A 57,671-nucleotide genomic window follows, 5' to 3' on the forward strand; every position below is an offset into this window, starting at 1 on the left:
GCCGCAACCTGCCGGGGCGGTGCCGATCGAGCTCGCGGGTGAGGTGATGCCGCACCCGGCGGGCAGCGGCCGGGCCCGGCCGCCGGTGGTGCGTTGATGGGCGACGCCGCCCAGCGCACCATGCTCGTCTGGTGTCCGGACTGGCCGGTCATCGCCGCCGACCTGCTCGACGGGGTGCCCGCGCACCGGCCGGTCGCGGTGTTGCACGCCAACCGGGTCGTCGCCTCCTCCGCCGCCGCCCGCGCCGAAGGGGTGCGCCGAGGCCTGCACAAACGCGAGGCGCAGAGCAGGTGCCCGCAGGTGATCGTGATCGACTACGACCCGGTTCGCGACGTGCGGGCCTTCGAACCCGTGGTCGCCGCCGTGGAGGAGATCGCTGCCTCGGTGGCGGTGCTGCGCGCGGGCGTCTGCGCGTTCGCCGCCCGCGGCCCGGCCCGCTACTTCGGCGGCGAGGAGGTCGCCGCCGAGCGCATCGTCGAGCAGGTTGCGCAGGAGTGCGGGGTGGAGGCCCAGATCGGCGTCGCTGACGGGACGTTCGCCGCGCTGCTGGCCGCCCGGGCCGGGCGGATCATCGCCCCCGGGCAGACCGCCGCCTTCCTGGCCGCGATGCCGGTGACCACCCTGGACCGGCCCGCGTTGACCAGCCTGCTGCGGCGGCTCGGGGTGCATACCCTCGGGGCCTTCGCCGACCTGCCGCCCAGCGACGTGCTGGCCCGGTTCGGGCTCGACGCCGCGCTCGCGCAACGCCTGGCCGCGGGTCGCGACGACCGGCCGCTCGCGGTCCGCCAGGCCCCGCCCGAGTTGGAGGTCGAGGAGCGCTACGACGAGCCGGTGGACCGCGTCGACAGCGCTGCCTTCGCCGCGCGGGCGCTGGCCGAGCGGCTGCACGAGCGGCTCGCCGGATACGGCATGGCGGCCACCCGGCTGGCCATCAGTGCGGTCACCGCCGACGGCCGCGAGCTGCACCGGGTGTGGCGCCACGACGGCGTGCTCACCGCGCAGGCCATCGCCGACCGCACCCGCTGGCAGCTGGAGGGGTGGATCACCCAGCGCCGGATGACCGCCGGGATCATCGCGCTGCGGCTCATCCCGGACGGGCTCGTCCAGCAGGCCGGACTACAGGCCGGGCTGTGGGGCGACGTCGGGCAGGAACGCGACCGGGCGCACCGGGCGCTGCACCGGGTGCAGGGCATCCTCGGTCCGGAGGCGGTGGTGACCGGGGTGCTCGGCGGCGGCCGTGACCCCGACGTGCAGGCCACCCTGGTGCCGTGGGGTGACGAGCGGACCCCGCAGCGACCGGCCGGCCCGTGGCCCGGCCGCCTGCCGCCGCCCTCACCGGCCGTGGTGCTACCGGAGCCGCAGCCGGTGCAGCTGCTCGACGCCTCCGGCGAGGTGCTGCGGGTCAGCGCCCGGCTGGAGCTCAGCGCCCCGCCGGCCCGACTGGTCTGGGAGGGCCGGAAGATCGAGGTGACCGGCTGGGCGGGCCCCTGGCCGGTGGAGGAGCAGTGGTGGGACGGCCGCCGCACCCACCGCTCCGCCCGCCTCCAGATCCTCCTGTCGACCGGCCGAGCCCTCCTGCTCACCCTCAACGCCGGCCAATGGTCCATAACCCTCCACTTCGACTGACCCACCCCGACCCCTCCCGCGTTGATCATGAAGTTGTGGCGGCGACACGCCGTCGAGCCGTGCCATAGGTTCATGATCAACGCGACCCCCGGGCCGGGTGGTGAGCTGGGGGTTAGTACAGTTGTTCGAGTGGGGTTCGATAGTCAGAACCAGTTGCCCTGGGCGGAGCTGGAGCGGCGGATGCGGGGCGGCCAGGTGGTCGATCCGCTGGTCGCCGACGGAGGGGATGCGCCGGGGTTCTCGCGGAAGCGGGAGCCGTATCGGGCCGAGCGGATCGAACGGCCGAAGACGGCGGTGCCGTACGCGGAGCTGCACTGTCATACCAATTTCAGTTTTCTGGACGGGGCCAGTGATCCGGAGGAGCTGGTCGCCGAGGCGGTCCGGCTGGGGCTGGAGGCGCTGGCCATCACCGACCACGACGGGTTCTACGGGGTGGTGCGGTTCGCGGAGGCGGCGAGGGAGCACGGGCTGCCGACCGTGTTCGGGGCGGAGCTGAACCTGGCCGGCCTGCCGCGGGGCGGGGGACCGCCGGATCCGGCGGGCACCCATCTGCTTGCGCTGGCCCGGGGGCCGGAGGGGTATGCCAAGCTCGCCCGGACCCTGTCCGAGGCGCACCTGCTGGGCGGCGAGAAGGGGCGGCCGAAGTACGAGCTGGAGAAGATCGCCGAGACCCTCAAAGGCAGCGCGGTGATCCTGACCGGGTGCCGGAAGGGCGCGGTGCCGCATGCGCTGCTCACCGAGGGGGTGGAGGCGGCCGCGCGGGAGCTGGACCGGCTGGCCTACCTGTTCGGCGCGGAGAACGTGGTGGTGGAGCTGACCGACCACGCCGACCCGTCCGACGGCGACCGCAACGAGGTCCTGGCGCACCTGGCGCAGCGGGCCGGGCTGCCCGTGCTCGCCACCAACAACGTGCACTACCACGCCCCGGCGCGGCGGCGGCTGGCCACGGTGACCGCGGCGGTGCGCGCCCGCACCAGCCTGGACCAGATCGACGGCTACCTGCCCGCGGCGGCTACCGCGCACCTGCGAACGGGTGCGGAGATGGCGGCCCGGTTCGCGGCGATGCCGTATCCGGGCGCGGACCGCGCGGTGGCGTACGCCGCGGAGCTGGGTAAACAGCTGGCGTTCGACCTGCGGCTGGTCGCCCCGAAGCTGCCGCCGTTCACCGACGAGGACGGCAACCGGGTCGACGAGGTGGCCTACCTGCGCGAGCGCACCTACGAGGGGGCCGCGCAGCGGTACGGGCCGCGGCAGGCGTACCCGGAGGCGTACGAGCGCATCGAGCACGAGCTGAAGATGATCGAGCAGTTGGAGTTCCCCGGCTACTTCCTGGTGGTCTGGGACATCGTCCGGTTCTGCCGGGAGGTGGACATCTACTGCCAGGGGCGGGGGTCGGCGGCGAACTCGGCGGTCTGCTACGCGCTGCGGATCACCAACGTGGACCCGGTCGGCGGCGAGGGCGGCCTGCTGTTCGAGCGCTTCCTGGCCCCGGAGCGCGACGGGCCGCCCGACATCGACGTCGACATCGAGTCCGACCGGCGCGAGGAGGTCATCCAGTACGTCTACCGGCGCTACGACCGGCAGCACACCGCGCAGGTCGCCAACGTGATCTCGTACCGGCCGCGGTCGGCGGTGCGCGACGTGGCCCGCGCGTTCGGCTTCTCGGCGGGGCAGCAGGACGCCTGGAGCAAGCAGATCGACCGCTGGCACGGGGTGTCGGCCAAGGACGTCGACGGTATCCCGGAGCACGTGCTGGAGTACGCCAACGAGCTGCTCAACGCCCCTCGCCACCTGGGCATCCACTCCGGTGGCATGGTCATCTGCGACCGGCCGGTGATCGAGGTGTGCCCGGTGGAGTGGGCGCGCATGCCCGGCCGCACCGTGCTGCAGTGGGACAAGGACGACTGCGCGGCGGTGGACCTGGTCAAGTTCGACCTGCTGGGGCTGGGCATGCTGTCGGCGCTGCACTACGCGTTCGACTTCCTGGGCCAGGAGCTGGACCTCGGCGATCTCAAGCCGGACGACCCCGAGGTGTACGAGATGCTGTGCCGCGCCGACACCGTCGGGGTGTTCCAGGTGGAGAGCCGGGCGCAGATGTCGACGCTGCCGCGGCTGCGCCCGGAGCGCTTCTACGACCTGGTGGTGGAGGTGGCGCTGATCCGGCCGGGCCCGATCCAGGGTGGTTCGGTGCACCCGTTCATCCGGCGCAAGAACGGGCTGGAGCCGGTGGACATCCCGCACCCGCGGATGCACAACTCGCTGGCCCGGACCCTGGGCGTGCCGCTGTTCCAGGAGCAGATGATGCAGCTGGCCATCGACGTGGCCGACTTCACCCCGGTGGAGGCCGACCAGCTGCGCCGGGCGATGGGCTCCAAGCGGTCCATGGACAAGATGGAACGCCTGCGCGAGCGCCTGTTCGAGGGTATGGCCCGCAACGGGATCGAGCCGGAGCTGGCCGACGACATCTACGCCAAGCTCGCCGCGTTCGCCAACTACGGCTTCCCGGAGAGCCACGCGATCAGCTTCGCCTACCTGGTGTACGCCAGCGCCTGGCTCAAGCGGTACCACCCGGCGGCGTTCTGCGCGGCGCTGCTCGGGGCGCAGCCGATGGGCTTCTACTCGCCGCAGTCGCTGGTCGACGACGCCCGGCGGCACGGGGTGCAGGTGCGCCGCCCGGACATCAACGCAAGCCTGGTCAAGGCCAACATCGAGTGGGCGGCGGGGGACCGGTCGGGCAGCGTGCCGGGGGAGCAGCCGTCGCAGTGGGGGCTGGGCGGCCCGGCGGTGCGGCTCGGCCTGGACAGCGTGCGCACGCTGGGGGAGGACGTCGCGAAACGGATCGTGGAAGAGCGCGAGCGCGCCGGGGCGTACGCCGACATGACCGATCTGGCCCGGCGGGCCGGCCTGCCCGCGACCCAGCTGGAGGCGCTGGCCACCGCGGACGCCTTCGCCTGTTTCGGCCTGGACCGGCGGGCGGCGCTGTGGGCGGCGGGCGCGGCCGCCACCGACACCCCCGACCGGCTGCCCGGCACGGTCGTCGGCGTGCACGCGCCGACCCTGCCCGGCATGGACGCGGTGGACAAGCTGGTGGCGGACGTATGGGCGACCGGGCTGTCCCCCGACGACCACCCGATCCGGCTGGTACGCGAGCGGCTGGCCGCGGCGGGCGCGCTGCCGATCGCGCGGCTCACCGGGGTCGAGCACGGGTCCCGGGTGCTGGTCGGCGGCCTGGTGACACACCGGCAACGGCCGGCCACCGCGGGCGGGGTGACCTTCCTCAACCTGGAGGACGAGACCGGGATGCTCAACGTGGTCTGCTCACCCGGCCTGTGGCTCCGCTTCCGCAAGGTGGCCCGGGGCAGCGCGGCGCTGCTGGTCCGCGGGCGGCTGGAATCGGCGTCGGGGGTGCGTAACCTGGTCGCGGATCAGCTCGCGCCGCTGACCGTGGCGACCCCGGTCGCGTCTAGGGATTTCCGTTAGTAGCGCGCCGATTACTCGCGGTCCATAAAGGACGACCGTACGTCTTGTGTGGACGTGAATCTGTCGATAGCGTTCGCTCGACCCATCACCCCTGGGACGAACGGACACCAGATGCGGAAAACGTCGTCGATCGTGGCCGGCTGCGGCCTGCTGCTGGCCACCCTGGTCACCTCCCTGCCCGCCCAGGCCGTGCCGGCGCTCACCGTGGACTGCCAGGTCGCCGCGCCGCCCGCCGGGCTCGCCGCGAGCCTGACCGCCGACCGCGCGCCCGCCTACGGGCAGTGGCTCGACACCGAGCCGGCCCGCGAGGCCAACCGCGCCGTGCAGACGGCGGCGCGGCAGGCCCTCGGCGTGACCGGAGGCAAGGAGCGCATCGCCGACCAGGTGCGCCGCGGTTACATCGGCACCGCGATCGACCACAACACGCAGACGGTGACCATCGTGGTCACCCCGGAGCAGCGCACCCGGGCGGCCACCCTCGACAGCGGCCTGGCCACGGCGGCGAAGGCCGCCGACGGCGCGGTCGCCATGAAGACGGCCGTCAAGGTCGGCTGCTTCTCCGCCGAGCGCCTGGCCGCCGCCGACGAGCTGCTCGAGGGCCGCGCCTGGCACCCCGACGCGGCGCGGGCGACGTTCAGCTACAGCCTGCGCGCCGCGGACTCCCGCTACCAGGTCACCTTCGACCCCCGCTTCCCGGCTGCCGCGCAGGCTCTGCGGGACGCGCTGGGCGAGGTCGCGGACGTCACCGTCGACACCGCCGCGCGCACCGGCCGGCTCAACGACGGCGAGGCGCACTTCGGCGGCGCGGGCGTGCGGGTCAACTCCGGCGCGACGAACACCTGCACCACCGCGTTCGTCGCCCGGCGCAAGTCGGTCGCCGGGGACACCGCGGTGTACAGCGGCGGCATCAGCGCCGGGCACTGCTTCGGCAACGGGCAGAACATCTACTCCTCGACGCAGTACTGGGGCACCGGCTCGCGCAAGAGCGACTACCCGGCATACGACATGCTCTTCGTGGGCTCCTCGGCGGAGACCTACGACAACGTCATCCACACCGACCCGTGCTGCCCGACCCAGCGCAACATCACCGCCAAGCGCAATCCGCTGGTCGGCGACGTGGTCTGCCTCAGTGGCATGGTCACCAAGGCCACCTGCGGGGTCACCGTGATCGGCCTGAACGCCATGATCTGCGACGCCGAAGGCTGCACCGGCGGGCTCATGGAGGGCGGCCGCAACGGCGACATCATCGTGCGCACCGGCGACTCCGGCGGCCCGGTCTACATCAGATCCGGCGCCAGCAACGCCATCGCCCTGGGGATGATCGTCGGCTGCACCAGCGGCTGCCGTGGCGTCGTCGCCGAGCAGCTGACCAACATCGAGACCCACCTCAACGCGACCATCCTCACCTCCTGAGGCCGGGCGGCACGCCACGTAGGAAAGGCTGGACATGAGCGGACAGCGGAGCTGGCCGGCGCGGGTCGCCGCGCTGGTGCTCGCCGGTGCGGTCGCCGGATGCGCCGCGCGCAACCTGCCGCCCGCGGACGTGCCGGAGCCGTCGGCCGACGCGGTGGTCGTCACGACCCGGGTGCCGCAGGTGGTCGACGGCGGCATCGGCCTGCTGGACAAGGAGTTCGGCAAGGCCGGGCTGGTGCCCCTGGTCAAGTACGAGCCGGGGCTGCTCCTCGACCGCGGCGTCGTCGCGGTGACCGATCCGCCCGGCGGCACCAGCCTGCCCCGGGGCAGCGTGGTCCGGGTCGTGGTGGCGGGTGAGCCGGCCAGCCTCGACGAGTACATCCGCGGGCACTGGGAGACGTTCGTCGGCACCGGGATCGACGCGAAGGGCACCGTCGTGCTCGGCGTGCACGAGGGCAACGGGCTGCCCGGCGTCGTCGAAGGCGTCGAGAAGTACGTGAAGGGCAAGCCCTACCGGCTGGTGACCTGCCCGCACTCGCGGGTCGACCTGGAGAAGGTGGTCGTCGAGCTGAGCGAGCGCCGGTTCCTGCCCACCGCCGACGCGCTGACGTTCTCGCTGAGCATCGACGGATACGCCTGCGCCGTGCAGATGCGCGCCGACCTCAGCGACGAGCAGACGGCTCAGCTGATGGAGCGGTTCGGCGCGAAGCTCGTGATCGAACGCGGCCCGGTCGAGGGCAGGCTGCGGGGCGACAGCTGACCCCCGTCAGCGGCTCGTCCCGGCGCCCCGCCCGGACGGCGTGCCCCGACGACACGCCACGGGCGGCCGCTAGGCTCGGCGGCGTGGAGCGAACTGTGGCGCAAGCCCGCATTGCGGGACCCCGTACCGCTGTGATCTGGTCGGTGCTGCGTGGTGAGCTGGCCGGACAGGACGGCCGCCCGCTCAGCGTCGTCGACGTCGGCGGCGGCACCGGCGGGTTCGCCGTGCCGCTGGCCGAGGCCGGGCACACCGTGACCGTCGTCGATCCGAGCCCCGATGCGCTGGCGTCGCTGCTGCGCCGGGCCACCGACGCGGGCGTGGCCGAACGGGTGCGTGCGCTGCAGGGCGACGCCGACTCGCTCGGCGACCTGATCCCGCCCGCCGCCGCGGACCTGGTGCTGTGCCACGCCGTGTTCGAGTTCGTCGACGACCCGGACGCGGTCGCGCAGGCGTTGCACGACGCGCTGCGGCCGGGCGGCGCGGCCAGCATCCTGGTCGCCAACCGGGCCGCCGCGGTGCTGTCGCGCGCGGTCGCCGGGCAGTGGCAGGCCGCGGCCGCGCTGCTGGCAGACGCGCAGGCCCGGGTCACCGGGCGGGACACGGTGCGGCGCCGGTTCGACCTCATCGGTGCGGAGGCGCTGCTGGCCGAGGCCGGGCTGCACGTCGAGCAGGCGCACGGGGTGCGCGTGGTCGCCGACCTGGTGCCCGGGGTCGTCGCCGACGCCGACCCCGAGGCGCTGCTGGCCTTCGAACTGGCCGCGTCGGCGGTGCCGCCGTACCGGGACGTGGCGACCCAGCTGCACCTGCTGGCCCGCCGCCGCGGCCACACCGACCACTGACCCGCCGGGAGGCTGCCGTGTTCGTCGCGCCGAACTACGACGAGGGCACGCTCGCCGACGTGCTGCCCGGCGCGCTGGCCGCGCTCGGCGTGCCGGGCCTGGCCGACCGACTGGGCCTGGCGGCCCGGCTCGACGGCGTACGCCGCATCGCGGTGCTGCTCGTCGACGGGATGGGCCGGCACCAGCTGCCCGCGATGGCCCCGGTCGCCCCGGTGATCGCGGCGACCCTGCGCGGCGAGCTCGGCCTGGCGTTGTCGACCACCTGCGGCTTCCCGTCGACCACCCCGACCAGCCTGGTCAGCCTCGCCACCGGCGCGCTGCCGGGCGCGCACGGCGTGCTGGCGTTCAACACCATCGTTCCGGGCGCCGACCGGGTGCTCAACCACACCGTATGGGCCGACGATCCATCGCCGACGGAATGGGTGCCGGTGCCGCCGCTGTACGCCGCCGCAACCGCCGCCGGGATCGACACCACGGTGGTGAACCGCCCCGAGTACGCGGGCAGCGGCCTGACCACGGCGACCAGCGCCGGTGCGCGCTACGTGCCCGCGGTCGACGTCGACTCCCTCGCCACCGGCATGCTCACGGCGCTGAAGGAGGCCCCGGCGCGCGCCCTGGTCTACGGCTACCACCCGCGCCTGGACAAGGCGGGCCACGAGCACGGACTCACCTCGGTGGAGTGGGCCGCTGCCGCCGCCGAGGTGGACAACCTGCTGGCCCGGCTCGTCGGCGGCCTGCCCGAGGACGCCGCGCTGCTGGTCACCGCCGATCACGGGCAGCTCGACGTGCCCGCCGACCACCGCATCGACGTGCACGCCGACCCGGCGCTGTCGGCCGGAGTGCGGGTGGTGACCGGCGAGCCGCGGGTGCGCTACCTGCACACCGCGCCGGGCGCGACCGCGGACGTGCTGGCCGCCTGGCGGTCCCGGGCCGGGCACGCGGCCTGGGTCGGCTCCCGCGACGAGGCGATCGCCACCGGCTGGTACGGGCCCCTGGGCGAGCGGCACGCGGCCCGCCTCGGCGAAGTGGTCGTGGTCTGCCGCGACGACTGGGCAATCCTGGCCACAGCCACCGACCCGCCGTCGGTCGCCCGCCTGATCGCCATGCACGGCTCCCTCACCGAGCCCGAGATGCGCATCCCGCTGCTCGTCTACCGACCCTGACCGCCGCGCTTCGCGCAGTTCCGCAGAAACTGCAGGCCGAGTCCGCCTCCCGGCGGGGGCGGGGTGTCTCACCGTGGCGGTAGCGTCCGGGGTTGTGGGACGTGCTTCCGGGGGTGGGGCGCCTAAGGGCTTCGGGCCTGACGGTGACGATTCGGGCTGCCCGTTTCTGCACATCGACATGGACGCCTTCTTCGCCGCGGTCGAGGTGCGTCGCCGGCCGGAGCTGCGCGGGCTGCCGGTGGTGGTCGGGGGCACCGGCGGGCGCGGGGTGGTCTCCTCGGCCAGCTACGAGGCGCGGGCATACGGCGTGCGCAGTGCGATGCCCACCGCGATGGCCCGCAGCCGCTGCCCGCAGGCGATCTTCATCCCCCCTGACATGACGGCGTACGCCGAGGCCTCGCAGTCCGTGATGGCGGTGTTCCGCGACATCACCCCGCTGGTCGAGCAGCTGTCGGTGGACGAGGCGTTCCTCGACGTGTCCGGCAGCCGCCGCCTGTTCGGCCCGCCGGCCGAGATCGCCCGGCTGATCCGCCGCCGCGTCGCCGAGGAGCTGCGGCTCACCTGCTCGATCGGGGTCGCGCCGAACAAGTTCCTGGCCAAGCTCGGCTCCACCCGGGCCAAGCCGGACGGCATGCTGGTCATCCCCGCCGACAAGACGCTGAAATTCCTGCGCCCGCTGCCGGTGTCGGTGCTGTGGGGGGTGGGCGAGCGCACCGAGGAGGCGCTGCACCGGCTGGGCCTGCGCACCGTCGCCGACGTCGCGGACGCCACGCCCGGCCTGCTGCGGGCCGCGGTGGGGCAGTCCCTGGCCGCGCACCTGCACGAGCTGGCCTGGGGCCGCGATCCGCGCCAGATCAGCACCGAGCACCAGGAGAAGTCGATCGGCGCCGAGGTGACCTTCGACACCGACCTGGGCGAACCGGAGGCGCTGCGCAAGACGATGCTGGCGCTGGCGCAGAAGGTGGCCGCCCGGGCCCGCGCGGCCGGACAGGCCGGGCGGACAGTGTCGATCAAGGTGCGGTTCGCCGACTTCCGGACCATCTCCCGCTCGCGCACGCTGCCCGGACCGACCGATGTGGCACACGACATCCTCGCCACCGCCTGGGAGCTGTTCGAAGCGGTGCGGGCCCAGCAGCGCATCCGGCTGGTGGGAGTGCGGCTGGAGGGGCTGCTGGCAGCGGAGGGGGCGGTGCGTCAGCTGGCACTCGGCGAGGAGGAGGACGGCTGGCGAGAGGCCGAGGTGGCCGGTGATGCTGTCATCGCCCGGTTCGGTCGCGGGGCCCTCCGTCCGGCCAGTCTTCTCGGTACGACCCGGCGTTCTGCGGGTGCGGCGACCCCGCGGCCGCAAAATCCCGCTCCGGGCATGGTCGTCCCGCTTTCCGACCCGCCACCGCCCTCGTAGACTGACGGGTAGCAGTCGTCCGGCTGCGACACGTATTCACGGTTTGGCGATCTTCATCTGGGGAATCGGCGCTCTGTCGCACCCTGGAAGGGAACGTCGACCTGGCGGACCGGGGAGGAGAGCCGTGCCGCTATCCGAGCACGAGCAGAGGCTGTTCGAGCAGATCGAGCGGTCGCTGTCCGAAGATCCGAAGTTCGCTTCGGCCGTCCGCCACAGCGATCCCAAGTTCCATGCCCGCCGGCGGATCATCATCTCCGCCGTGCTCATCCTCGCCGGCCTGGGCCTGGTCGTGTACGGCGTCGCCGACAGCGAGAAGCTGTGGCTGGGCGTCGTCGGCTTCGTGCTGATGCTCGGCGCGGCGGCGTTCTGGATGCTGGCGCACAAGCGCAGCCAGACCGCCGAACTGCGCTCCGTGGGCGGCACCGCGACGCGGCGCACCCGAGGCGGCAGCCGGGGCGGCCGCACCGGCGGCATCATCGACCGCCTCGAGAACCGCTGGCGCGAGCGCGGCGACTTCGACCGCTGAATCCCTGCACCGGCGTGCCGCGCCGGTGCCACGACGACGACGAGGGCCGCCCCGGATGGGGCGGCCCTCGATCACACTTGGCTCGATGCGCGGGTCAGCGCAGTAGCCGCCCGGGCCGCAGCGGCCGCAGCACCCGCTTGCCGATCCCGCTCAGCCGGGCCATCCGCACCGACAGCGCGGTGAACCCGGCGTACGCCGCGTTGCGCCACCGCAGCAGCACCGACGGCGGCATCAGCAGCGCCGCCAGGCGCACGCCCCGGTCGGCCTCGCCCGCGATGGCCCGGCGCACCGCGCGGACAGCCGGGGTGAGGCGTTCGGCCGACAGCGGCACCGGCGCGTACCGGGCCCGCTCCTCGGCCATGCCGAGCAGGCGCGCCTGCTCCACCGCCACCGACGCGGGCAGCGCGGTGCTGATCAGCCGCTCGACCGTGGCCCGCGGCGTCTCCGCCGGATCGACCACCAGCCGGTGGTCGATCATCGTGTCGATGAGCTCGTCCCAGGCCGCGTGGGCCTGCCGCCGGGCCGCGTCGGTGTCCCCGACCACGGTCATGGTCAAGTCCGCCGCGGACACGCCGACCTCGGTGAACCCGCCGCCGGAGGGCGCCGCCACCGCGGTGCGCATGCCACGCCGCCGGCGCAGCATCGTGCGCCGCAGCGCCGGGGTGATCAGCAGTGCCAGCAGCAGCACCACGCCGCCGCTCGCCACCCAGACCCAGGTGGGCAGCTCGTCGTCGACGAGGATCGGGCCGATCACGCCGCCGTCGGGGTCGATCGGGTCCCGCGACGGCCCGCCCGGCCCCTCCGGGCCGCCGCTGGCACCGGGGCTCAGCGAGGGGCGCACGCCGCCCGGGGTCGCCTCGGGCGCGTCCACGTCCGGGGCCCATGCCGTGGGGGCCGAGCCCACCACGTACGTCGACGGGGTCGCGTCGAACGGGACCCAGCCGAACCCGGAGAAGTAGACCTCGGTCCAGGCGTGCAGGTTGCGGTTGGTGAGGGTGCGTACGCCGTTGTCCGCCGAGCCGCCCAGCGTGAAGCCGAACGCCACCCGCGCCGGGATCTTCGCGGTGCGCACCATCCAGGCCAGCGCCGCGGCGTACTGCTCGCAGAAGCCGCGCTTGTTGTTCAGGAAGTCCGCGATGGCCGCGCCGGAGGTGCCCGCCGGGGCCGCCACGTCGTACTTGAAGCCGTTCTTGGCCGAGAAGTGGTCGTAGAGCGCACGGACCCGGTCGTAGTTGTTCGTCTTGCCCTCGACCAGCTTGTCCACCAGGGTCTGCACCTGGGGCACCTTGGGCACCTGGCTGTACTCGCGCTGGTTGGTGTCGGACGCGGCCATGGTCGGCGCGGTGCGCAGCTGATCGGGGGTGAACTCCGCGCGCACGTAGTCGAACTCGTACGAGCGCTCGGCGGAGTTGGCCCGCTGCGAGTAGACGATCTGCAGCGACGGGTCGTACGACCACGCGGCGTCCAGCCCGCGGATCGACGTCGGCGCCGAGTAGACCGGCAGCAGCGGCATGGCGAAGTTCTCGGTGATCTCGACGCGGGCCGTCGCGGCCTGCGAGCGCACCGAGCTGAGGTCCAGCCCGGACGGGTCGGGCAGGTTGTCGCTGACCGGCTGGCCGGTGGGCTGGTGGCTGGCGAAGCCGCCGCCGCTGATCTGGTCGGCGACCCCGAAGCGCATGTAGAACGGGTCCGGGTCGTTGGTGGTGACCTTCACCATGTCCTGCACGCCGGCCTGCTTGAGCCGCCCGCTCAGCTCGGCGAACAGGTCCACCCGGCCGTTGCCGCGGGGGCCCTTGCCGGCCTGGCCGAGGCCGTCGCCGCTGCCGAACTCGCCGAGGAAGCCCGCGCTCATCGCGGGCACGGCCAGCGGCAGCGCGACCGCCACCAGCACGCCGACCACGGCCAGCCGCCGGCCGGCCGACGCCAGCGGGGACGGCTCCCAGACGTCGACGCCGCGGCCCTCGCCGGTGAACCGGCGGCCGAAGCGGCGCACCCGGTCGACGTTGTCGCTGACCAGCAGCCACAGGAAGCCGGTCGCGCCGACGATGAACGGGATCGGCGACACCGAGTCGATGTAGACCGCGACCGGCACCGAGTAGATGGCCAGCATCGGCAGGCCCGCCAGCGCCGGGCGGCGCAGCCCCACCGCGCACAGATCCACCAGGATCGCCACCGCGCCCATGCCCAGCGCGCTGACGAACAGCAGCCCCGCAAGGTCCGGCACCGGCACGTAGCTCTTCTGGACCTCCTCGCCGGCCAGCGCGAACAGCTTGCCGAACTGGGCGAATGTGTCCGGTGTCGGGATCAGTCCGAGAATCGCGGTGTCCTCGCCGAACAACCAGGTCAGGCCGATCAGCAGGGCCGCCAGCATGGCCAGCAGCTGGGCCCAGAGCCGCCCGCGCAGCGAGCGCGCGCCCAGCGCGGCCCCGGTCACCATCGCGACCATGAGCCCGCCCTCGAACAGCCAGCTCCAGCCGGCGAAGATGGCCGAGATCGGAGCGGACGCGAGCACCGTGGCCGCGCCCGCGACCAGGCCCAGATGACGTCGTGAGTTCATCGGCCGCCTCCCATGGTGACCGTCTCGGCCATCGCCGCGCGCACCGCGAAGCCCTGCTGGCCCCGGGCCGCCTGCGGCCACAGCGTGGGGAGTTGGTCGCCGTGCTTGACCCGGACGACCCGCCAGCCGCTCTGCATCAGCGACAGCGCCGCCGCCGCGTGCTCGTGCTCGGCCGCCTCGCGGGCCGGCGCGGGCAGGTTGAGCCAGGTGCTGGCGTCCAGGAAGAACGCCACGCAGGTGGTGCCGCTGGTGCGCAGGGCCAGGAGCAGGCGCGCCTCCTCGGCGGTGAGCAGGCCCAGCACCGCGATGATCAGGCCGCCGTCGGCGCGCCGCCGGGTGTGCTCCACCAGGCTGCCGACGTCGCCGCGCGGGGACGCCTTCACCTCGGCCAGGTGGTCGAGCAGCATGCCGTCGCCGACGCCTTCCGTGGCATCGATGTCGGCGCCGGTGTCGGTGACCAGGCGCAGCCGGTATCCGGCCTGGCGCAGGTGCACCGCGATGCTGGCCGAGGCCGACACCGCCCACTCGAAGCTGGCCGTGGGGCCCTCGCCCCGGTGCGCGCCCAGCCGCGTGTCGAGCAGGACGGTGGCCCGGCTCTCCCACGGCTGCTCCTCGCGGCGCACCATCAGCTCGCCGACCCGGGCGGTCGAGCGCCAGTGCACCCGGCGCAGGTCGTCGCCGCGGCGGTACTCGCGGGTCGCGGCGTCGTCCTCGCCGTGCACGGCGACCGAGCGGGCGCGGCTGTCGCCGGTGCCCGAGTACTCCCCGGCCAGCCGGACCAGCTGCAGCGGCGACACGTTCGGGATGACGGTGAGCTTGTCAGCGCTGGGGAACGAGCGGGTCAGCTCGCACAGCCCGAACGGGTCGGTCATGCGCAGCGTCAGCGGGCCGACCTCGTAGCGGCCGCGCAGCTCGGCGCGCACCGTGTACGCCACCGAGCTGGCCTGCTGCGCGCCGAGGCGCTCCAGCACCAGGCGGGGGCGGCTGCCCAGCGCGTACGGCAGCCGGTCCTCCAGCAGCAGCGTGCCAGTGGGCAGGCGGGACATGTTCTGCAGCCGCAGCAGCACACGCGCGCTGCCGCCGGCCTGCACCCGGTACGGGTCGAGGCTGCGCGTGCAGGCGAGCTTGTAGCGCGCCCGGCCGACGTACGCCGCCGCCATCAGCGGCAGCGCCACCAGCAGCACCGCCACCCGCATCAGGTCCTTCTCGCCGAGGGCGAGCGCGCACAGCAGCGCGGCCGCCCCCGCGGCGAGGAACGAGCGGCCGCGGGTGGTGAGCCCGCGCAGCGCCTCACGCATCGGTCAGCCCCGCCGGTCGTAGAAGGAGTTGGGCGGCGTCGCCGGGCGGGTGTCGTAGGGGGAGCGCCCGCCGCGGTCGTGCGGCACCGGCAGGCGGTGCACCAGCTCGGACAGGATCGCGTCGGTGGTACGCCGGGCCAGCTGCGCGTCGGCGGTCGGGATGACGCGGTGCGCGAGCACCGGCACGGCGAGGGTCTGCAGGTCGTCGGGCACGACGTAGTCGCGGCCGTCCAGCGCGGCGACGGCCTTGGCCGTGCGCAACAGCTGCAGCGTGGACCGGGGGGACGCGCCCAGGCGCAGCTCGGGGGCCTCGCGGGTGGCGGTGACCAGCTCCACGGCGTAGCGCTTGACCGCCTCGGCGACGTGCACGCTGCGTACCGTGGCGATCAGCCGGCGTACGGTGCCGCCGTCGACGACCGAGGTCAGGTCCTCCAGCGGGTCGTGCGAGTGGTAGCCGTCGAGCATGGCGTACTCCGCCGCGGCGTCGGGGTAGCCCATCGCGATGCGGGCGGTGAACCGGTCGCGCTGGGCCTCGGGCAGCGGGTACGTGCCCTCCATCTCGATCGGGTTCTGCGTCGCGACCACCATGAACGGGATCTCCATGGCGTACGTGACGCCGTCCACGGTGACCTGGTGCTCCTCCATGCACTCCAGCAGCGCCGACTGGGTCTTCGGCGAGGCCCGGTTGATCTCGTCGCCGACCACCAGGTTGGCGAAGACCGCGCCCGGCTTGAACTCGAAGTCGCGCGTCTCCTGGTTGTAGACGCTGACCCCGGTGACGTCGCTGGGCAGCAGGTCGGGGGTGAACTGGATGCGCCGCACGGAGCAGTCGATGGACCGGGCCAGCGCCTTGGCCAGCTTGGTCTTGCCCACGCCGGGCACGTCCTCGATGAGCAGGTGGCCCTCGGCCAGCAGCACGGCCAGGGCCAGCCGCACGGTGGCGGTCTTGCCCTCGATGACCTGCTCGATGTTGGCCACGATGGCATTCGTCGTGGCACGGAACTCGTCGACCGTCATGGGGTCGGTGAGTTCGCCCCCACTGCGTTGCGTGGTCACATGTCCTCCTGTAGTTCGCAACTGCGGGGCCTGGCCCCCGTGGGACGGGCGCTTCCTGCGCTCACCCTGGCCTCCCACCATTCTGATCACCTGCGCCCCGACAGAACGCCGACCTCCGTCGGGGAGGTTGCTTCGCTGGGCAAGTACCGGGCCGGGCGGCCGGCACGGCGTGTCGGGCGGCTCGCATGGGAGTGAGAGCCTTGTCCGCAGTGTTCCGTAGGTGCGGCGCATGCGGCAATGGCAGGACCCGGCTGTCACGTGACGCGCCAGATCGGGCGGTCTGCGAGCTATGCGAGATGCGGGGGCCGAGCGCCCGGGGGTATCATGCGGGCATGGCTTGGGCCCTGGCGCTCCTTAGTGAGCCGTGCTGACGCGACAGAGCGCGCGTGAGCACGGCGACCCCTCCTGCGTGAGGGGATTTTTTGTGCCTGGAGCACGCCGCGACGCGCTGAGGCGTCCGCATACCGCCCGATGACTTTGATCTTGATCTGACTCGTGAGGACCTGGACATGAGCGAGCACGCCGAGACCCCGGCCGACATTCCCCCGTACCGCTACACCGCCGCGACCGCGAACGCCATCGAGGCCCACTGGCAGGACTTCTGGCAGGAGCACGGCACCTTCCACGCGCCCAACCCGGCCGGACCGCTGGCCGACCCGGCGCACCCGCGCTCGGGCGCCCCGAAGCAGTTCGTGCTGGACATGTTCCCGTACCCGTCCGGTGCCGGCCTGCACGTGGGCCACCCGCTGGGCTTCATCGGCACCGACGTGTTCGCCCGCTTCAAGCGCATGGCGGGCTTCAACGTGCTGCACACGATGGGCTTCGACTCGTTCGGACTGCCGGCCGAGCAGTACGCGGTGCAGACCGGCACCCACCCGCGCATCACCACCGAGCGCAACGTCGAGCGCTACCGCGCCCAGCTGCGCATGCTGGGCCTGGGCCACGACGACCGGCGCTCGGTGGCCACCACCGACGTCGAGTTCTACCGCTGGACCCAGTGGATCTTCCTGCAGGTCTTCAACTCCTGGTACGACGCCGAGCAGGGTAGGGCCCGGCCGATCGGCGAGCTGGTGGAGAAGCTGGCGGCCGACCCGGCCTGGGCCGCGAAGTCGGTCTCCGAGCAGCGCGCCATCATCAACGAGCACCGCCTGGCGTACGTCTCCGAGGCCCCGGTGAACTGGTGCCCCGGCCTGGGCACGGTCCTGGCCAACGAGGAGGTCACCTCCGACGGTCGCAGCGAGCGCGGCAACTTCCCGGTCTTCAAGCGCAGCCTGAAGCAGTGGATGATGCGCATCACCGCGTACGGCGACCGCCTGATCGACGACCTGGACACGCTGGACTGGCCCGAGCCGATCAAGGCGATGCAGCGGAACTGGATCGGCCGCTCCACCGGCGCGCACATCGCGTTCCCGGTCGAGGGCGCGGACCCGATCCGCGTGTTCACCACCCGCCCCGACACCGTCTACGGCGCGACCTACATGGTCGTCGCGCCCGAGCACGAGCTGGTCGACGGCATCGTCCCGGCCGCGTGGCCCGAGGGCACGCACGAGGTGTGGACCGGCGGGCACGACACCCCGGCCGCGGCGGTCGCCGCGTACCGCGCCGAGGCCGCGGCCAAGACCGAGCTGGAGCGCCAGGCCGACGCCAAGGTCAAGACCGGCGTCTTCACCGGGGCGTACGCGACCAACCCGGTCAACGGCGCTCGGGTACCGGTGTTCATCGCCGACTACGTGCTGGCCGGCTACGGCACCGGCGCGATCATGGCGGTGCCCGGCCAGGACGAGCGCGACTGGGAGTTCGCCGAGGTCTTCGAGCTGCCCATCATCCGCACCGTGCAGCCGACGGCGGGCTTCGACGGCAAGGCGTTCACCGGCGAGGGCCCGGCGATCAACTCCGGCATGCTGGACGGCCTGGGCATCGCCGAGGCCAAGGAGAAGATCATCGCCTGGCTGGAGGCCGAGGGCCACGGCCAGGGCGCGACCACGTACCGGCTGCGCGACTGGCTGTTCAGCCGCCAGCGCTACTGGGGCGAGCCGTTCCCGATCGTGTACGGCACCGACGGCCAGGCCATCGCGCTGCCGGAGTCGATGCTGCCGGTCGAGCTGCCCGAGGTCGACGACTTCTCGCCGAAGACCTACGAGCCCGACGACGCGACCTCCTCGCCGGAGACGCCGCTGTCGCGCAACAAGGAGTGGACCGAGGTCGAGCTGACCGGGCTGTCAGAAGACGCGGGCGACGGCCCGCAGACCTACATCCGCGAGACCAACACCATGCCGCAGTGGGCCGGCTCCTGCTGGTACCAGCTGCGCTACCTGGACCCCACCAACGAGCTGGCCTTCGTCGACCCGGCCAACGAGGCCTACTGGGTCGGGCCGCAGCACGCCGGCGACTCCGGCGGCGTCGACCTGTACGTCGGCGGCGTCGAGCACGCCGTGCTGCACCTGCTGTACGCCCGGTTCTGGCACAAGGTCCTGTTCGACCTGGGCCGCGTGTCGAGCTTCGAGCCGTACCACCGCCTGTTCAACCAGGGCTACATCCAGGCGTACGCCTACACCGACGACCGGGGCGCCTACGTCCCGGCCGAGGAGGTCGCCGAGGAGCAGCCGACCGTCTTCACCTGGAACGGCGAGAAGGTCAACCGCGAGTACGGCAAGATGGGCAAGTCGCTGAAGAACGTCGTCACGCCCGACGAGATGGTCGAGCGGTACGGCGCCGACACCTTCCGCGTCTACGAGATGTCCATGGGCCCGCTGGAGGTGTCCCGCCCCTGGGAGACCCGGGCCGTCATCGGCTCGTACCGCTTCCTGCAGCGGGTCTGGCGCACCATGATCGACGAGGAGACCGGCGGGGTCACCGTGGTCGACGCCCCGGCCTCCGACGACCTGCGCCGCCTGCTGCACCGCACCATCGCCGGGGTCCGCGAGGACATGGCCGCGCTGCGCTTCAACACCGCCGTCGCGAAGCTGATCGAGCTGACCAACGCGGTGACCAAGGCCGGCGCGACCCCGCGCGAGATCGCCGAGCCGCTGGTGCTGATGCTGGCCCCGGTCGCCCCGCACATCGCCGAGGAGCTGTGGTCCAAGCTGGGCCACGACGGCTCGCTGACCTTCGCCGACTTCCCGGTCGCCGACCCGGCGCTGCTGACCGCCGACCTGGTCACCTACCCGGTCCAGGTCAACGGCAAGGTTCGCGGCCGGGTCGAGGTCGCCGCCGAGGCTGCCGAGGACGAGGTCCGCGCCGCGGCCCTGGCCGCGGTCACCGAGTCCCTGGCCGGCAAGGAGCCGAAGAAGGTCATCGTCATCCCCGGCCGCCTGGTCAGCATCGTCGCCTGACCTGATTTGAAAGAAGGGCACCTTCTTGACGCTCCGCGTTGTAGAAGGTGCCCTTCTCAGCGACCGAAGGTTCGCTGGTTGTCGATGATCCGTTTTTGTGGACGCCCGCGGCCCCTATACGGGCAGTGGGCGTCCACAAAAACGGATCATCATCCCGTCCAGCCGGCGGCGCGCAGCGCGGCGCGGACCGTTTCGAGCACCTCGTCGGGCCGGTTGCGCACCGCCCAGGCCGGAAACCGCAGCACCCGCTCGCCGCGTACCCACAATGCGTTCTGCCGCCGCATGTCCGCCCAGTAGCCGCGAACATCCAGGTGCTGGGCGCCGTCGATCTCGGCGTGCACGCCGTGCTGCTCGAACAGGGCATCCAGGTATCGCTGCCGGCCCTCCGAGTCGTCGGAGCGCGCCCACTGCGCCGCGTCGACGACCGAGCGTGCGGGCATCGTGCAGGGCGGGCTGCCCAGATCATGCACGTCGGACGGCTCCAGCCGCCGCGTGCGGTGGACGATCACGTCGTGCGGCGCGTCCCGGCCGCGGGCGGTGGAGGGTATGAGCAGGTGGATAGCGTGGACGTGGAAGCCCCGCATGCCGAGCTGGGCCAACGCGGTGCGGCCGGCGGTCACCGTGCCCGGCGGCCCGGCCAGTACGGCGATCCAGCGCCGCTGGTCGTCGTCATCCGGTGCGGCCCGCAGCACGTAGACCCCGGGACGCGGGCGCTGCCAGCGGCCGGTGTCCACGCGATGCCGGACGGCCTTCTCGGTGAAGTGGGCGAGCGCCTGCGCCCGGCTGAGCACGTCATGCTGCCGGAAGAGCAGGAAGTCGAGATCGGACGACTCGTCTCGCGGCAGCGCTCGCACGTCCGCAGAGCCTAGACCAGCCGAGCAAGATCTGTTTTTGTGGACGCTGACTGCCCCTATGGGGGCGCCTGGCGTCCACAAAAACAGATCTTCTGCTGGATCCGGTCGCGTTGCGGAGCTCGGCGAATCGATGCCTGCCGGGCCGCAGGGCTGGGTCAGGCGGTGGCTGGGCGGGTGGTGGTGCGGGTCTGGTAGCGCCAGTGCAGGGCGGCGGCGGCGCTGATCAGGATCCCGGTCGCGGCCGGGATGAAGGTGAGCCAGCTCAGCGAGTGCGGGGCGATCGCGGCCGCGCCGATGGTGGCGTAGCTGAACGACGACGGCAACCCGCCCAGCGCGGTGCCCAGCAGGTAGTGCCGGAAGCGCACCGAGCTGGTCCCGTACGCGTAGCCGACCAGGCCGAACGGGGCGATCGGCTGCAGCCGGACCACGATGACGGCCAGCAGGCCGCGCCGGGCCAGCCACCGGTCGAGCCGGGCCAGCCGGTCACCGGCGTGCGCGGCGACGAAGTCACGCCCCGCCCAGCGCCCGGCGGCGTACGTGATCGTCGCGGCCAGCAGCGCCGCGGTCAACGACCAGACGGCCCCGCCGATCGCGCCGAACAGCGCCCCGCAGCCCAGCGAGATCGCGGTACGCGGGACCAGCGCGCACAGCAGCACCGTGCAGACCAGCACCGCGACCACCGGAGCGGCCGGGCCGAGCTGGTCCACCCAGGCGGGCAGCTTCTCCAGCGGCAGCTTCCACGCGGCGAAGCCCGCCAGCCCGACCAGCACCGCGAGCGCCACCAGGCGGGGCCAGTGCGTGCCGACCCCGGCCGGTGCGGTGCCGGACTCTGCCGAGGTCGTGACCTCGGATGCGGCGGTCACACGAGTCCCGCGGCGCCGAGGCGCTCGCTGCGCAGCCGGGTGTGCCAGGTGTCGTCGGCGGCGGCCAGGGCCTCCTCGCCGGTGGCCCAGCGCAGCAGCAGGTCGGCCAGGGCCGGGTTGCGCGACAGGGCGGGGCCGTGCGAGTACGTGCCGATGACGGTGCCGGACCACGCGCCCTCGGTCGCGCCGTCGTTGCCGATACCGGCGCGGACCTTGGCCAGCGGCTTGACCTCGGGGCCGAGGTGGGTGCGGCCGCCGTGGTTCTCGAAGCCGGTGAGCATGGGCAGGCCCAGCGCCGGGTCGATGTCGCCGGCCAGCTCGCCGACGGCCCGGGTGGGGCCGCGGTCGGAGTGCAGGTCGAGCAGGCCCAGGCCGTCGCACTTGGCGCCCTTGGCGAAGAAGCTGTTGCCGAGCAGCTGGTATCCGGCGCAGACGGCGAACACCACGGCCCGGCGGTCGACGGCGCGGTGCAGGCCGCGGTCGGCCGCCAGCCGCTGTGCGGCCAGGGCCTGCGGGCCGTCCTCGCCGCCGCCGATGAGGTAGATGTCGCCGTAGGGCAGCGCCTGGTCGGAGCGCACCTCGACGGTCTCGGCGGGGATGCCGCGCAGCTTGGCGCGGTGCGCCAGGATCAGCATGTTGCCGCGGTCGCCGTAGGTGGACAGCAGGTCGGGGTAGACCCAGACGATCTGGAGTGCGCTAGACAACTCGATCCAACTCCGCTCGGATGTCCTGGAACGCGGTGTAGTTCGCGATCACTTCCAGGCGGCCGGGCGGCACCGCCGCGACAGCCTCGTCGAATGACTTCACGTGGGTGAAGGGCACGTCGTTGACCTGAAGCCGGACAGCCAGGTCGTAGGCGCGGTCCCCGGTGATGAGGACCTGGCGGCCGCGCAGCGGCGCGAAGTCGACGTCGAACAGCCAGCTGGTGTCGAAGCCGTCGGGGTCCCGCGCGTTGATCGACAGCAGGGTGGGCTGCTCCTCGGCCATGTCGAAGGCCTCCAGCCAGCTGGCCGGGTTCTTGGCCAGCAGCAGGCGGATGTTGCGCCCGTCCCGGTCGACCTGGGCGTAGCGGCCGGCCACGCTGGCGACCTCGGCCAGTTTGGGCGCGGCGTCGGCGGGGGAGACCCCGAACCGGTGCGCCACGGCCAGCGCGGTCGCCGCGTTGCCGACGTTGACCTTGCCGGGGAGCTGGAGCTTGACCTCGTGGCGTACACCCTCGGGGTCGATCACGGCGGACTCGTCGACGGTCCACTGGGGTGCCGGGCGGACCAGGTCGCCGGTGGCGCAGCGCCAGGAGTCCGCGTCGGCCTCGTCGCGCTCGATGTGCGCGCCGCAGGCGGGGCAGACGTGCGCGTCCTCGCGCCAGCGCTGACCGGCGGAGAACCAGGTCACCCGGCCATCACCCGCCGCGGCGTGCGCGGCGGCGGCGTAGACGACCATCGGGTCGTCGGCGTTGGCGACCACGTGCACGTCGGGGTGGTCGGCGAGGGCGTCGCGCCACAGCTGCGCCATCATCGCCACCTCCTTGGCCCGGTCGAGCTGGTCGCGGGACAGGTTCAGCAGCGCGACGACCAGCGGCGTGGTGGCCTTGAGCACCTGCGCGAGGTAGTGCTCGTCGACCTCCAGCACGGCGTACGGCGTGGCGCCGGCGCGGGCCAGCGCGGACGTGTGGCCGGTGGGCATGTTCGCGCCGAACGAGTTCGTGGCGACGTCGCCCAGCACGCCGACCGCCGCCGCGGTGAACCGTGTGGTGGTGGTCTTGCCGTTGGTGCCGGAGACCAGCGCTATGCGCCGCCCGGCCGCCAGGTGGGCAAGCAGATCCGGGTCGATCATCATGCCCAGGCGCCCGCCGATGACCGATCCGTCGCCCCGGCCGGTGGCGCGCGAGAGCGCGGCGGCGGTGCGCGAGACCGATGCCGCGAGCGAGGCGCGCAGCGGCAGCTTGTTCTCCGTCACGCCGGAGAGGCTACCTGACTCCCGGACGGCGTCTGGCCTGTGGCGTGAACCACTGTCCGGTCGGCTGTTTTCCCAGCGTATTGCGCGAATCGGGTCTGAAGGGGTAAAACGATACAGCAGCCGCGCGCGTCTGCGCGCCACGTGCCGGTGGCGAGCCTCCGGCATAGTGGGAAGCCGCACCCCTGGAAGGACATCGCTGTGCTCGAACTCCCCGAGCGGCGCCCCGCCCGGTTGCTGCTGGGCCTGGGCGCCGGTATCGCCGCGGTCAGCCTGCTCGGCGCCCCCGCCGCCAAACCCGCCCCGACCTCAGCCAAGACCTCCGCCAGCGCGTCCGCCCAGCCCGACGGGCAGTCCCGCCGCGACCAACGCCGCCCGTCCGGCGAGGATCCGGACGCCGGCCCGGAGTCCGCCGCGCCCGCCGCCCGGACCGAGGAGGACGGCGACGACGTCGAAGCCGACGCCGCCGAGGACTGACCGCCGCGCCGAGCACCGGCGGGGCCGCCGTGGCCTCGGATCGACGGTCATATAAACGCCTCGGATCGACGGTCGTATAACTGAGTAGTACCAAGAGGCAGCTGTCAAGCACCCTCCGTCACCGCATTGCCACCTCCGGGTGATTGCGTGGAGACGGAGGGTGCATTTTGCTGCGGCGACTCCGGGTGTCAAAAAGATGACCTTGGTAACGCGCCGCGCCGCCCTCCACCGGTCGTTTACGGCCATGAGCTGCGCCTATGTGGAGCGAAACCGCACCCGGAAGGCTGAATCCGCATTGACCGTGGAGGGAAGTGGAGTAAAGTGGGGCGCAATGGCGGGCCGGACGGTCCGCCGGCCCCGGGGGCAACGCACGCCGACTCGTCCGCGAAACGAGACGGCGTCGGTGTCGGTGCTGGAGGGGGTGGGGGCCGATGTTCCTGGGCACCCATACTCCCCGGCTCGACGACAAGGGCCGGCTGATCCTGCCCGCTCGGTTTCGTGACGAGCTGGCAGGAGGTGTCGTGATCACCAAAGGGCAGGAGCGCTGTCTCTACGTCTTTCCGACGCCGGAGTTCCAGCGCATCGCGGGCCAATTGGCCGAGGCTCCGATGACGCACAAGGCGGCCCGTGCCTACAGCCGGGTCTTCTTCGCCAGCGCGCACGACGAGATCCCCGACAAGCAGGGCCGGGTGACCATCCCGGGCCACCTGCGCGAATATGCGGGCCTGGAGCGGGACCTCGTGGTCATCGGTGCCAGCACCCGGGTCGAGGTCTGGGACAAGCAGGCGTGGGACGCCTACCTCGAGGCGAACGAAGACGAGTTCGCCGGCATCGAGGAGGGGGTGCTGCCCGGCGGTCTGTGAGGACGGGGGTCCGGCACGCGTTCATGGCAGGCCGGGCTCGAAAGTCGTACCGCGAGATCTCCACCCGCTCCGGCACCTGGCGTCACTTCCCCGACGCCAGGCGCATCGCTCTCACTCTCGGCCGCGACGAGGGTGGGAACGGGGAAGCGGTTGGGGATCTGGCGGTACGACGAGGCACAGCGAAAACAGGGGGGTCGAGATGGTGGAACCACGTGGCGTACACGTGCCGGTTCTGCTTGATCGATGCCTGGAGTTGCTGGCCCCCGCCCTGGACCGGCCCGGTCACGCACCCGGCGGACGCACCGTCTATGTCGACGGCACCACCGGGCTCGGCGGTCACGCCGAGGCCGTGCTGCTGGCGCACCCGAACACGATCCTGGTCGGGCTCGACCGCGACACCGAGGCCCTGGCCTACTCGCAGCGGCGGCTGGAGCGGTTCGGCGACCGGGTGCACCTGGTGCACGCCGTCTACGACGAGCTGCCGCAGGTGCTGCCGAAGCTCGGCCTCGAGCAGGTCGACGGGATCCTGTTCGACCTCGGGGTGTCGTCGCTGCAGCTGGACGAGGCCGACCGCGGGTTCGCGTACGCCCAGGACGCGCCGCTCGACATGCGCATGGACCAGACCCGGGGCGTCACCGCCCAGGAGATCGTCAACAGCTACTCCCACCCCGAGCTGACCCGGATCCTGCGGGTGTACGGGGAGGAGAAGTTCGCGTCCAGGATCGCGGCGGCGATCCTGCGCGAGCGTGCCAAGGCGCCGATCACGTCATCGGCCCTGCTGGCCGAGCTGGTGCGGGACTCGATCCCGGCACCGGCCCGGCGTACCGGGGGACATCCGGCCAAGCGGACGTTCCAAGCGCTGCGTATCGAGGTCAACGGCGAGCTGTCCACGTGGGAGCGTGCCCTGCCCGCCGCGATCGATGTGCTGGCGCCCGGCGGACGGGTGGTGGTGCTGTCGTACCACTCGCTCGAAGACCGGATCACCAAGCAGGCCTTCGTGGCCCGCGCCCGCAGCACCGGACCGGTGGACCTGCCGGTCGAGCTGCCGGGCACCGGGCCGACGCTGCGCCTGCTGACCAGGGGCGGGGCCGAGATGGCGTCGGAGGCCGAGGTGGCCCGCAACCCGCGGGCGGCGTCGGTGCGGATGCGGGCTGTGCAACTGATCGAGCAGGACCAGGGTCCCTGATCGGGGACCGGCAGGCTGCGAGCAAAGGGGGTAGGGATGAACGTGACACCGCTGCGGGCATCGCGCCGCAGCACAACGCCGTCGCAGGGGGCGTCGCGACCGGGGGGTCGGGCCGTGACGAACGACGCGAAGGCGAGTGAGGAAGGCCGTTCGGGTGATCGCTACCGGACGGTGGGCAGTGCCGCGCTGGCGGTGCAGCCGGAGGCCGTGCCGCCGCAGCAGGTGCGGCGGCCGCGGCTGCGGCTGGCTCCGCCGATGCCGGTGGCGGCGCCGCGAACGCCGTTCGTGCTGCTCATCGTGCTGGTCGTGGTCGCCGGGGTGCTCGGCATCCTGGTGCTCAACACCAAGATCTCCGAGGGTGCCATCCAGCTGACCGATCTGAAGAAGCAGCAGGCGCAGCTCGACCTGCGCGAGCAGCAGATCACGCAGGAGATCACGGAGGCGGAGTCGCCGGGTCGCCTGGAGGCGGCGGCCAAGCGGCTGGGTCTGGTGCCGGCGGGTGCGCCCGCCTTCATCCGGTTGCCCGACGGCAAGATCATCGGGGTGCCGCAGCCCGCCACCGGCAAGCCGAGCATCACCAGCCAGTGAGCATCGCGCTCCGGCACGGCTCCCGGGTGGGGCCGTGCCGGAGCTTGCCTGCATGAAGGCGTGGAAGGGGCGACGATGGCGCGACGCGACACCGACGAGCCGGAGGACCGGGGGCGCAACCGCCGCAGCGGTATCGGCGACGCACGCGCCTTCACCCCGCGTGGGCGGACCACCCGCGACGGCGGTTCCGACGCGGGCTCCGCCCCCGACCCGCAGGCCGAGGCCGAGCTGCAGCGCCGCCGCGCCGAGCTGCGCATGGTGCGCGGCGGCCGGGCCGAGGAGGGCCGCCCGCCGCAGCGGCTGGGCCGGGTCACCGGCGCGCCGAGCCGGCGCCCGAGCCGTTCCGGCGAGGGCGACTTCGACGTCGACGAGGCTCCGCGCCGGCGCACCGCCGCTGCGGGCCGCGGCCGGCCCGCGGTTCGTGCGGACCGCGAGTTCGTCGGGCGTACGCAGGCCGCCCGTGCCCGGAACCCGTACCGCGACGATCGGGCGCCCGGGGGCCGCGGCCGACCGCAGGACCGCCGGCAGCGCCCGGTCGCCCCGCCGCCCGACCCGCCGAAGATGGGCGAGCCGCGCCGCCGGCTCCGCCTGGCCACCGCCCTGTCGCTGCTGCTGTTCGCCGCGATCGGGGTGCGGCTGGTGCAGTTCCAGCTGGCCGACGCGCCCGCGTTCGCGGCGCAGGGGCTCGAGGACCGGCTCGACACGATCAAGTTGCCCGCGCCGCGCGGCGGGATCTTCGACCGCACCGGGGCGGTGCTGGCCCAGAGCGTGGAGGCGCGCTTCATCGCGGTCGACCCCGAGCTGGTCGTGGAGCCCAGGACGACCGCCGGGCTGCTCGCGCCGCTGCTGGGCAAGGCCCCCTCGGAGATCGAGCCGCTGCTGCAGAAGGGCAAGCAGGAGGTCAGCGGCAAGCCCATCCGCTTCCGGTGGCTGCTGCGCGGGCTGAGCGTGGACACCGCGAACATGGTGCGCGCGCTCAAGCTGCCCGGCATCATCGTCGACCGCGACGAGCGGCGGGATCATCCGGGCCACGACCTCGCGGCCAACCTCATCGGGTTCACCGGCACCGACCTCAACGGCCTGGCCGGCATCGAGGCCCGCTACGACCAGGTGCTGCGCGGGCGCAACGGGCAGCTGCAGTACGAGACCGGCAACGGGCAGCTGAACAAACCCATCCCGGGCGGCTTCCGGCGGGAGACCCCGGCGCAGCCCGGCAGCTCGCTGACGCTCACCGTCGACCGCGACGTGCAGTTCCAGGCGCAGCACATCCTGGCCGCGAGCATGGAGAAGGTCAAGGCGGTCTGGGGCGCGGCAGTGGTGCTGGACGTCAAGACGGGCGAGGTCGTCGCGCAGGCCAGCCACCCGACGTTCGACGCGGGCAACCCGGGCGAGGCCAAGCCGGAGGTGCTGGCCGACAACGCCACCTCGGTGGTGGTCGACCCCGGTTCGGTGCACAAGGCGATCGTGCTGTCGGCGGCGCTGCAGGAGAACGTGATCGAGCCCGACTCGACGGTGAAGATCGGCCCGTCGATCAAGAAGGGCGACCAGGTCTACTGGGACACCCACCAGTTCGCCGAGGGCACCCGGATCACGCTGCCGGGGCTGATGGCGTACTCGTCGAACGTGGCCACCATCAAGATCGCCGAGAAGCTGGGCGCGGAGAAGCTGTACGAGTACCAGAAGCTGTTCGGGCTCGGCCAGCCCACCGGCATCGGGGTGCCCGGCGAGTCGTCCGGCCAGCTGCAGGCCCCCGAGGACTGGAGCGGGACGTCGCACGGCTCGATCCCGATCGGGCACGAGATGGCGGTGACGCCGCTGCAGATGGCGGCGGCGTACGCGGCGATCGCCAACGACGGCGTCTGGGTGCAGCCGCACCTGATCAAGCAGACCGTCGCGCCCGACGGCAAGGTGACCGAGCCCGCGCCGCCGAAGTCGCACCGGGTCATCAGCGCCGAGAACGCCGCCTCGCTGCGCGAGATCATGGAAGCGGTGACCACCGTCGACCAGGCCACCGGCCGCTCGGCGGCGCTGCCCGGCTACCGCATCTCCGGCAAGACCGGCACCGGCTCGCAGGTGCTCAACGGCAAGTACGTCAAGGGCGAGGTCGGCTCGTTCATCGGCATGGCCCCTGCGGAGAATCCGCGCTTCGTGGTGGCCGTGTTCGTCAAGACGCCGGGCGTCGGGGCGGGCGGCAAGGTCGCCGGTCCGGCGTTCCGCGACATCATGGCGTACACGCTGCGGCACTTCAAGGTGCTGCCGAGCACCGTCGGGTCGCCCAAGTTCGTCACGTATTACTGATCCATGTCACTAGAAGTCAGACACAGCGGGCACAGGTGTGCGGTGGGTCATGGGCCAGCGGGTAAGGTCTGACGCCGTGCCCGGGAAACTCAGCTCCACCGCCGCCCCGCTGCGGCCCGCCCGCGTGGCGCCGGTCGGCCTCGCCACGCTCGCGAGCCTGTCCGGAGCCGTCAGCGAGGCCCCGCCGGAGGCGCTGGCGGCCGAGGTCACCGGCATCACCCACGCCAGCGACCAGGTGCGGCCCGGAGACCTGTACGCGGCCCTGCCCGGCGCCCGCCGCCACGGTGCGGAGTTCGTCCCCGGAGCGCTGGCCGCCGGTGCGGTGGCCGTGCTGACCGACGCCGCCGGCGCGGCCCACCCGGCGCTCGCGCCCGCGCTCGCGGCGGGGGTGCCCGTGCTCGTCGTCGCCGACGCCCGCGAGGCACTGGGGCCGGTCGCCGACGCCGTCTACGGCTCGCCCACCGCCGCGCTGACCGTGATCGGGCTGACCGGCACCGCCGGCAAGACCTCCACCGCCTACCTCGTCGAGTCCGGGCTGCGCGCCGCGAGCCACGTGACCGGGCTGGTCGGCACCGTGGAGACCCGCCTGGGCGACGTCCGGGTGACCAGCGTGCGCACCACCCCCGAGGCGACCGACCTGCACGCCCTGTTCGCGCTGGCCCGGGAGAACGGCGTCACCGCGGTGGTGATGGAGGTGTCCAGCCACGCGCTGGTGATGGGCCGCGTCGGCGGGGTGCGCTTCGCCGTCGGCGGCTACACCAACTTCGGCTCGGACCACCTGGACTTCCACACCGATTCCGACGACTACTTCCAGGCCAAGGCGCGGCTGTTCGACGGCCGCTGCCGCACCGAGGTGCTCAACCTCGACGACGCGGCGCTGCGCCCGCTGCTGCGCCCGGCCACGGTCACCTACTCCGCTCTCGGCGACCCCGCCGCCACGTGGCGCGCCGCGGACATCGTCGAGCAGGACTTCGGGCAGCGCTTCATCGCGCTCGGCCCGGCCGGCCCGGTGCCCGCCGGGGTGCGGCTGCCCGGCCGCCACAACGTGGCCAACGCGCTGCTGGCGCTGGCCTGCCTGACCGCGGTCGGGGTCGACCCGCGCACCGCCGCCGACGGCATCGCCGCTTGCCCGGGCGTGCCCGGCCGGCTGGAGCAGGTCGACGCGCCCGGCCCGGTGGTGGGCGTGGTCGATTACGCGCACAAGGTCGGCGCGATCGAGGCGGCGCTGCTGGCCCTGCGCTCGCTGGCCGACTCGCGCGGGGGCCGCCTGATCTGCGTGCTCGGCGCGGGCGGCGACCGGGACACCGGCAAGCGCCCGCTCATGGGCGCGGCCGGGGCGCACGGCTCCGACCTGCTCATCGTCACCGACGACAACCCGCGCACCGAGGACCCGGCCGTGGTCCGAAGCGGCGTGCTCGCGGGCACGGCGGGTTCGGCGGCCGAGGTCGTCGAGATCGCGGGTCGCCGCGCCGCCATCGCTGAGGCGGTGGAGCGGGCCAAGGACGGCGACGTGATCGCGCTGCTCGGCAAGGGCCACGAGACCGGCCAGGAGATCAACGGCGAGGTGCTGCCGTTCGACGACCGCATCGAGCTGGCCGCCGCGCTGACGGCCCGCTACGGCTCCGGTCAGACGGCCGCCGCGCCGCGCGACGCCGGTGGATCGCGTGACGCCGCGCCAGACCAGGCCGTCCCGGCCGCCGAACACGAGGAGGGCCGATGATCCCGCTGAGCCTGGCCGAGATCGCCGCCGCCGTCGACGGCGCGCTGCACGGCGGCGACCCGCAGGCGCGGGTGACCGGCACCGTGGAGTTCGACTCCCGCAAGATCGGGCCTGGTGGCCTGTTCGTCGCGTTTGCGGGGGAGAAGGCCGACGGGCACGACTTCGCCCCGGCCGCCGCGGCCGCCGGCGCGGTCGCCGTGCTCGGCTCGCGCCCGGTGGCGGAGCTGCCGACGATCGTGGTCGCCGACCCGCTGGTCGCGCTGGCCCGGCTGGCCCGCGCCGTGCTGGACCGGCTCGACACGACGGTCGTGGCGATCACCGGCTCGTCCGGCAAGACCACCACCAAGGACTTGATCGGCGGGCTGCTGAGCGAGCTGGGCCCGACCGTGGCCCCGCCGGGCACGTTCAACAACGAGCTCGGACTGCCGTACACCGTGCTGAAGGCCGACGCGGACACCCGCTTCCTGGTGCTGGAGATGGGCGCGCGCGGGGTCGGCCACATCAAGGACCTCTGCGAGATCGCCCCGCCGAACATCGGCGTGGTGGTCAACGTCGGGGTGGCGCACATCGGCGAGTTCGGCTCGGTGGAGGGCATCGCCCTGGCCAAGTCCGAGATCGTGCAGGCGCTGCCCGCGGACGGGCTGGCCGTGCTCAACGCCGACGACCCGCGGGTCGCGGCGATGGCGGACGTGACCGCCGCGCCGTCGGTGCTGGTGGGTCAGGCCGAGAACGCGGACCTGCGGGCCGTGGACGTGGTGCTGGACGGGCGCGGGCGTCCCTCGTACACCGTGGTGCGAGGAACCGAGTCCGCGCGGGTGGAGCTGGGGCTGACGGGCGCGCACCAGGTGGGCAACACGCTGCTGGCGGCTGCCGTCGCGCTGCGCTGCGGCCTGCCGTGGGCCGAACTGCCCGCGGCGCTGGCCCGGTTGCGCGCCGTCTCGACCCGAAGGATGGATGTTTTCGATCGTGCCGACGGTGTCACGGTCATCGACGACTCGTACAACGCGAATCCGGCCTCGACCGCGGCGGCGCTGCGCGCGCTGCGCACCCTCGGCGGGGCAGGTCAGGACGAGCGGCGCACCGTGGCGGTGCTCGGCTACCACGCCGAGCTCGGTCCGGCGGAGCGCGACGGCCATGCCGAGGTGGGAGCGCTGGCGGCTACGCTCGGCGTCGGCCTGCTCATCGTGGTGGGCGAGTCAGCCGCGCCGATCCTCGACGGCGCGGCCTCGGTGCGGCAGTGGGAAGGTGAGTCGGTGCTGGTCAGCGATCAGGCCGCGGCGATCGGCGTGCTGCGGGAGCGTCTGCGGTCCGCAGACGTCGTGCTGGTGAAGGGTTCGCGCTACCGGACCTGGGATGTGGTGGACGCACTGCGCGAGACACGTGCCCTGCAGGGTGCGAGTGACGGAGACGGCCACCGATGAGATCCATCATCGTCGCGATCCTGGTGGCGTTCGCGGTATCCCTCTTCGGCACCCCCATTGCCATCAAAGCCTTCACCCGGCTCAAGGCGGCCCAGCCCATCCGCACCGACGGGCCGCAGACCCACCTGGCCAAGAAGGGCACGCCCACGATGGGCGGCGTGGTGTTCATCTTCGCCACCGTCATCGCCTACGTGGTGGCGCACCTGAGCCTGACCACCCTGCCCGAGAAGCAGATCGCCCAGATCACCCCGACCATCACCGCACTGGTGCTGCTCGGCCTGTTCGTGTTCTCCGGCGCGGTCGGCTTCATCGACGACTTCCTCAAGGTGCGCCGGCGCAACAGCGGCGGCCTGAACAAGCGCGGCAAGCTGCTGGGCCAGCTGCTGGTCGGCGCGGCGTTCGGCATCATCGCGCTGAGCGACCCGGGCTCGAACACCGAGACGGTCGGCTCCACCAAGATCTCGTTCGTCCGGGACATCGGCTGGCTGGACATCGGCAAGGTGGCCGCGATCGTCCTGTTCGTGTTCGTCGTGCTCGGCGCGACCAACGGCGTGAACCTGACCGACGGCCTGGACGGCCTGGCCACCGGCACGTCGGTGATGGTGATCGGGGCGTACAGCTTCATCGCGGCCTGGCAGTACCAGCACTGGTGCGCCGACACCTCCGGCTACGCCGCGAACCCCAACAACTACTGCTATGCGGTACGCGACCCGCTGGAAGTGGCGATGATCGCCGCCGCGGCGGCCGGCGCGCTGGTCGGCTTCCTGTGGTGGAACACCTCGCCGGCCCGCATCTTCATGGGTGACACCGGTGCGCTCGCGCTGGGTGGGCTCATCGCGGGCCTGGCCATGTCGACGCGCACCCTGCTGCTGCTGCCCATCATCGGCGGCCTGTTCGTGATCATCACGATGTCGCTGGTGATCCAGGTGATCTCCTTCCGGACCACCGGCAAACGCGTCTTCCGCATGTCGCCGCTGCACCACCACTTCGAGTTGGCAGGCTGGAGCCAGGTCAACATCGTCGTCCGCTTCTGGATCATCGGCGGCATCGGAGTGGCGATCGGCCTGGGCATCTTCTACAGCGACTTCCTGCGCGTGATGGGGTGACATCGATGTACGAGGGCCGTTCGGTGCTGGTCGCCGGGGCGCGGGTGGCCGGAGCCGCCTGCGCCACCGCCCTGGCGGGCCTCGGTGCCAAGGTGACGCTGGTCGACCGGGCCGCCTCGGCGGAGACCGAGCGGCTCGCGGACGCCGGCTTCACCGTGATCATCGGTGAGCCGGACCCCGGGCAGCTGCTGTCCGGGATCGACGACCTGGTCGTCTCGCCGGGCTTCCCGCCGCACCATCCGCTGGCGCTGGCCGCCGCGGCCGCCGGGGTCGAGGTGTACAGCGAGCCGGAGCTGGCCTGGCGCCTGCGCAAGCCGGACGGACCCCGCTGGCTGGCGGTCACCGGCACCAACGGCAAGACCACCACGGTCACCATGCTGGCCTCGATCCTCGGCGCGGCCGGACTGCGCACGGCGGCACTGGGCAACATCGGCACCCCGCTGGTCGACGCCCAGGCCGGCGGCCCCGCCGGGTACGAGGTGCTGGCCGTCGAGCTGTCCAGCTTCCAGCTGCACTGGTCCTCGACCATGGCCCCGCACGGCGGCGCGCTGCTCAACCTGGCCGACGACCACCTCGACTGGCACGGCGGCTTCGACCACTACGCGGGGGCCAAGACCGCCGTGTGGCGCTCCGCGGCCACCGGGGGCACCGCGGTCGGCAACCTGGACGATCCGCGCGTCAGGGCGCTGCTGGAGGGCCTGCACGCCGCCGGGCTGCCCGGCCGGCTGGTCGGGTTCACCCTCGACGTGCCGCCGCCCGGCTGCGTCGGCGTGGTCGAGGACGTGCTCGTGGACCGCACCGGCGACGGTGACGCCCACGAGCTGGCCACCCTGGCCGACATCCGGCCGGTCGGCGCGCACAACGTGGCCAACGCCCTGGCCGCCGCCGCGCTGGCGCTGTCGGTGGGCGTGCCGCACGAGGCGATCCGGCGCGGCCTGGCCGGTTACGTGCCCGAACCGCACCGCAACGCGCACGTGGCCACGGTCAACGGCGTGACCTGGGTCGACGACAGCAAGGCGACCAACCCGCACGCCGCGCAGGCTTCGCTGACCTCGTACGAGCGGATCGTGTGGGTGGCCGGCGGGCAGCTCAAGGGCGTCGACATCGACGAGCTGGTCGCCCGGATCGCGCCCCGGCTGGCCGGGGCGGTGCTGCTCGGCGTGGACCGCGCCGAGATCGCCGCGGCACTGGCACGACACGCGCCGCGGCTGCCGGTGGTGGACGTCGCGCGCACGGATGATGGGGCGATGGCGGAGGTCGTGCAGGCGGCTGCCCGGCTGGCCGAGCCGGGCGACACCGTGCTGCTCGCACCGGCCGCCGCGTCCCTGGACATGTTCCCCAGTTATGCCCGCCGCGGCGACGCGTTCGCCGAGGCGGTGCGCGCCCTGCCCGGCTGACCCGGCCCGCGCCGCGCGGCGCCCGGCACAACAGAACAGCACCCCGTCCGCAGCGGCCGAGATCGGAGTCCTCTCGATGACCGGTGACGCCCGTACGGCAGCCCCGCCCGAGCAGGCGGGCACGCCGGCTCCCCGCGCGCTGCGGGTGGACCTGTTCACCTGGCTGGCCGCCCTGCGCGGGCTGCTGTCCCGGCCGCTGGCCTCGTACTACCTGCTGCTGGCCAGCGCGGGCCTGCTGCTGGTGATCGGGCTGGCGATGGTGTACTCGGCGACCAGCGTCGCGGCGTACAACGCCAGCGGCAACGCGTTCGCGGTCATCGCGCAGCAGGTCATCGCCGCGGTGGTCGGCCTGGCCGCGTTCTGGGTCTGCCAGCGCCTGCCGCGGCGCACCTTCCGGGCCATGGCCCCGGTCGCGCTGACCGTGTCGATCGTGCTGCTGGTGCTGATGGACGGCATCGCGCTGCTGCACGCCTCCAAGGTGCTGCCCGAGCCGCGGATCGGCTTCATCCACTCCGAGACGCTGTGGCTCTACCTCGGGCCGGTGCAGCTGCAGCCGTCCGAGCTGGCGAAGTTCGCGCTGGTGCTGTGGGGCGCGGACGTGCTGACCCGCAAGGGCAACTCGATCGTGCGCCTGCGTGAGCTGTTCTCGCCGCTGTTTCCGCTGGTGGGGCTGCTGTTCGTGCTGGTCGGCTACACCGACCTGGGCACCATGCTGTGCCTGCTGATCCTGTTCATCGGCCTGCTCTGGGCGGCCGGCACGCCGATGCGCTACTTCGGCATGCTGATCGGCACCGGCCTGGCCGGCATCGCGCTGCTGATCGTCGCGCCCGGCCTGGGCGGCTACCGGTCGGACCGGTTCGGCGCGTTCTTCCAGACCGATGCCGAGGTCATCACCTGCACCGCCAACGACGACACGTGCTACCAGTCCAAGCAGGGGCTGCTGGCGATCTCCGACGGCGGCTGGTTCGGGGTCGGGCTGGGCAAGAGCAGCCTGAAGTGGAACTGGCTGCCCAGCGCGCACAACGACTTCATCTTCGCGGTCATCGCCGAGGAGCTCGGCGTGGTGGGCTGCCTGGTGGTGCTGTCGCTGTTCGCCGTGCTGACCTTCACCGGGCTGCGGATCGCCCGCCGGGTCAACGACCCGTTCCGCCGGATGGCGGCCTGCGCGGTGACGCTGTGGCTGGTCGCGCAGGCGGTCATCAACATCGGCGGGGTGGTCAAACTGCTGCCGATCACCGGCCTGCCGCTGCCGTTCATCTCCGACGGCGGCACGGCCCTGGTGGTGACCCTGGCGGCGGTCGGCATGCTCGCGTCGTTCGCCCGCGCGGAGCCGGACGCGGCGCGAGCCCTGCATGCCCGTCCGGCCCCGAAGTGGGCCCAGCTAGTGTGGGCGCCGTTGCCACCTCTGCCGTCCCCGGCGCGACCCGCCGACACGGCGGCCGCCGCGACCGCGGCGACGGAGGTGGTGAAGGCGCGCGCAGCGCAGCCGAGGGACATGCAGGCGAAGGAGCCGGCCTCGCGCACCGCGGGACAGTCCCCGGGGGACCGCCGTTCGGGCGGGTCGCCGGGACGGTCCGGCAATGCAGGTGGTCCGGGTGAGAGGAGACGGTGATGGTGTCAGGTGACGGCCGGTTGCGGTCGGTGGTGCTGGCCGGTGGTGGCACCGGTGGGCACATCTACCCGCTGCTGGCGTTCGCGGACTGTCTGCGCCGCCACGACCCGGACGTGCGCATCACGTGCCTGGGCACGCCGCGCGGCCTGGAGACGGAGCTGATCCCGGCGGCCGGCTACGACCTGCGGCACATCCCGGCGTACCAGCTGCCCCGCTCGGTGAACATGAACCTGCTGCGCACCCCGGACCGGATGTTCCGGTCGACCAAGGCGGCGCGTGCGGTCATGGACGAGGTCGAGGCGGACGCGGTCGTCGGCTTCGGCGGGTACGTCTCCGTCCCGGCCTACCTGGCCGCGTGGCGGCGGCACACGCCGATCGTGATCCACGAGGTGAACGTGCCCGCCGGCGTGGCCAACAAGCTGGGCATGCGCTTCACCGAGAACGTGGCGGTGGGCTTCCCGCACCAGCCGCGCCAGGACGAGTCGCTGCGCGGCGCGGCCGTGGTCGGCGTGCCGCTGCGGCAGTCCATCACCACCCTGGACCGGGTGGCGCTGCGCGAGCGGGCCCGCGCCCACTTCGGGCTGGACCCGCACCGGCCGACCCTGTTCGTCTTCGGGGCGTCGCAGGGCGCGCGCTCGATCAACCTGGCCGTGGCCGCCTCGGCGAAGGCGCTGACCTCGGCCGGCGTGCAGGTGCTGCACGTGATCGGCGCCCGCAACGAGGACTTCGAGGTGCCGAGCGACCTGGCCGCGCCGTACGTGCGGGTCAAGTTCATCAACGAGATGGAGCTGGGCTACGCCGCCGCCGACCTGGCGCTGTGCCGCGGTGGCGCGATGACCTGCGCGGAGACCGCCGCGCTCGGGGTGCCCGCGATCTACGTTCCGCTGCCGTACGGCAACGGCGAGCAGCGGCGCAACGCGCTCCCGGTCGTTGAGGCTGGTGGTGGACTTATCGTGGACGACGCCGAGCTGACCCCGCAGTGGATCGAGCAGAACGTGCTGCCGCTGGTCACGGACCCGGCCCGGCTGGCCACGATGGGCTACGCGGCCGCGGCGTACGGCCGGCGGGACGGCGATGAGCAACTGCGGGCGTTCCTGCTGAACGCGCTGGCGTCGGCGAAGCGAAACTAGGGAGGCGTGCAGTGGAGACGGCGGAGATGATCCCGGCGGGTGTGCTCACCGCGGAGGACCTGGGCCGGGTACACATGATCGGCGTCGGCGGCGTCGGCATGAGCGGCCTGGCCCGGCTGCTGCTGACCCGCGGCGTGCCGGTGTCCGGTTCGGAACTGCGCGAGTGGCCCGCGCTGGCGGCGCTGCGGGCGCTGGGCGGCACGATCTACATGAGCCACGACGTGTCGAACCTGGACGGCGTCGACACGGTCATCTACTCGACCGCGATCCCGGCCGACCACGTGGAGCTGGCCGAGGCGCGCAAGCGCGGGCTGCGCGTGCTGCACCGCTCCGAGGCCCTGGCGGCGTCGATGACCGGGCGGCGCACCATCGCGGTGGCCGGCACCCACGGCAAGACCACCACCACCTCGATGATCACCCTGATCCTGCAGCAGGCGGGGCTGGCCCCGTCGTTCGTGATCGGCGGCGAGATCTCCGAGGTGGGCTCGAACGCCCACCACGGCACCGGGGAGTTCTTCGTCGCCGAGGCCGACGAGAGCGACCGGTCGTTCCTGCTGTACCGGCCGCACGTGTCGATCATCACGAACGTGGAGGAGGACCACCTCAACACGTACGGCACGCTGGCCAACCTCGAGGACGCCTTCGTCGAGTTCGGCACGCTGGTCGAGCCGGACGGCTTCGTGATCACCTGCGCCGACGACCCGGGCGCGATGCGGGTCACCGCGCGGCTGCGCGAGCTGGGGCGCACCGTGTTCACGTACGGCGAGTCGCCCGACGCGGACCTGCGGCTGACCGACATCACCACGACCGCCGCGGGCGTGCGCTACCTGGCCGCGCTGAACGGGCAGGAGCTCGGCGAGTTCTCCATGCCGGTGCCCGGCCGGCACCTCGGCCTCAACAGCGCGTCGGCCGTGCTGACCGCGCTCAAGCTGGGCGTGGACCCGGAGGTGGTGGCGGCCGGGCTGGCGGCGCACCCGGGCGTGCGCCGCCGCTTCGAGCTCAAGGGCATCGTCAACGGCGTACGCGTCTACGACGAGTACGCCTACCACCCGACCTCGATGACCGCCGCCCTGCACACGCTGCGCGAGGTGGCCGGGGACGGCCGCCTGGTGGTGGTGTTCCAGCCCTACCGCATGTACCGCACCCGGGACCTGCAGGAGGAGATGGCCGCCGCGCTGGGCCTCGCCGACGAGGCCGTGATCATGGAGGTCTTCGGCCCCGGCGAGGTGCGCGAACCGGGCGAGGGCGGGGTGGCGCTGACCGCAGCGGTCCCGCTGCCGCCCGAGCAGAAGATCTTCGTGCCGTCCTGGGAGGACGTGCCGGGTGAGGTGGTTCGCCGGGCTCGCGAGGGCGACGTGGTGGTGACCATGGGCGCGCCGCCGATCTCCCTGATGGGCGACGAACTCATGGCGGCCCTGGCGGAGCCCACCGACCCGGTCTCCCCGAACGGATACGTCGCCCGTCACGCCTCGCCGGACGCGCGAGAGCTGGGCTGATGCCCGAGGGCCGGACTCGCGACACCAACGCCGCCGGCGCCGCCGCGGGCGACGGATCGCGGCGGCGCTGGCGGCTCGTGCGGGCCGGCACCGACGCCATCCCGCCGTGGGTCCGGCAGTTCATGCGGCGCCCCCGGATCCCGCTGTCCCGGGCGGGACGGGTGCGCCGCCGCCGGCTGCTGGTGGCCCGACTGGGCCTGGCCGCCGGCGCGCTGGCGGTGGTGGGTGTGCTGGGCTGGCTGGTCTTCGTCTCCCCGGTGCTCGGGGTGCGCGAGGTCTGGGTGGAGGGCGCCCTGATCCTGGAACCGGACCAGGTGCGCGTGACCGCGGCGGTGACCGACGGCACGCCGCTGGCCCGGGTGGACACCGAGGCGGTGCGCGCCCGGGTGGCGGCGCTGCCCCCGGCCCGGGAGGTCACCGTCAGCCGCAGCTGGCCGTCCACTCTGGTCATCGAGGTGGTCGAGCGGACGCCGGTCGGCGCGGTGCCCAACGGAAAGAAGTACGATCTTTTCGATGATCATGGTGTGATCTACCGTACGGTCTCCAGCGTCCCGTCCGGAGTCGTGCGGGTGCAGTTGGCCACGCCGGGTCCGCAGGACGTGTCCACCCAGTCCGCGCTGACGGTGCTGCGGTCGCTGACCAAGCGGCTGCGGTCCGAACTGGCCACCCTGGTCGTGGAGGGGCCGGCCCGGATCAGGCTGGAGATGTCCGGGGACCGGGTCGTGACCTGGGGCGACGCTGAGGAGAGCGAGATGAAGGCGAAGGTGGCGGACGCCCTGCTGGCCAAGCCGGACAAGCGCATCGACGTCAGCGGCGTGCCGGAGGTCGTGACCCTCGGTTGACCCCGCGGGCGGCCCGCGGCCGCGGTGGCGTGCGCGAGGTCTCCATAGTGGAGTACGAGACACGCCGCAGTGGTCCTTGGATCACAGCGTGCCGACGCTTACGTTTCCGTACAAGACAATGATTGACATAACCGTAAGGCTCTAGTAGAGGTTTAGGGTTCTCGCCCGGAACCGCTGCCGGAGCGGCAATGACCGGAGGTCCGCCTCCGCCGTTGCGGCAAGCTAGGCCGGGTGGGGGCGCAGCCCTCGCCCTTGTGGCACAAGAGCCTCGAAGGAAGGGTCCGATGACACCTCCGCACAATTACCTCGCGGTCATCAAGGTCGTCGGCATCGGCGGCGGTGGCGTCAATGCCGTCAACCGCATGATCGAGGTCGGCCTCAAGGGCGTGGAGTTCATCGCCATCAACACCGACGCGCAGGCGCTGCTGATGAGCGACGCCGACGTCAAGCTCGACGTGGGCCGGGAGCTGACCCGGGGCCTGGGCGCCGGGGCCAACCCCGACGTGGGCAAGAACGCCGCCGAGGACCACCGCGACGAGATCGAGGAGGTGCTCAAGGGCGCCGACATGGTCTTCGTGACGTGCGGCGAGGGCGGCGGCACCGGCACCGGCGGCGCGCCCGTGGTCGCCAACATCGCCCGCAAGCTCGGTGCGCTGACCATCGGCGTGGTCACCCGGCCGTTCTCCTTCGAGGGCAAGCGCCGCCAGGTCCAGGCCGAGTCCGGGATCGAGGAGCTGCGCAACCAGTGCGACACGCTCATCGTGATCCCCAACGACCGGCTGCTGGCGCTGGGCGACCGCGGCATCACCATGATGGACGCGTTCCGCCAGGCCGACCAGGTGCTGCTGTCCGGTGTCCAGGGCATCACCGACCTGATCACCACGCCGGGTCTGATCAACCTCGACTTCGCCGACGTCAAGAGCGTCATGAGCGGCGCCGGCAGCGCGCTGATGGGCATCGGCAGCGCCCGCGGCGACAACCGAGCGGTGGAGGCGGCCGAGCGCGCCATCTCCAGCCCGCTGCTGGAGCAGAGCATGGACGGCGCGCGCGGCGTGCTGCTGTCCATCGCGGGCGGCTCCGACCTCGGCCTGTTCGAGATCAACGACGCGGCGCAGCTGGTCACCGACGCGGCCCACCCGGACGCGAACATCATCTTCGGCGCGGTCATCGACGATGCGCTGGGCGACGAGGTGCGGGTGACCGTGATCGCGGCCGGCTTCGACGGCGGCTCGCCGTCCTACAAGCCGGTGGAGATCCCGCGCAAGGTCACCCCGCCGGTGGAGGCGCCCACCCTGCGCCACCCGACGCCGACCAACACGCCTCCCACGCAGTCGCAGCGCAAGGTGCTCTTCGACGACGTGGATGTCCCGGACTTCTTGAAGAACGGGTCGTAGCAAGCACAGGCTCTCGTGATCGAAGCTCCGGCCATGCGGTAAGAACAGCATGACCGGAGCTTCTTTCGTGCGGAGGTTGATCTTGACTGACGAGCAGCGGCGCGAGCAGATCGCGGCGAACCTGGCGGCGGTGCGCGAGCGCATCGCGGCGGCCGCCGCGCGGGCCGGGCGCGCCCCGGGCGAGATCACCCTGGTCGCGGTGACCAAGACCTACCCCGCCTCCGACGTACTGCACCTGGCCGCCCTCGGGGTCGCCGACGTGGGGGAGAACCGCGACCAGGAGGCCGCCCCCAAGGCCGCGGAGACGGCCGCGGCAGGGGCGGACCTGCGCTGGCACTTCATCGGGCAGCTGCAGCGCAACAAGGCCCGTTCCGTGGCCTCCTACGCCGCGATGGTGCACTCGGTCGACTCGGTGCGGCTGGCGACGGCCCTGGGGGCCGCGGCGGCGCGGGCGGCCGGCGAGGGCCGGCCGGCACCGCTCGATGCGCTGGTGCAGCTCAGTGTGGACGGTGACGCGGAGCGGGGCGGCGCGCTGGCGCTCGGCGACGATCCTGATCGGGCGCTGCTGCGCGTGGCGGAGGCCGTCGCCGCGTCGCCCGCGCTGCGGTTGCGCGGCGTTATGGCGGTGGCCCCGCTGGACTGGGCGCCCGAGCGCGCCTTCGCCGAGGTGGCCCGGTGCGCCGCGCTGATCCGGGCGGCACATCCTGATGCGACGGTGGTCTCCGCGGGCATGAGCGACGATCTGGACGAGGCTGTGGCGTGCGGCGCGACACATGTGCGCATCGGCAGCGCATTGCTCGGAATGCGACCACCCCTGCGGTAGCCTGGCGGCTGGCACCGAAATTACACGAGTGTGGTTAACCCACGTGAGTGAAGATGAAGTGCAGCAGGCACCGGCTTGGTGGCGGGCTTTGACAAAGAAGCTGGTGTCTGCGCGAGAGCGGCACAGGCACGGGGGTTTGTGCCGCACGGCGGACGGAGGGGCGCGGCAATGGGCGCACTGCGGAAGGCGGGTGTCTGGCTCGGGCTGGTCGAGGACGATGACGAGCACGAGTACGACGAGCCTGCCTACGACAAGGGGTATTCCTCCGGTTACCGCGACCGCGGGGGTCGCCGCGGCGACCGGGCGGATGATCGCTACTCGCGTGACGGGGGCCGGTACAACGACGACTTCGAGGACGACGACGACCTCGACGAGGCGCCGTCGGTCCCGCGTACCCGGATGGCGGCCGACCGCAGCGGTTCGGCGCGCCTGGAGGCGGCGCGCGAGTCGGCACGGGCGGAGGCCACCCGGCTGAACGTGGAGGCGCGCCTGGAGGCGGCGCGGGCCGAGCGGGCCACGGTCCGCCCGATCACCCGTCCGCTGACCGCGGCGCCGGCCACGGCGCTGGGCGGCACCACCGCCACGCGCGACAACCTGGCGCTCGCGCCCCAGGTGCAGCCGCAGCAGCGGGTGGCGGCGACGGCCGAGGACGACCGACGGCCGCAGATCACCACGCTGCATCCCACCACGTACAACGAGGCGCGGCAGATCGGGGAGCGGTTCCGGGACGGCACGCCGGTGATCATGAACCTGACGGAGATGGACGAGGCGGACGCCAAGCGTCTGGTTGACTTCGCTGCGGGACTCGCATTCGGGTTGCGGGGTACGATCGAGCGCGTCACCAACCGGGTGTTCCTGCTCTCACCGGCCAACGTCCAGGTCACTGCCGAGGACAAGGCCAAGATCGCCGAGGGCGGGTACCTCAACCAGAGTTAGTCCTACCGAGGGACTCCGACTGTCGTGTTTTCGCCTGTGCTGCAGGTCGCGTACCTCGCGATCTACGTGTTCTACCTGGTGCTTCTGGCCAGGTTCGTGATGGGTTACGTGCTCTCGTTCAGCCGGCGCTGGCAGCCGGTGCGAGGGTCGGCCGCCGCGCTCGAGGTGGTGTGGAGCGTCACTGATCCGCCTCTCAAAGCGTTGAGGCGTGTGATCCCACCGTTGCGCATTGGTACCGTGAGCATCGACCTGAGCTCCATCGTCCTGTTGATTATCCTTTACGTGCTGATGATTATCGTCGGGGGACTGATCCGCGGGTGACCCCCACCCGCGGGCCCGTTCCTCAACGCGGCCGCGACTGACCCGAGGAGTTTCGATGCCGCTCACCCCGGCCGACGTGCACAACGTCGCCTTTAAAAAGCCTCCGATCGGCAAGCGGGGGTATGACGAGGAGGAGGTCGACGCCTTCCTCGATGAGGTCGAGCGCGAACTCGCCCGTTTGATCGAAGAGAACAGCGAACTGCGCATGCAGGTCGAGCGCGGCGGCGGTGGCCGTCAGCCGGTCGGCCCCGGCGGCCCCGACCCGCGTCTGGCGGCGGAGCTGAACGAGATGAAGGCTCAGCTCGACCGCATGCAGCGCGACAAGTCCGCGGCCGAGCAGGCCGCCCGCGCCATGCAGAACGAGCTGGAGCAGCTGCGCGGCGGCGGCATGGCGGCCGCGGCGGCGATGTCCGGCCCCGAGGGCGAGCAGCAGGCCCTGCGCGTGCTGATGATGGCCCAGCGCACCGCCGACGACCACGTGTCCGACGCGCGCCGCGAGGCCGACAAGGTGCTGTCCGAGGCCCGTTCCAAGGCCGAGGAGGTCACCCGGGACGCCCGGGCGAAGGCCGACGCGCTCGAGCGCGACGCCCGCCAGCGCCACCAGGAGGCGATCAGCGGCCTGGACGCCAAGCGCACCGCGCTGCAGCAGCACATCGACACGCTCAAGCAGTTCGAGCGGGAGTACCGCACGCGCCTCAAGGCGTACCTGGAGAGCCAGCTGCGCGACCTGGAAGGCCGCGGGCAGAGCCTGGAGGCCGAGATCGGCCGCGAGGACCGTCCGGCCGGCGGTGGCCTGGCCGCCGCGGGCTCCGGTTCGGGCTCCTTCAACGGCCGCTGAGCGGCTGCGCCACCGGGTGAGACCACCGGCGTCCCTGGGCGGTCCGTTTCGGCGGACCGCCGGGGCGCGGCGGCTGATCCCGGCGGCATGTCCCACCTGTACCACCCCTCACGCACCGCCAGAGTCACCGCGGCAGCCTCACCCCTCGTCGCTGCCGTCGCACCGCAGATAGAAAACGAGCCTGGGTGCCTCCGAGCCGTGACACGGCCGGCGCCCCGGGTTCGCCGGTGCGGGACCCTCCCGCGCCGGTAGCGAGACGGCCGGTTCGTGAGCGCTTCCCCCCGGGTGATGCCCAGGAGCGTGTCCCGGACCGGGCCGAGACCTGGATCTAGCCGACGCGGCGGGGGTGAGCTGTGATAGTCGCAAGTCTGCTGCTCATCCTCGTTGCTGTTGTGCTGCTCGTGCTGGGCCTCACGGACGGATCGAGCGGTCTGCTCGTCGGTTCGATCGGCACCAGCCTGCTGGCCGCGGTCGCCCTTGTGGTGGGCGCACGCCAGGCTGCTGCCGCGCGAGCCGCGGCCGGACTCCTCGATGAAGACGAGGACGAGCAGTTCGACGGTGACGAGGATGACGAACCGGCCGGCCGGCGTGCCGGCGGCCGGGCTGTGGTGCCGCCCCGGGTTCCCGAACGGGACGACTGGGACGACGAGCCGGCGCGCCAGCCGGTGCTCGGCCGCACCGACAACGAACCGATGTCCGCCGGATACCAGCAGACCGAGGTCGTGCTGCCGGCGCAGGGCGCGGGCGGGCGGGCCGACGATTTCGACGACGAGGATCCGCCGGACGAGCCGGTGGCGCAGCGGATCTCCCCGGCGGACGCGGCGCGTATCGCCCGGATGTCGGCGGACGTGCTCGTGATCGACGGACGGCCGCGCTACCACGTGGCCGGGTGCGTGCACCTGCTGGGACGGCCGTACGAGCCGCTCCCGGTGTCCGAGGCCGTGGACCTCGGGTTCAGCCCCTGTGGCCTCTGCGAGCCGGACAGCGCCCTGCTGGCCGACGCCCGCCGGGTCTGACCGGTCCTCCGGTGCACCCGCTGATCTTCTCGGGCGGGGCGACCGACCGCTTGGCGCGCCGCCTTCCAGGGCGGCGCGCCAGGGCGGGTCGGTGATCCCGGGCGGGACACCGGAGGTCCTGTCACATGGCCGGAAGGGGCTTCCGGCACAATGGGTCATGGCACGTGATCGGTCCTCCTCGGTGACGGAACCCGCCGTGGTCGCGGTCCGCGTCAAACCGGGCGCGGGACGGACACGGGTCGGCGGCGCCTATCCGGGTCCGCACGGCATCGCGCTGATCGTGGCGGTGCAGGCGCCCGCCGTCGACGGCCGCGCGACCGAGGCGGCCCGCCGCGCGCTGGCCGACGCGCTGTCGCTCCCCGCGGCCAGTGTCTCGCTACGCACCGGGCCGGCCAGCCGGGACAAGCTCTTCCTGATCGAGGCGCCGCCCGCCGACCTGGCGGCGCGCCTGACCGCGCTGCACGAGGCGGGTCGGTGATCGCGCACCTCGACATGGCCCTGCTGATCGGGGCCGCGGTGCTGCTCGTCGCGGTGGCCGCCGTGCGCTGGTCCACCCGGCTGGGTGTGCCGAGTCTCCTGGTCTACCTGGCCATCGGCGTGCTGCTCGGCTCGGTGTTCGGCCTGCGGTTCGACGACGCCGAGCTGGTGCGCCTGCTGGGCACCTGCGCCCTCGTGCTGATCATCGCCGAGGGCGGCCTCACCGCCCGCTGGACCACGCTGCGCCCGGTGCTGGGGCTGGCCTCGACGCTGGCCACGCTGGGCGTGCTGGTGAGCGTGGTGGTGGTCACCGTGGTCTGCCACTTCGTGCTGGGCTGGGACTGGCGCACCGCGGCGCTGATCGGCGCGGTGCTGTCGTCGACCGACGCGGCGGCCGTCTTCTCCACGCTGCGCCGGTTGCGGCTGCGCCCGCGGCTGGTGGCCACGCTGGAGGCGGAGTCGGGCATCAACGACGCCCCGGTGGTGCTGCTGGTCATCCTGCTGTCGAGCCCGGAGGGCATCGGGCCGTGGTGGCAGGAGACCCTGTTCATCGCGTACGAGCTGGCCGCGGGTGCGGTCATCGGCCTGCTGGTGGGCCTGGTGGGCCGGGAGTTGCTGCGCCGGGCGGCGCTGCCCGCGGCGGGCCTCTACCCGCTGGCCGCGGTCGGCCTGACGGTGCTGGCCTACGCCGGGGGAGCGGTCGTGCATGCCTCGGGCTTCCTGGCCGTCTACGCGGCGGGCGTGGTGCTCGGCAACTCGCGGCTGCCACACCGCCAGGCGATCCTCGGCTTCGCCGACGGCCTGGCCTGGCTGTCCCAGATCGGGCTGTTCGTCCTGCTCGGCCTGCTGGTCTCGCCACCCGGCCTAGTGGAGATGCTGGTGCCCGCAGTGCTGGTGGGGGTGGTGCTGACCTTCGTCGCCCGCCCGCTGTCCGTGCTGGCCAGCGCCACCCCGTTCGGGGTGGGCTGGCGCGAGCAGCTATTCCTGTCCTGGGCGGGGCTGCGGGGCGCGGTGCCGATCGTGCTGGCGACCATCCCGCTCGCGCAGGGGGTGCCGGGCGCGGAGGCGCTGTTCAACATCGTGTTCGTGCTGGTGGTGGTGTTCACCATGGTGCAGGCGGGCACCCTGCCGGCGGTGGCGGTCCGGCTGGGGGTGACCGCCCCGGGGGAGGCCACGGAGCTGCGGGTGGAGACCGCCCCGCTGGACCGGATGCACGCCGAGCTGCTGCAGATCGAGGTGCCGCCGGGGTCCGGCCTGGCCGGGGTCCACCTCGACGAGTTGCGGCTGCCGGTGGGCGCGTCGGTGACGCTGGTGCTGCGGGACGGTGTCGGCTTCGTACCCGATCGCGACACACGGTTGCGAATGGGTGACAGTCTGCTAATCGTTGCCACCGAAGCGGTGCGCGACGACGCCGAACGTCGGCTGCGGGCGGTGAGCCGGCGGGGCCGGCTGGCCCACTGGTTCGGGGAGGACGGCCGAGAACACGGAGACTAGGTGATATTGTCCCTTTTGCCAAATTCACCAGAAAGGGACGGTCGGCGCGGCAATGCCCGTCACGACCGCGGTGATCCGTGCCTTTCCTGCGGATACTTCGGGCCGATCCGGGGTACTCAGAGGAATTCGGCAGGCAGTGCGTGGCATGTTTGTGGACCGTCCATACGTTCCGTATTCTTGCCAGCCTATTGGAGTGCGCGGCGTGAGCCGCGCGCCCGTTTTGCATCTGGGGGACGCCATGGCCGAAAGGGCAGGCGGGAGCAAGACCGGAGCGGCGGCGAAGAAGGCCGTCGCGAAGACCACCGCGGCGCCGAAGCGCTCCGTGAAGACAGTGGCCGCGGGGGCGGCCACGGCGAGGGGGGAGACGGTGACGGCTACCTCAGACAGCACCACCGCCAAGCGCGCCGCCAAGACGGCAGCGCCCGAGCGGAAGACGGCGGCCAAGCCCGCCCCGGCGGCCGCGGACGCCAAGAAGACGGCGCGCGCCACCACCACGGCCACCCGGCGGCACGCCGCCGGGACGGAAGAGAATCCCCCCGCCCAGGCAACGCCGAGCGCCGCCACGACCGCGGCCGAGGGAGCGACCATGGTCAAACCTGCCGAGTCCAAGACCGCCAGCCGTACGGGCGCCAAGGCGACCGCGGTGAAGAAGGGTGATCGCAGCGCCGCGGAGACCGAGAAGATCCGCGTAGCGCTCACCGCGCGCCGTGACGAGCTGCAGGAGGAGTACGACCACACGCTCGTCGAGATCGCCGAACTGCAGCGCGACCGGCTCACCGACTCGGCCGGGGACGACCAGGCCGACACCGGCACCAAGACGTTCGAGCGCGAGCAGGAGATCACTCTCGCGAACAACATCCTGGAGCGGATCACCCAGGTCGAGCGCGCGCTGGAGCGCCTCGACGAGGGCAGCTACGGGTGGTGCGAGAAGTGCGGCAACCCGATCCCGGTGGAGCGGCTGGCCGCGTTCCCGTCCGCGACCCTGTGCGTGACGTGCAAGCAACTGGAAGAGCGCCGCTAGGGCCGGTTCCCGCGAGGGAGAGCCGACCCGGCATGATCGTACGAAGGGCGCGCCCGCGTCCGTGACTTGGGGAGTGTGTCGGTGGAGCAGGACAACCAGACGGAACCGGAGCACTCCCCACGTCGGATCAGCCGGGGCAAGGCCGTGTCGGTCTTCGCGGGGATGGCCGTGTTCGCGCTGGCGCTGGACCTGGTCACCAAGGAGTGGGCGACGAAGCTGGACCCGCACGAGCCGATCAAGCTGCTCGGCGGAGCCGTCTACATGTCGCTGACCCGCAACAGCGGCGCGGCGTTCAGCCTCTTCGCCGACCACACCTACATCTTCCCGATCATCGCCCTGGGCGTGCTCTGCTGGATCGGCTTCATGGCCCGCCAGCTGCGCTCGCTGCCATGGGCGATCGCGCTGGGCATGGTGCTCGGCGGGGTGGTCGGCAACCTGGCCGACCGCATCTTCCGGGCACCGGCCCCGTTCCACGGGCACGTGGTCGACTTCATCAGCGTGTTCCACCCGCACGGCCAGGCCTTCCCGATCTTCAACGTCGCGGACATGGCCCTGGTCGGCGGCGTGAGCCTGGCGATCCTGCTGGAGCTGCTCGGCCGCCAGCGCGACGGCACCCGCATCACGTCCGACAGGAAGGCCGACGCCGACGACGGCCCCGCTCCGGCCGACCTGCGCGACGCCTCGTCCGCCGCCGTCCCCTCCGAGCGCGGTTCCCAGTGATGGGGCTGAGGGGGGAGACCCGCTCCCTGCCGGTCCCGGACGGGCTGGACGGGATGCGGCTGGACCAGGCGGTCTCACGGTTGTTCGGGCTGTCGCGCACCGCGGCGGCCACCCTCGTCGAAGCCGGTGACGCGACCGTCGACGGCGTCGCCCGCGGCAAGTCCGACAAGGTCGCCGGCGGCAGCTGGCTGGAGGTGACCCTGCCCGCCCCGCCCACGGCCCCCGCCGTGATCGCCGAGCGGGTCGACGGCCTGCGGATCGTGCACAGCGACGACGACATCGTCGTGGTGGACAAGCCGGTCGGCGTCGCGGCCCACCCCAGCCCCGGCTGGACCGGCCCGACCGTGATCGGCGGCCTCGCCGCGATGGGGCAGACCGTCGCCACCAGCGGCGCCGCCGAGCGCCAGGGCGTCGTGCACCGGCTCGACGTGGGCACCACCGGGCTCATGGTCGTCGCCAAGAGCGAGACCGCGTACAGCGCGCTGAAGTGGGCGTTCAAGCACCGGGAGGTGGACAAGCGCTACCACGCGGTGGTGCAGGGCCACCTCGACCCGCTGCGCGGCACGGTCGACGCCCCCATCGACCGGCACCCCACGCACGACTGGAAGTTCGCGGTGATGTCGGGCGGCAAGCCCAGCATCACCCACTACGACACGCTGGAGGCCTTCCCCTCCGCCAGCCTCGTCGACATCAGACTGGAGACCGGGCGCACCCACCAGATCCGGGTGCACTTCTCCGCTCTGCGGCACCCCTGCCTAGGCGACACGACCTACGGCGCCGACCCGACGCTCTCCGCCCGCCTCGGCCTGCACCGGCAGTGGCTGCACGCGCGGGAGCTCAGTTTCATCCACCCCGGCACCGGACTCGAGGTCCGGTTCGTCAGCGAGTACCCGCCAGATCTCGCGCAGGCTCTCACCCTGCTGCGTGAGGCTGGTTGACACGCGCTCGCGCCCCCGCGCGAGGCCGGATGAGAGGAACGCGGGATGCGCCCGCAGAAGTTCTTGCGGCATCTGGACCAGGTGATAGTGCCGCGGCTCGCGGGCGGCTTCGTCCGCGTCGCGCGCGGGCGGCTGCGGTTGCGGCTGCTCACCGGGGCCGCCCTGCTCGGGGTCACCGGAGTGCTGCTGGCCGTGGTGTGGACCGCGCACCGCGGGACCACGGCCACCCCGGAGAGCACGCTCGGCGAGACGGTGCAGGTCGGCGTCGTGCAGGGGCAGTCGGTGCCGCTGTACGCCAAGCAGGCCCGCTCGGAACTGGCCGGCCTGCTCAAGCGCCCGTCGGCGACGCCGGTGGAGACGTACGCCCTGGTCAGCCTCAAGGCGTACCTGGCACCGGAGCGGCTCACACCGGTGCTCGGCGGCGTCTCGGTGGTCGAGGTCTACGCCCGCGTGCCACTGGGCAAGACGTCGACGGCATCGGTGCGCATCCCCGCCTTCAAGATCCCTGAGGACGTGGTGACCGGGATGAAGCACGTCGCCGCGCGCAAGGACGCCGACGCGGCGGACTTCCGGGGCCTGGCCGGCAAACTGACCACCGCGGACGCGGAGGAGGATCGCCTGCGCGACACGTACCTGGGCGGCTCGGCGGTCGCCGAGGCCGAGGCGGAGGCCTACCGCACCGGCTGCACCTGCGTGTACGCGGCTGTGGTGCGGGCCACCCCGGCGGCGCTGGACCAGATCGGGGCCCGTCCCGAGGTGCGTGCCGTCGACCCCGCGCCCGAGGTGCGGCGGCTGGACCGGGCGGTCTTCCTGCCCCCGCTGCCGGAGCAGGTCGGCCAGCTCGACCCGTCTGCCTCGGCCGTGCCCAGCGCCTCGCCGAGCGCGCAGCCCAGCGCGACGCCCGGTGGTGAGCCGAGCGCCGAGCCGAGCGACCGGCCGGGCGCCGAAGCGAGCGGGCACCCGTCGACCAGGCCGAGTTCCGGCCCGGCCTCGCCGCATGCGTCGCCGGTCGCACAGACGAGCCCGTCCGGTGACGGCGCGGCTCCGGCGTCCCCGGAGCACGCTCCCTCGGCCGGGGCGTCCGACGCCGGGCAGTCCGGCTGAGCGTGCGGGCGTCCCCCGCGGGTGTCCGCACCCTGTATCGAGTGGCTTCGTTGAGCAGGAGGAGACCCGGTTCGCAAGACCTCTTCACCTCTTCTCGGCGGTAATCGGCCGACAGGGTCTGGAGGTGTGGGTGCCAGAACACATAGGGTGGTCAAGCTGGTGTCGAGGTGCGTAGCCTGGCACCGAATTGATCACTTATCACTCTGGCAGGGCGGGGAGGGCGCACACCGTGGAGCGCAACGGCCAGCGGGGCGACGGCCCCACGGCTTGGGGCCGACCCGGCGAGCTGACGCCCGCCGAGGCGACCTCACGCTGGCGGGTGCTGCTCGACCGGGCCCGCGCCGCGCCGCCCCGCGACCCGGCGCCGGTCGATCCCGCGCCCGCCGGCCCGGCCACCGCCACGCCGGCGGGTCCGGCGTACGGCGCGCCCGCCGGGCGGATCGAGTGGCGTCCCGCGGCCCGCGCCGACGACGTCGACCACGCCGTCTCGGTGCTGCGCCGGGAGCTGGGCGGCCCCAAGGTGCTGGCGTTCGCCAACCCCAAGGGCGGGGTGCACAAGACCACCGCCACCGTGCTGGCCGCGGCGACCATCGGCAGCGTGCGCGGGCGCGGCGTGCTGGCCTGGGACGACAACGAGCTGCGCGGCACGCTCGGGCTGCGGGCGGGCAGCGCGCGGCACGCGCGCACCATCCGGCACCTGCTCAGCGACCTGCTGGAGATCGAGAACGCGCCGCTGCCCGAGCTGAAGGACCGGCTCGACGACTACCTGCGGCACGCCTCCGACGGGTCGTACGACGTGCTGGCCGGCGAGGAGAACCCGCGCTTCGCCCAGCGGCTCGACCAGCACACCGTGCGCCGGGTGCTGGACCTGCTGTGCCGCACCCACGACGTCGTCTGCGTGGACACCGGCAACAACGTGGAGAGCGCCAACTGGCAGACGGTGATCCGCGCCGCCGACCAGCTCGTGATCACCACGGTGCCGCGCGAGGACGCGGCCTTCACCGCGGACTGGATGATCGACCTGCTGCACGAGCTGGGCCTGGGCAAGCTGGCGGAGAACGCGGTGACGCTGCTCTCCTGCGCCACCCCGGGCACCTCGCCGCTGCTGGAGGACCTGCGCAAGCACTTCGCCACCCGCACCCGCGCGGTGGTCGTGGTGCCCTTCGACCCGGCCCTGGAGACCGGTTCGTCGATCGAGTACGGCGCACTCCAGCAGACCACGAAACGGGCCTGGCTGAACGCCGCATCGGTGATGGTGGAACCCTTCGCCCGGTGACGCCCGGCACCCCCCGAGCGGCGGGTGGAACGCGTCGGAGCGCAGGACTAGGCTGAGCTTTACCGTCGACAAGCTGGGGGTGGGTACGCCGTGGGCGACTCTTTTGTGCATCTTCACGTGCACACGGAGTATTCGATGCTCGACGGCGCGGCCCGGTTGAAGGACCTCTTCAAGGAGGCCAATCGCCTCCAGATGCCCGCCCTGGCGATGACCGACCACGGCAACATGTTCGGCGCCTACGACTTCTACAAGCAGGCCACCGCCGCGGGCATCAAGCCGATCATCGGCGTCGAGAGCTACGTGACCCCGAACACGGCCCGGCAGGAGCGCGTGCGTGTGCGCTGGGCCGACGGCGGCGAGAACGACGTCTCCGGCGGTGGCGCGTACACCCACATGACCATGCTCGCGGCCGACGCCGACGGCCTGCGCAACCTGTTCCGGATGCAGTCGAAGGCCAGCCTGGAGGGCTACTTCTACAAGCCCCGCGCCGACCGCGAGCTGCTCAACCTGTACGGCAAGGGGGTCATCGCGACCACCGGCTGCCCGTCGGGCGAGATCCAGACCTGGCTGCGCATCGGCGACTTCGACAAGGCCGTGGCGTCGGCGGGTGAGTTCCAGGACATCTTCGGCAAGGAGAACTTCTACCTGGAGCTGATGGACCACGGCATCAGCATCGAGAAGGCCGCCCGCGAGGGCCTGGACCGGCTGCGCAAGCACCTCAACCTCAAGGCGATCGTCACCAACGATCTGCACTACACCTACGCCGAGGACGCCGACGCGCACGAGGTGCTGCTGTGCGTGCAGTCCGGCTCGACGATGGCCGACCCGAAGCGCTTCAAGTTCGACGCCCGCGACTTCTACCTCAAGTCGGCCGAGGAGATGCGCCGCCAGTGGGACGACCTGGTGCCGGGGGCGTGTGACAACACCCTGGAGATCGCGGAGCGGATCGGCGACTACAAGAGCGTCTTCGCGCACCGCAACCTGATGCCGTCGTTCCCGGTGCCCGAGGGGTTCACGGAGGAGTCGTTCCTGCGTGCCGAGGTGCACCGGGGGCTGCGCGACCGGTTCCCGGGCGGGGTGCCCGAGGACCGGCTGCGCCAGGCAGACTACGAGCTCGACGTGATCTGCAAGATGGGCTTCCCGGGCTACTTCCTGGTGACCGCCGACCTGTGCGAATACGCTCGGCGGGAGAAGATCCGGGTCGGTCCGGGGCGCGGCTCGGCGGCCGGTTCGCTGGTCGCGTACGCGCTGCGGATCACCGAGCTGGACCCGATGTCGCACGGCCTGCTGTTCGAGCGGTTCCTCAACCCCGACCGCATCTCGATGCCCGACATCGACATGGACTTCGACGAGCGTCGGCGCGGCGACATGATCCGCTACTCCACCGAGCGGTGGGGTGAGGAGCGGGTCGCTCAGATCATCACGTACGGCACGATCAAGGCCAAGGCCGCGGTCAAGGACGCGGCCCGGGTGCTGGGCTACCCGTTCGCGGTCGGCGACAAGATCACCAAGGCCATGCCGCCCGCGGTCATGGGCAAGGACATCCCGCTGTCCGGCATCTTCGACAGCAACCACCCCCGCTACCAGGAGGCGGCGGAGTTCCGGTCGCTCTACGACACCGACCCGGACACCAAGAAGGTCGTCGACACCGCCAAGGGCATCGAGGGCCTCAAGCGCCAGTGGGGCGTGCACGCGGCCGGCGTGATCCTGTCCGGCGAGCCGCTGATGGACGTGCTGCCGATCCAGAAGCGCGAGCAGGACGGCGCCATCATCACCCAGTGGGACATGGGCGCCTGCGAGTCCATCGGCCTGCTCAAGATGGACTTCCTGGGCCTGCGCAACCTCACCGTGATGGACGACTGCCTGGAGGGCATCAAGCTCAACCGGGGCGTCGACGTGGTGCTGGAGACGCTGCCGCTGGCCGACAAGCCCACCTACGAGCTGCTGGCCCGTGGCGACACCCTGGGCGTGTTCCAGCTCGACGGCGGGCCGATGCGCGCGCTGCTGCGCTCCATGGTCCCCGACAACTTCGAGGACATCTCCGCGGTGCTGGCCCTCTACCGGCCAGGCCCGATGGGCGCCAACGCCCACAACGACTACGCCGACCGCAAGAACGGCCGCAAGCCGGTGGTGGCCATCCACCCGGAGCTGGCCGAGCCGCTGTCGGAGATCCTGGGCGACACCTACGGCCTGATCGTGTACCAGGAGCAGGTCATGGCCATCGCGCAGAAGCTGGCCGGCTACTCGCTCGGCGCCGCCGACCTGCTGCGCCGCGCCATGGGCAAGAAGAAGAAGGAGATCCTCGACAAGGAGTACGTGCCCTTCTCCGGCGGTATGAAGGAGAACGGCTACTCCGACGCGGCGATCAAGACGCTGTGGGACATCCTGGTCCCGTTCTCCGACTACGCCTTCAACAAGGCGCACACCGCCGGCTACGGCCTGGTCTCCTTCTGGACCGCCTACCTCAAGGCCAACTACCCGGCCGAGTACATGGCGGCGCTGCTCACCTCCGTCGGCGACGACAAGGACAAGTCCGCGGTCTACCTGGCCGAGTGCCGCCGCATGGGCATCAAGGTGCTGCCGCCCGACGTGAACGCGTCCACCGCGCGGTTCACCCCAGTCGGCGACGAGATCCGGTTCGGCCTGGGCGCGGTGCGCAACGTCGGCGGCAACGTCGTCGAGGCGATCGTGCGCGGCCGCAAGGAGCAGGGCGCGTTCACCGACTTCTACGACTTCCTGCGCAAGGTCGACGCGGTGGCCTGCAACAAGCGCACCATCGAGTCGCTGATCAAGGCGGGCGCGTTCGACTCGATGCAGCACCCCCGCAAGGGGCTGCTGTCGGTGCACGCCGACGCCATCGACTCGTTCATGAGCGTCAAGAAGAACGAGGCCATCGGCCAGTTCGACCTGTTCGGCTCGGCGTTCGCCGACACCGACTCGTCCGGCGCGGGCATGATCGTCACGCCGCCCATCCCGCCGGGCGAGTGGGACAAGACCGACCTGCTCGTCTTCGAGCGCGAGATGCTCGGCCTGTACGTCTCCGACCACCCGCTGTTCGGCCTGCAGCACGTGCTGAGCAAGGCCGCCGACATGTCGATCGCGGCGCTGAACGAGGAGGGCGGCGTCAGCGACGGGCAGATCGTCACCCTGGCCGGCATCCTCTCCGGCGTGCAGCGGCGCATCACCAAGCAGGGCAAGGCCTGGGCCTCGGCGACCCTGGAGGACCTGGACGGCGCGGTCGAGGTGCTGTTCTTCCCCAACACGTACGACCTGGTCGGGCAGTACATCGCCGAGGACGCCATCGTCGTGATCAAGGGCCGCGCCGACCGCCGCGACGACCAGGCCAAGCTGATGGCGATGGACATGTCCATCCCGGACACCTCCGTCACCGACGACAACGCCCGGCCGGTGGTGGTCGCGCTCCCGGCCAACCGGTGCACCCCGCCGCTGGTCGAGCGCCTGCGTGAAGTGCTGTCGACCCACCCCGGTAAGGCCGAGGTGCACGTGCGCCTCACCAACGGGTCGAAGTCGTCGACATACCGCCTCGGCCCGATGCGGGTCGCTCCGGTGCCCGCCCTGATGGCGGACCTGAAGGCGCTGCTCGGCCCGTCCGCCCTGGCCAGCTGACGCGGCCGCCGGTCGGGCCTTGATCGCTGTCTGCGGTCAGAAAGTGAGGCCAGACCCCGCTTTCTGACCCGAAACAGCGATCATCGCGGTGCGGCGGCGGTGCGGCGGCCGGGACGGCGAAGACGGTCAGACCGGGATGTCTGGTTTGTGGTTGGCGGCCTGGTCGGTGCGTTTTGAGGCGGCGATGTCGGTGTCGGAGGTGACGGTGGCGGCCTGGGTGATGTTGCCGCCCATCGACTCCAGGGCCGTGCCGACCTGCCGCCACAGCGCGAGGATGTTCGGCGCGATCTCCGAGTAGCCCTTGTCCAGGGCGTTGCCGACGTCGTCGGTGCCCCACGGCTTGGCCGACCCGGCCGACTCGATGCTGGCGCCGGTGCCGTTGCGCAGCGCCGTCACGTCCTTGCCCGCGGCGGTCATCCGGCCGCCGGCGTCGCGGGCCAGATCGAGGTCGAGATGGGTGCCGTCGCCGCCGGGCCAGCTCATCGGGCGGATCGGGATGCCCTCGCTCATCGCGCGGCTCCCGGCTCGTCGCCCGGCTCCGGACGGTAGTCCATGATGTCGTCGTGCCGCTTGAGCAGGTCGTTCATGTCATTGGTACGCAGGAACGTCACCGCACCGGAGTCCTGCGGCATCACCTCGGCCATCAGGCTCGACACACCCGCGCCCGCCGCGTCGGCCGCCCGCGCGACCGTCTTGGTGATCTCCTCGGCCAGCCCGGCGGCACTGTATGAGCGCAGCGCGGCAGGCTCCAGTTCCAGCTTGACCAGCCGGCCGCGGGCGTCGACGGCGACCTTGATCAGGCCGTCGCGCGACTTCTCCGTCGCCCGGTATGCCTTCAGCTTGGTCTGCAGGTCGCCCATCCCGTTGCGCAGCCGCGTGTACTGGTCGTGCACCTGTGCGAAGCGTTCGCGCAGCGCCCAGTTGGCGTCGCGATCGGAGCGTTGTGCCACGGCGGCTCCTCCCCTGGTACGGCCGATGACTGCCGACTCTAGCCGGGATCGGCACCCCTCGCCGCAACCGGGTTGGCGCGCTCTTGTCCGGATCGAGTAACTTACCCAGAGCGCCTGCGCGCCACCGGATGTCCCGTGCCCGGCACGGACCGGACCGCGCGGGAGAGCCGAACTCTGGGGAGGGTGCGGATGTCGTGGTTGCCGTCGCCGATACCGCATCCGTTGTCCTACTTCGACGCACCGGGGTGGATGAAGGAATGCCTCGACTGGGTCATCGGCATGGACTGGCCCGAGGGCGACGAGCAGGCCACCTGGGACCTCGCCGACGACTGGTACGCGGTTGCCGGTGACCTCGCCGACCCGCTGACCGAGTCCGAGCGGGCCGCCCTGGACGCGGTCGCCGCGTTCGGCGGCGCCGAGGGCAAGGTCGCCGCCGCCATCAAGGACGCCTGGGGGCAGATCGGCAGCGGCGACGAGAAGTCGGCGCTGCAGGCCGCCGCCTACGTCGCGGGGGCGCTCGGCGAGATGCTCGAAGGCGGCGGCTGCGACATCCAGGGCGCGAAGCTGGAGTACTACATCGAGCTCGGCCTGCTGCTGATCGAGCTGATCGCGCTCGCCGTCGCCGCGTTCTTCACCTTCGGCGCGTCCACGGCCGCGGCCGGTCCGGCCTGTATGGCGACCCGCTTCGCCATCAAGGAGATCCTCAAGCGGCTGCTCAGGTCCCTGGTCGAGCGCGGCATCAAGCGCGCTCTCAAGGACAAGCTCAAGGACCTCGGCAAGGACTTCGGCAAGAAGCTCGGCAAGTGGGCGATCAAGGCCGGCAAAGAGGGCCTGGACGAGATGAAGGAGGAGCTGCTCACCCAGGGCGCCATCCAGACGTACCAGACCGCGACCGGCCGCCGCGACGGGCTCGACCTCGGCGATCTCGCGATGGCCGGCTGGGCGGGCTTCGCGGGCGGCGCGGCCAGCACGCTGGCGGGCGGCCACAACGGCGGCTTCGTCAGCAAGGTCTCCCACGGCGTACGCGGCGAGGTGCTCGGCGATGTCGGTGGCTCCCTGGCCACGGGACAGCTGCCCGACGTCGGCAACCTGGGCATGGCGGCCACCTCGGGTGCGCGCTCCAGCGTGACCAGTCACCTGACCGGCGAGCTCAACAACATGACGGCCAACGTCGTCAGCAACCTCGCCGGGACCGCGTTCGACGGCGACCCGAGTACGAACATCACCGCCGCCGCGGCGGGCACCGCTGCCGCGGCAGGCGGCGGTTCGGGTGACGGTTCGGGCGGCTCGCACGGCGGGACCACGGGCTCCGGCGGCTCGGGCGGCGGCTCCGGTGGCGGATCAGGCGGCGGCAACGGCGGTTCTGGCGGGTACACGGGCGGCACCGGCGGGCTCGCCGGTATCGCGCCTCCCGAGGTGGGGCCGGCTCCGGCGGCACCCGCCGCCCCGGCTCCCGTCGCGAACATCCCCGCGCAGGC

General features: G+C 72.4%; 44 protein-coding genes and 2 pseudogenes (1 of these 46 cut by a window edge). 37 read left to right on the forward strand and 9 right to left on the reverse strand.

The annotated features are described in order from the left end of the window. The first annotated feature begins 96 nt into the window (after positions 1 to 96). From F9C41_RS11425 to F9C41_RS11460, 8 genes are all read left to right on the forward strand, one after another. Positions 97 to 1,626 (forward strand): DNA polymerase Y family protein, encoded by a 1,530-nt coding sequence (locus F9C41_RS11425; RefSeq protein WP_155386659.1) that lies wholly within the window; start codon positions 97 to 99, stop codon positions 1,624 to 1,626. Between the two features lie 180 nt (positions 1,627 to 1,806). Next, a complete protein-coding gene (locus tag F9C41_RS11430) occupies positions 1,807 to 5,106 on the forward strand; it encodes an error-prone DNA polymerase (RefSeq protein WP_407924694.1) in 3,300 nt (1,099 codons plus the stop codon). Positions 5,107 to 5,217: 111 nt separating this feature from the next. Beyond that, positions 5,218 to 6,519, forward strand: a complete 1,302-nt coding sequence (locus F9C41_RS11435; RefSeq protein ID WP_155386661.1) for a chymotrypsin family serine protease — start codon at positions 5,218 to 5,220, stop codon at positions 6,517 to 6,519. 34 nt (positions 6,520 to 6,553) lie between these two features. Then, on the forward strand, positions 6,554 to 7,279 hold the full coding sequence (locus F9C41_RS11440; RefSeq protein WP_155386662.1) for a PASTA domain-containing protein: 726 nt from the start codon (positions 6,554 to 6,556) through the stop codon (positions 7,277 to 7,279). Between the two features lie 83 nt (positions 7,280 to 7,362). After that, positions 7,363 to 8,118 carry a methyltransferase domain-containing protein gene (locus F9C41_RS11445; RefSeq protein ID WP_155386663.1) on the forward strand — a complete coding sequence of 252 codons (756 nt, stop codon included), beginning with the start codon at positions 7,363 to 7,365 and terminating at the stop codon, positions 8,116 to 8,118. Next, positions 8,115 to 9,281, forward strand: coding sequence for an alkaline phosphatase family protein (locus tag F9C41_RS11450; protein ID WP_155386949.1), 1,167 nt, complete (start codon positions 8,115 to 8,117; stop codon positions 9,279 to 9,281). Before F9C41_RS11445 ends, F9C41_RS11450 begins: the two co-directional genes overlap by 4 nt. Positions 9,282 to 9,375: 94 nt before the next feature. Further along, a complete protein-coding gene (gene dinB / locus F9C41_RS11455) occupies positions 9,376 to 10,683 on the forward strand; it encodes a DNA polymerase IV (protein WP_269058909.1) in 1,308 nt (435 codons plus the stop codon). A 124-nt stretch (positions 10,684 to 10,807) separates the two neighbouring features. Next, entirely contained in the window at positions 10,808 to 11,209 is a 402-nt protein-coding gene (locus F9C41_RS11460) for a DUF3040 domain-containing protein (RefSeq protein ID WP_155386665.1), read from the forward strand. A 94-nt stretch (positions 11,210 to 11,303) separates the two neighbouring features. Here the strand turns inward: F9C41_RS11460 and F9C41_RS11465 are convergent, their stop codons facing one another. From F9C41_RS11465 to F9C41_RS11475, 3 genes are read right to left on the reverse strand one after another with little or no spacing between them, the layout of a single operon-like run. After that, on the reverse strand, positions 11,304 to 13,766 hold the full coding sequence (locus tag F9C41_RS11465; RefSeq protein WP_155386666.1) for a transglutaminase TgpA family protein: 2,463 nt from the start codon (positions 13,764 to 13,766) through the stop codon (positions 11,304 to 11,306). Further along, positions 13,763 to 15,064, reverse strand: a complete 1,302-nt coding sequence (locus F9C41_RS11470; RefSeq protein WP_155386667.1) for a DUF58 domain-containing protein — start codon at positions 15,062 to 15,064, stop codon at positions 13,763 to 13,765. The genes F9C41_RS11465 and F9C41_RS11470 overlap by 4 nt, the downstream gene beginning before the upstream one ends. 3 nt (positions 15,065 to 15,067) lie before the next feature. Continuing rightward, the gene (locus F9C41_RS11475) at positions 15,068 to 16,081 is read right to left on the reverse strand and encodes an AAA family ATPase (RefSeq protein WP_155386951.1); all 1,014 of its coding nucleotides are present in this window, start codon (positions 16,079 to 16,081) and stop codon (positions 15,068 to 15,070) included. A gap of 548 nt (positions 16,082 to 16,629) precedes the next feature. Between F9C41_RS11475 and leuS the strand changes: the two genes are divergently transcribed. Next, on the forward strand, positions 16,630 to 19,452 hold the full coding sequence (gene leuS, locus F9C41_RS11480) for a leucine--tRNA ligase (RefSeq protein ID WP_155386668.1): 2,823 nt from the start codon (positions 16,630 to 16,632) through the stop codon (positions 19,450 to 19,452). A gap of 149 nt (positions 19,453 to 19,601) precedes the next feature. Here leuS and F9C41_RS11485 read toward each other — a convergent pair whose 3' ends face one another. From F9C41_RS11485 to F9C41_RS11500, 4 genes are all read right to left on the reverse strand, one after another. Continuing rightward, positions 19,602 to 20,306 (reverse strand): DUF559 domain-containing protein, encoded by a 705-nt coding sequence (locus tag F9C41_RS11485; RefSeq protein ID WP_230689498.1) that lies wholly within the window; start codon positions 20,304 to 20,306, stop codon positions 19,602 to 19,604. A gap of 155 nt (positions 20,307 to 20,461) precedes the next feature. Further along, a complete protein-coding gene (locus F9C41_RS11490; protein ID WP_155386669.1) occupies positions 20,462 to 21,169 on the reverse strand; it encodes a TVP38/TMEM64 family protein in 708 nt (235 codons plus the stop codon). Next, a complete protein-coding gene (locus F9C41_RS11495) occupies positions 21,166 to 21,873 on the reverse strand; it encodes a type 1 glutamine amidotransferase (RefSeq protein ID WP_407924685.1) in 708 nt (235 codons plus the stop codon). Before F9C41_RS11495 ends, F9C41_RS11490 begins: the two co-directional genes overlap by 4 nt. After that, on the reverse strand, positions 21,866 to 23,110 hold the full coding sequence (locus F9C41_RS11500) for a MurT ligase domain-containing protein (RefSeq protein WP_155386954.1): 1,245 nt from the start codon (positions 23,108 to 23,110) through the stop codon (positions 21,866 to 21,868). Before F9C41_RS11500 ends, F9C41_RS11495 begins: the two co-directional genes overlap by 8 nt. Before the next feature lie 213 nt (positions 23,111 to 23,323). Here F9C41_RS11500 and F9C41_RS11505 point away from each other — a divergent pair, with 213 nt between their 5' ends. From F9C41_RS11505 to dnaE, 27 genes and pseudogenes are all read left to right on the forward strand, one after another. Next, the gene (locus tag F9C41_RS11505; RefSeq protein ID WP_155386671.1) at positions 23,324 to 23,599 is read left to right on the forward strand and encodes a hypothetical protein; all 276 of its coding nucleotides are present in this window, start codon (positions 23,324 to 23,326) and stop codon (positions 23,597 to 23,599) included. Positions 23,600 to 24,030: 431 nt separating this feature from the next. Further along, positions 24,031 to 24,462 (forward strand): division/cell wall cluster transcriptional repressor MraZ, encoded by a 432-nt coding sequence (gene mraZ / locus F9C41_RS11510; protein ID WP_155386672.1) that lies wholly within the window; start codon positions 24,031 to 24,033, stop codon positions 24,460 to 24,462. Between the two features lie 199 nt (positions 24,463 to 24,661). Next, positions 24,662 to 25,648 carry a 16S rRNA (cytosine(1402)-N(4))-methyltransferase RsmH gene (gene rsmH, locus F9C41_RS11515; RefSeq protein ID WP_155386673.1) on the forward strand — a complete coding sequence of 329 codons (987 nt, stop codon included), beginning with the start codon at positions 24,662 to 24,664 and terminating at the stop codon, positions 25,646 to 25,648. Between the two features lie 114 nt (positions 25,649 to 25,762). Next, positions 25,763 to 26,236 (forward strand): cell division protein FtsL, encoded by a 474-nt coding sequence (locus tag F9C41_RS11520; RefSeq protein ID WP_230689499.1) that lies wholly within the window; start codon positions 25,763 to 25,765, stop codon positions 26,234 to 26,236. Between the two features lie 75 nt (positions 26,237 to 26,311). Next, the gene (locus F9C41_RS11525) at positions 26,312 to 28,534 is read left to right on the forward strand and encodes a penicillin-binding transpeptidase domain-containing protein (protein ID WP_230689500.1); all 2,223 of its coding nucleotides are present in this window, start codon (positions 26,312 to 26,314) and stop codon (positions 28,532 to 28,534) included. A gap of 37 nt (positions 28,535 to 28,571) precedes the next feature. After that, positions 28,572 to 30,167, forward strand: a pseudogene (locus F9C41_RS11530) (UDP-N-acetylmuramoyl-L-alanyl-D-glutamate--2,6-diaminopimelate ligase); the annotation flags it as partial. Positions 30,168 to 30,250: 83 nt separating this feature from the next. Further along, positions 30,251 to 31,675, forward strand: coding sequence for a UDP-N-acetylmuramoyl-tripeptide--D-alanyl-D-alanine ligase (locus F9C41_RS11535; protein WP_155386676.1), 1,425 nt, complete (start codon positions 30,251 to 30,253; stop codon positions 31,673 to 31,675). After that, positions 31,672 to 32,781 (forward strand): phospho-N-acetylmuramoyl-pentapeptide-transferase, encoded by a 1,110-nt coding sequence (mraY, locus tag F9C41_RS11540; RefSeq protein ID WP_155386677.1) that lies wholly within the window; start codon positions 31,672 to 31,674, stop codon positions 32,779 to 32,781. Before F9C41_RS11535 ends, mraY begins: the two co-directional genes overlap by 4 nt. A 5-nt stretch (positions 32,782 to 32,786) precedes the next feature. After that, entirely contained in the window at positions 32,787 to 34,178 is a 1,392-nt protein-coding gene (gene murD / locus F9C41_RS11545; RefSeq protein ID WP_155386678.1) for a UDP-N-acetylmuramoyl-L-alanine--D-glutamate ligase, read from the forward strand. A gap of 76 nt (positions 34,179 to 34,254) precedes the next feature. Then, positions 34,255 to 35,790 carry an FtsW/RodA/SpoVE family cell cycle protein gene (locus F9C41_RS11550; RefSeq protein WP_155386679.1) on the forward strand — a complete coding sequence of 512 codons (1,536 nt, stop codon included), beginning with the start codon at positions 34,255 to 34,257 and terminating at the stop codon, positions 35,788 to 35,790. Beyond that, entirely contained in the window at positions 35,790 to 36,920 is a 1,131-nt protein-coding gene (gene murG / locus F9C41_RS11555; protein WP_155386680.1) for an undecaprenyldiphospho-muramoylpentapeptide beta-N-acetylglucosaminyltransferase, read from the forward strand. Before F9C41_RS11550 ends, murG begins: the two co-directional genes overlap by 1 nt. A 26-nt stretch (positions 36,921 to 36,946) precedes the next feature. Next, a complete protein-coding gene (gene murC, locus F9C41_RS11560; RefSeq protein ID WP_196279736.1) occupies positions 36,947 to 38,416 on the forward strand; it encodes a UDP-N-acetylmuramate--L-alanine ligase in 1,470 nt (489 codons plus the stop codon). Next, positions 38,416 to 39,258: a cell division protein FtsQ/DivIB gene (locus F9C41_RS11565; protein ID WP_155386682.1), complete on the forward strand. Its 843-nt coding sequence runs from the start codon at positions 38,416 to 38,418 to the stop codon at positions 39,256 to 39,258. Before murC ends, F9C41_RS11565 begins: the two co-directional genes overlap by 1 nt. A 284-nt stretch (positions 39,259 to 39,542) precedes the next feature. Further along, positions 39,543 to 40,652 carry a cell division protein FtsZ gene (ftsZ, locus tag F9C41_RS11570; RefSeq protein WP_120316113.1) on the forward strand — a complete coding sequence of 370 codons (1,110 nt, stop codon included), beginning with the start codon at positions 39,543 to 39,545 and terminating at the stop codon, positions 40,650 to 40,652. Between the two features lie 49 nt (positions 40,653 to 40,701). Next, positions 40,702 to 41,475 carry a YggS family pyridoxal phosphate-dependent enzyme gene (locus F9C41_RS11575; RefSeq protein WP_155386683.1) on the forward strand — a complete coding sequence of 258 codons (774 nt, stop codon included), beginning with the start codon at positions 40,702 to 40,704 and terminating at the stop codon, positions 41,473 to 41,475. 168 nt (positions 41,476 to 41,643) lie between these two features. After that, positions 41,644 to 42,411 carry a cell division protein SepF gene (locus F9C41_RS11580; RefSeq protein ID WP_155386684.1) on the forward strand — a complete coding sequence of 256 codons (768 nt, stop codon included), beginning with the start codon at positions 41,644 to 41,646 and terminating at the stop codon, positions 42,409 to 42,411. Between the two features lie 24 nt (positions 42,412 to 42,435). Further along, the gene (locus F9C41_RS11585) at positions 42,436 to 42,732 is read left to right on the forward strand and encodes a YggT family protein (protein ID WP_155386685.1); all 297 of its coding nucleotides are present in this window, start codon (positions 42,436 to 42,438) and stop codon (positions 42,730 to 42,732) included. Positions 42,733 to 42,787: 55 nt separating this feature from the next. Then, entirely contained in the window at positions 42,788 to 43,570 is a 783-nt protein-coding gene (locus F9C41_RS11590; protein ID WP_144121464.1) for a DivIVA domain-containing protein, read from the forward strand. A 353-nt stretch (positions 43,571 to 43,923) separates the two neighbouring features. Next, positions 43,924 to 44,586: a hypothetical protein gene (locus tag F9C41_RS11595; RefSeq protein WP_155386686.1), complete on the forward strand. Its 663-nt coding sequence runs from the start codon at positions 43,924 to 43,926 to the stop codon at positions 44,584 to 44,586. A 157-nt stretch (positions 44,587 to 44,743) separates the two neighbouring features. Next, a complete protein-coding gene (locus F9C41_RS11600; RefSeq protein ID WP_155386687.1) occupies positions 44,744 to 45,064 on the forward strand; it encodes a DUF167 domain-containing protein in 321 nt (106 codons plus the stop codon). Between the two features lie 14 nt (positions 45,065 to 45,078). Further along, the gene (locus F9C41_RS11605) at positions 45,079 to 46,557 is read left to right on the forward strand and encodes a potassium/proton antiporter (protein WP_407924695.1); all 1,479 of its coding nucleotides are present in this window, start codon (positions 45,079 to 45,081) and stop codon (positions 46,555 to 46,557) included. A gap of 586 nt (positions 46,558 to 47,143) precedes the next feature. Further along, the gene (locus tag F9C41_RS11610) at positions 47,144 to 47,578 is read left to right on the forward strand and encodes a TraR/DksA family transcriptional regulator (protein ID WP_155386957.1); all 435 of its coding nucleotides are present in this window, start codon (positions 47,144 to 47,146) and stop codon (positions 47,576 to 47,578) included. 81 nt (positions 47,579 to 47,659) lie between these two features. Further along, positions 47,660 to 48,298 carry a signal peptidase II gene (lspA, locus tag F9C41_RS11615; RefSeq protein ID WP_269058910.1) on the forward strand — a complete coding sequence of 213 codons (639 nt, stop codon included), beginning with the start codon at positions 47,660 to 47,662 and terminating at the stop codon, positions 48,296 to 48,298. Then, positions 48,298 to 49,236: an RluA family pseudouridine synthase gene (locus F9C41_RS11620; RefSeq protein ID WP_155386689.1), complete on the forward strand. Its 939-nt coding sequence runs from the start codon at positions 48,298 to 48,300 to the stop codon at positions 49,234 to 49,236. The genes lspA and F9C41_RS11620 overlap by 1 nt, the downstream gene beginning before the upstream one ends. Positions 49,237 to 49,281: 45 nt before the next feature. Next, complete coding sequence (locus tag F9C41_RS11625) at positions 49,282 to 50,340, forward strand: hypothetical protein (protein WP_155386690.1); 1,059 nt, start codon at positions 49,282 to 49,284, stop codon at positions 50,338 to 50,340. 436 nt (positions 50,341 to 50,776) lie between these two features. Further along, a pseudogene (locus F9C41_RS11630) lies at positions 50,777 to 51,616 on the forward strand (MinD/ParA family ATP-binding protein); the annotation flags it as partial. 90 nt (positions 51,617 to 51,706) lie between these two features. Further along, a complete protein-coding gene (dnaE, locus tag F9C41_RS11635; RefSeq protein WP_155386691.1) occupies positions 51,707 to 55,243 on the forward strand; it encodes a DNA polymerase III subunit alpha in 3,537 nt (1,178 codons plus the stop codon). Between the two features lie 126 nt (positions 55,244 to 55,369). On the opposite strand, the gene F9C41_RS11640 is transcribed toward dnaE, so the two are convergent. After that, a complete protein-coding gene (locus F9C41_RS11640; protein ID WP_155386692.1) occupies positions 55,370 to 55,753 on the reverse strand; it encodes a hypothetical protein in 384 nt (127 codons plus the stop codon). After that, complete coding sequence (locus tag F9C41_RS11645; RefSeq protein ID WP_196279718.1) at positions 55,750 to 56,193, reverse strand: YbaB/EbfC family nucleoid-associated protein; 444 nt, start codon at positions 56,191 to 56,193, stop codon at positions 55,750 to 55,752. The genes F9C41_RS11640 and F9C41_RS11645 overlap by 4 nt, the downstream gene beginning before the upstream one ends. A gap of 189 nt (positions 56,194 to 56,382) precedes the next feature. On the opposite strand from F9C41_RS11645, the gene F9C41_RS11650 reads away from it, so the two are divergent. Next, positions 56,383 to 57,671, forward strand: the start of a protein-coding gene (locus F9C41_RS11650; protein ID WP_196279719.1) for a toxin glutamine deamidase domain-containing protein. The gene runs 7,051 nt beyond the window's last position; only the first 1,289 of its 8,340 coding nucleotides appear in the window; its start codon is at positions 56,383 to 56,385; the stop codon falls past the right edge of the window.

The organism is Catellatospora paridis, from assembly GCF_009720365.1.
Classification (GTDB): domain Bacteria; phylum Actinomycetota; class Actinomycetes; order Mycobacteriales; family Micromonosporaceae; genus Catellatospora; species Catellatospora paridis.

What these genes read in the sequence shown, in the direction of transcription:
- F9C41_RS11425 (WP_155386659.1), top strand. Translation starts at nt 97, where the DNA reads ATGGGCGACGCCGCCCAGCGCACCATGCTCGTCTGGTGTCCGGACTGG.
- F9C41_RS11430 (WP_407924694.1), top strand. Translation starts at nt 1,807, where the DNA reads ATGCGGGGCGGCCAGGTGGTCGATCCGCTGGTCGCCGACGGAGGGGAT.
- F9C41_RS11435 (WP_155386661.1), top strand. Translation starts at nt 5,218, where the DNA reads ATGCGGAAAACGTCGTCGATCGTGGCCGGCTGCGGCCTGCTGCTGGCC.
- F9C41_RS11440 (WP_155386662.1), top strand. Translation starts at nt 6,554, where the DNA reads ATGAGCGGACAGCGGAGCTGGCCGGCGCGGGTCGCCGCGCTGGTGCTC.
- F9C41_RS11465 (WP_155386666.1), bottom strand. Translation starts at nt 13,766, where the DNA reads ATGAACTCACGACGTCATCTGGGCCTGGTCGCGGGCGCGGCCACGGTG.
- F9C41_RS11470 (WP_155386667.1), bottom strand. Translation starts at nt 15,064, where the DNA reads ATGCGTGAGGCGCTGCGCGGGCTCACCACCCGCGGCCGCTCGTTCCTC.
- F9C41_RS11475 (WP_155386951.1), bottom strand. Translation starts at nt 16,081, where the DNA reads ATGACGGTCGACGAGTTCCGTGCCACGACGAATGCCATCGTGGCCAAC.
- leuS (WP_155386668.1), top strand. Translation starts at nt 16,630, where the DNA reads ATGAGCGAGCACGCCGAGACCCCGGCCGACATTCCCCCGTACCGCTAC.
- mraZ (WP_155386672.1), top strand. Translation starts at nt 24,031, where the DNA reads ATGTTCCTGGGCACCCATACTCCCCGGCTCGACGACAAGGGCCGGCTG.
- rsmH (WP_155386673.1), top strand. Translation starts at nt 24,662, where the DNA reads ATGGTGGAACCACGTGGCGTACACGTGCCGGTTCTGCTTGATCGATGC.
- F9C41_RS11525 (WP_230689500.1), top strand. Translation starts at nt 26,312, where the DNA reads ATGGCGCGACGCGACACCGACGAGCCGGAGGACCGGGGGCGCAACCGC.
- F9C41_RS11535 (WP_155386676.1), top strand. Translation starts at nt 30,251, where the DNA reads ATGATCCCGCTGAGCCTGGCCGAGATCGCCGCCGCCGTCGACGGCGCG.
- mraY (WP_155386677.1), top strand. Translation starts at nt 31,672, where the DNA reads ATGAGATCCATCATCGTCGCGATCCTGGTGGCGTTCGCGGTATCCCTC.
- murD (WP_155386678.1), top strand. Translation starts at nt 32,787, where the DNA reads ATGTACGAGGGCCGTTCGGTGCTGGTCGCCGGGGCGCGGGTGGCCGGA.
- F9C41_RS11550 (WP_155386679.1), top strand. Translation starts at nt 34,255, where the DNA reads ATGACCGGTGACGCCCGTACGGCAGCCCCGCCCGAGCAGGCGGGCACG.
- murG (WP_155386680.1), top strand. Translation starts at nt 35,790, where the DNA reads ATGGTGTCAGGTGACGGCCGGTTGCGGTCGGTGGTGCTGGCCGGTGGT.
- murC (WP_196279736.1), top strand. Translation starts at nt 36,947, where the DNA reads ATGATCCCGGCGGGTGTGCTCACCGCGGAGGACCTGGGCCGGGTACAC.
- F9C41_RS11565 (WP_155386682.1), top strand. Translation starts at nt 38,416, where the DNA reads ATGCCCGAGGGCCGGACTCGCGACACCAACGCCGCCGGCGCCGCCGCG.
- ftsZ (WP_120316113.1), top strand. Translation starts at nt 39,543, where the DNA reads ATGACACCTCCGCACAATTACCTCGCGGTCATCAAGGTCGTCGGCATC.
- F9C41_RS11575 (WP_155386683.1), top strand. Translation starts at nt 40,702, where the DNA reads ATGACCGGAGCTTCTTTCGTGCGGAGGTTGATCTTGACTGACGAGCAG.
- F9C41_RS11580 (WP_155386684.1), top strand. Translation starts at nt 41,644, where the DNA reads ATGGGCGCACTGCGGAAGGCGGGTGTCTGGCTCGGGCTGGTCGAGGAC.
- F9C41_RS11590 (WP_144121464.1), top strand. Translation starts at nt 42,788, where the DNA reads ATGCCGCTCACCCCGGCCGACGTGCACAACGTCGCCTTTAAAAAGCCT.
- F9C41_RS11600 (WP_155386687.1), top strand. Translation starts at nt 44,744, where the DNA reads ATGGCACGTGATCGGTCCTCCTCGGTGACGGAACCCGCCGTGGTCGCG.
- F9C41_RS11605 (WP_407924695.1), top strand. Translation starts at nt 45,079, where the DNA reads ATGGCCCTGCTGATCGGGGCCGCGGTGCTGCTCGTCGCGGTGGCCGCC.
- F9C41_RS11610 (WP_155386957.1), top strand. Translation starts at nt 47,144, where the DNA reads ATGGTCAAACCTGCCGAGTCCAAGACCGCCAGCCGTACGGGCGCCAAG.
- F9C41_RS11620 (WP_155386689.1), top strand. Translation starts at nt 48,298, where the DNA reads ATGGGGCTGAGGGGGGAGACCCGCTCCCTGCCGGTCCCGGACGGGCTG.
- F9C41_RS11625 (WP_155386690.1), top strand. Translation starts at nt 49,282, where the DNA reads ATGCGCCCGCAGAAGTTCTTGCGGCATCTGGACCAGGTGATAGTGCCG.
- F9C41_RS11640 (WP_155386692.1), bottom strand. Translation starts at nt 55,753, where the DNA reads ATGAGCGAGGGCATCCCGATCCGCCCGATGAGCTGGCCCGGCGGCGAC.